Genomic DNA, 57671 nt, shown 5'->3' with positions numbered 1-57671 from the left:
ATATCAATAACTTTTTCATCCGTATGAGAAAGTTGATAAGCTGCCCGGGCTAACCTCCTCTTTCGAACATACTCCATTACTGTATCACCTACTAATGCCTGAAATACACGATGAAAATGCGACTCAGAAAAACCTGCAATGCGAGCTAAATTACGCAGCGTTTGTTTTTCCATTACATCTTCCTCAATATAATCAATTGACCTTTGAATTTGTGTTTCATAGCTTTCCATCTCTGTTCACCCGCCTTATATGTATTATGATAAAAGAGAACGCAATCCAATTCTTGATGTTTTTTACTATAATTCCATAAAAAATTGTAACTTTTTTATATGTATTTCGTTGTTATGTATGAAGGGAGGGAAATGTAGTGAAACGTAAACAATCATTAGAAGAAATTTACTCAGAGCATATGCAAGATTTATTTCGCTATCTTCTCTCCCTAACCGGAGATTCCCACTATGCGGAAGATCTCATGCAAGAAACATTTTACCGAATGCTCGTCCATATTGACTATTATAAAGGAGAAGAAATTAGGCCGTGGTTATTTACAATTGCCTACAATGCCTTTATCGATTGGTATCGTAAAGAAAAAAAATATAAAACAACTACAGTGGAAGAATTCCATTTACCAAACGTGCCGAGTACAGAACATGAATATTTCGTAAAATTTGAGATCGCTAGTTGGTTAGAAAGTTTATCTTCTCTTCCGCTCGAAAGACGAAATGTCCTACTACTAAGAGATTACTACGTATTCTCGTATAAAGAAATAGCAGAAATGACCGGTCTCTCATTAGCGAAAGTGAAAATTGAATTACACCGTGGACGGAAAGAAGCGAGAAACATAGAGGAGTGATACAGATGGGATGTGCAGAATTTAAAACACTATGGGAGAAGTACGAAAACGGAACGCTCACGCATGATGAACAGGAAGAGTTAGAAAGTCATATTGAAACATGTGAAGAGTGTGACGCTTACTTAGATGAGCTGTTAACAAAAACAGAACCAATTAAGAAAAAGTTACCTCCAAAAGATCTTAAAGTTCCTTTTTGGAGGATTAAGTGGAAACATCGTTTACAAACGTTTGGTTTTATATTATCAATTTGCATCGTTATCTATATAATCGGCGGGGTATTATCAGCCTTTTATTTTCAAGCTAATAATGATAAAAGGCTAGAAGAAATTAGAGAGGTTCCTTCGCTTGCACTTGAAGCAACGATCCCAAATAGCCGTGTTATGGGGGGCGGAACAAGTGTAGAAGCTTTTTTCCGTACGAATAGCCAATTTGATTTAGTACGAACCGTCGGTAAAAAAGAAATGCCCCTCGGTACAATAGAAACAAAAAGCTTCTTATCATCTGTAGATGTTACGAAGCGAACTTGGATGAATCCGTTCTATCAACCAAAACTCTTCTTTGTTCACCCAAAAACAGAGCAGGGTGATTATTTAAAGGATTCATCAAAAAAAGTATGGGATACACTTGCAAAAGTACATGATGGAACCGTTGCAGAAGTAGCAATTTCTTTTGATAAAGCTTACACTTTAAAAGAATTAGAACCGCTTTTATATAGCATATTTGAAGCACAAGAACTCCCTCCAACTCCTGTATGGTACGCTTTAGATACAGGACAAGAAAGAAAAAATGTAGATGACTATATCCTACATGGCGGAGAAGCTATAGGATTTCCAGAACATGTAAGATTCCTCGATAATGAAACTGACGGGCAGAAAACGCAAGAAGACAAAGTAACCGAAATGATGCGCGTCCTTTCTATCCATAAAAAAACGGTAAGCAAAATAGCAGCGCTTTCTGAGAAAGAACTAAATTTAGATAAACGTTATCAATATGTAAAGGATAACGGTGTAAAAGTATACGGAATTGTTATTACTGGCCCATCGAAAGAGTTATTAAAATTACAAAACTCCCCGCACATACGTTATGCGACTCTTGGAGATATTGAGATTTGGAATTGGTTTGATCATTAATAAAAAAGAAGTAGCGCTCTAAAAACGATGCGCTACTTCTTTTTTAATTCGAAATCACTTTCACATACATCCCTCTCACCGCTTTTTCATAAGCAATATCACTCATCTGTCTTATGTTTTCTGACACAACAGATGACTGAACGATTTTCCCTTCACGAAGTAACGGCGGATCAATAAGACGCACTTTATTTTTCTGATGTAAATCATAATCGTTTCTATCTTCTTTTACCTTTACATTTGGATGAACTTTGCTTAATAAAGCTTCTACTTCGGGGTCATTACATTGCTGCAATTTCGAAATAAGCTCAGCATCTTCAAGAAGGAAATCCTCTGCATGAATAACCTTTTTATGAAGAGCTAACTTTAACGTTTTCACTAACATATCATTTCCGTAAATATTCATTGGTTTCATAAAGAAATCGATTACTTCTTTGTAATACGTTTCTGTAAACCACTCTGCCATTTCGATACTTTGAAGGACCATTTTCCCCTCTACTGCGATAATATCCTCTAAAAATCTATGAACCTCTTCTAAAGAAATATATCCGTATGTATACATATCTCGTAACGTATAATCCACTCGATCTGCACATAATTCGGGCGCTGACCTTTCCAGTAATGTCCACTTCGAATCATCTAATAAAATATCTTCATAGTTATAACCATGCTTCGCAAGGATCGCTGGAATTTCTGAGTTTTTCACAACAGAACTAAATATCTCTTCATGATAACTTTCATCTTCATTATCAAAAACGTAATCAATCACGTGGGAAAAGGCAGTATGCGATACGTCATGCAGTAAACTAGCGATCTGTTCTTCTACTGAACCACCTAGTTTTTTAACTAATAACATAACACCAACTGAATGATCAAAGCGCGTTACATTCCATTTCTCGTTCACTAAGTAACTTGCGCCATTTTGATGAATTCCCTTTAGTCTTTGCATAGACTTACTTGAAATTAATTCTTCTACTACTTGATCCACTTCAAATTCTCCGTATAGTACATCTGATATGATCACTTACAATCCCCCTTTATTTTAATCGAGTCTTATAATCGTATCTCTTTTATGAAATTAGCACCAACATAAATATTTATTTTTATTTGTTTTTATTAAAAAAAATAGAGAGCCATCAACTCTCTATTTCATAACCCCTATTCAAACGTAACTTCTACCTGCACAATCTCCGACCTACTACCAAGTCTAAGCGGGGGTCCCCAAAATCCAAATCCAGAAGAAACAATTGCGTGGAACGCACCTTTTTGTGCGTATCCCCAGTCTAGCTCGTACATTCTTCTCGTTACAATATGATTGGGCGCCATTTGTCCGCGGTGCGTATGACCGGATAATAATAAATCTACACCTGCCGCTGCTGCTTGTTTCAATTCAAATGGCTGGTGATCCATTGCGATAACAGGCATCGATTTATCTACCGTACTCATTAATTGTTCAAAGCTTTGGCGATCTCGCTCTGTTTTATCTCTTCTTCCAATGAGATAAAAGTCATCTTCAATTGTAATCACTTCATCTAAAAGAATACGAATATCAATCTTATCCATCTCTTGTAAAAACTCTGGAACTGCTCTGCCGTAATATTCATGGTTTCCTAAAACGCCATATACGCCTAATGGAGCTTTCATTTGTTTCATGATTGGTCCCATATTCTTTTGAATGAACACACCTGGATGATCATCGATAATATCACCTGGCAGTAAAATAATATCAGGTTCCATCTCATTTACATGACGAACAAGTCTTTTTAAATGCGAAACGCCAGACAGTTTACCGAAATGCATATCAGAAGCCATCGCAATGCGTAAACTTTTACGCCCCTCTACCTTTTTCGGTATGTGCACCTCGTACTTTCTTACTACCGGACTATACGCATTAAATACTCCATACGCAAAGATAAAGATAAATGCAACTATCACAGCCGCCCCTGTCCAAATAATTGCCGCTTCTTTCTCTACTGAAAACTGTAAAAGAAAGACCATAATATCAGCTAATGGCAACAACATAAGCGCATATTGTATGACCGCAAACCAAATCGAACCTATCGTTCGCAGAAATGGCAAAAACTTAAACACTTGCACGAGAATGTACGCATATGAAATAAATGCGACTATGAAAGCATAATATCCCCAAGATTCCCAGCCAAATACCGCATGAAGCCAAACCCATCCGTTCCAGCCGATGTAAAACATAAGTAGTGTGTATATAATTAATATGGTAAATATATTGAGATAACGAAGATTCTTCACAGCCAGCCTCCTTATTGATTTCTTTTATTATAACTTGTTATGCACTTATAACGTAAATATTAAGCGCTTCAATCTTCAGAATAAGAACATTGATAAACATATTGTCTTAAAATTTTTAAGAACGGCTGTAATGGACATTTTCGAGTCTTAAGTGTTGGATGAAATTCTATTATCTTTATCCTTCAAAACTCATCTATGCAATTATGCATAACCATCCATTACGTTTTATTTTCATGTTACGATATAAATGTAATACGACATATATCGACAAAGATAAAAGGAAGTGATTGTATGAAACGTTCTAAAACCTACTTAAAATGTTTAGCATTATCCGCTGTTTTTGCTAGTAGTGCTGTAACTCTTTCAACACCTGCTACTTACGCTCAAACGACGTCACAAGTTGTAACAGATATCGGGCAAAATGCAAAAACACATACGAGCTATAATACATTTAATAATGATCAAGCTGATAATATGACAATGTCTTTAAAGGTAACTTTTATCGATGATCCAAGCGCTGATAAACAGATTGCCGTTATTAATACAACTGGTAGTTTTCTAAAAGCAAATCCTACTATAAGTGATGCACCTATTGATAACTACCCAATCCCTGGCGCTAGTGCAACATTACGTTATCCTTCACAATATGATGTTGCATTTAACCTTCAAGATAACAGCGCTCGTTTCTTTAACGTAGCACCTACAAATGCTGTAGAAGAAACGACTGTAACATCTAGCGTATCTTATCAACTTGGTGGCTCTGTTAAGGCTTCTGTAACGCCTAATGGACCCAGCGGTGAAGCTGGTGCAACTGGTCAAATCACTTGGTCGGACTCTGTAAGCTATAAACAAACTAGTTATAAAACAAATTTAATTGACCAAACAAACAAAAACGTAAAATGGAACGTATTCTTTAACGGATATAACAATCAAAACTGGGGTATTTACACACGTGATTCTTATCATTCTTTATATGGAAACCAACTGTTCATGTACTCTCGCACATACCTATATGAATCTGATGCAAAAGGTAATTTAATACCGATGGATCAACTTCCAGCACTAACAAATAGCGGTTTCTCTCCTGGTATGATCGCTGTTGTTATCTCTGAAAAAAATACAGATCAATCTAACTTACAAGTCGCTTATACAAAACACGCCGACGACTACCAACTTCGTCCAGGCTACACATTTGGAACTGCAAACTGGGTTGGAAACAACGTAAAAGACGTTGATCAAAAAACATTTAATAAATTGTTCACACTAGATTGGAAGAATAAAAAATTGGTAGAGAAAAAATAAGTAAAAAAAACGAAGGGACTATTTAGACTCTTCGTTTTTTACTTATTCATAATAAGATCCCGCGAGTAATACCGTCGCTATGAAATTCCATGATATATTTTTAGGCATCTCTTCATCTTTATTTTGAAAAGCACCATCACAATCATTTAGCCATGCTTCCATTGATTTTAAATAATCTTCTAATGTTATATTCTCCCACTCATCTTTATTTTCTTTGAAATCTTTTTGAAAATAAAACAGGAATTCTACTAGTTTTTCTTTTGAATCTACACCATTAGCCAACTCATAAATATCCATATTATTACTCCTTTCAAATACAAGTAAAATCCGCGATCTCTTCAACACAAAAACATTCTTTTTTTATAAAATGCTATATTTCTCTTCCAACCAATCTTTTATAACATATTGTCCTGCTATCCCTGAAGGATTTTTAATTTTCTTACCTTCTTCTTCACTAACCATTTCAAAATCGATTAAAGGACCATCTGCTCTCCCTCGGCTCACAAAATAAGTCCCCTGATCCTTATTCTCAAACACAAAATCTGGAAGATTATACTCCCCCGGATCAAACAATTTCATTGGTAATCCACCAATAATTTTCCAATCACCATCTAACCAACCAGACCAGGCAGTATACGCCGTAAATAACACTTCTTTTTTAGTCTTGTAATAGTTTTTAAACTCGCTTATCCGTATTTTTTCATCTGTAAATAAAGAAAAATATTCTACATATGTTTCCCCATCATATGGCCGCGTAACATTTTGTCCTTTCACTAACATTCCGTACCCATACTTATTAATATTTTTAAGATTTATCGCAAAAACTATCCCTGGCTTAAATGATTTTTTGCGAAGTTTCTTTAATTTAAGCTTACAATCTACTACTTCTTGTTCCTCTAAAGAAAAACTATCACTCTGCATTTCTAATGCATTTTTCAACATAATCTCTAACTCATTTATATGTGGTAATCTGCGAGGACCTTCATTATATATCTTTTCAATCTCTTGAAAAGCATCCATTAAAATATCAATGCTTTCATCACTTATAATCAATTTATCCCCTTCTATTTCCTCTTTATAAAAAGACATATTTTCTCTCCTTTACTCTCTTATACATATCCCTTGAAGACTCTCTTTTTCTTTCTATCACACTAAACCACGCACCACTTCTTCTAATAATAAATTCAACCATTCATCCAATTTGTTTCAAAACACTCTAATACATTCAGCCTTCTTTCCATAGTACTATTTCAAGATCATACTCATTCTTTAGAAAAGTAAAACCACTTCTCATAGACTCATCTACTACAATAAGGCTAGAATAAATTAATCCTCTTTGAGCATCATCATATCCAATGAAATGTAATACTTCTTTTGTATATAACATGAAATTTTCTAATTCTATTTGCACACCAAAGTCCCAGTTTTCATGTGCATACCATAGAATAATCTTCTTAGACAATAAACTAGTTAATTCACATTCAAATCCTTTTATTTCATTGATAACTTGTTCAGCATTTAATTTACTCATAACTTTGATAGGATTCGGTGTTTCATCAATTAAAAAGTTTACTAATGAAGCAATTTTCTTTCCGCTAATAATCTCAAATTCTTTTATAGACGGACATAACATCAAAAACTTTTCTCTAGTAGCCTTTTCCTCGACCTTTTCTCTTAACATTGCAATTCTCTTTAAACGTTCGTTCACGATTATCACCTCATATATTAAGTAACACACTTTCATTCTCGTAATTTCATTCCTAAATTGTTACGGCAGAAAATCTTCAAGACTCATTTCCGTTAAATTTAAAAGTATTCAAAAAGGAAGTAAGCTGACTTTTAATAGTAGGTATACATTCGTAGCATTCATATATATAACAACTTAGCGAGCTATCTCCTTCAAGCTCTTTAAATCTAACTGAAATTTTGAAAGATGCATCAATATCCAAGTGACAAGTTAAAGATAACTCATTTGATTCTGATTTAAAATGTACTGTTCCAGATCCAACTGTATATGTTTTTTGAAGGTCTTTGTAAAAGTGATATATAGCATTATTGTCAAAATAAAATGATGTCGTTTTCACTTTAAAACCAGTACAACCTAGTTCGCATTCTCCTTTGAAATAAGCTCCACCAAAATAACTATCTCCTTCACTTGAAAAGTCAGTTATAGCAACTTTGATAAAATTATCATCCTTCCATCCTACATGAAAACATTCCATTATTTATACCTCCCTATACTCCAATGAATCAATAATAATCTACTTTCTGCCACTCTTGGAAACCTTCTTTTTACTTATACTTTTACAATCGATACAAGCTGCTTCCCATCACTGAATGTTGCGTTTAAAACGTTAATGCATTGGATCATAATCTATAAAGAAAGAAGAACCTACGTCAGCTCTTCTTTTTAGACATCCATTTTTCACGAATTCTCTTTTATATAATTTTTAGCTACTTCATTATTTGGGTCATTTTTTAATATTTCTTTTGCCCAATTCATAGCTGCTTTTTCTTCAAAAATATCATCTGGAACATTAGCAAAAAACAATAAAAACTCCCTATATTGCATATCATTAGGCTCCAATTCGATACACTTCTTTGCATGATAAAAAGCAGCTACATATGCCCCCTCTAAATGACAGAGTGGATGACATAAAACATCTGATGCTAGTGCATGTAATCTAACATCATTTCGACTCTCTAAATAACTAGTCAAGAAAGTGTATACAATAATATTCGGTTCATTAAAAGACCATTCTATTAAAAAATCCTCCAATTCCTCAATACTTATTTTATTTGCATGGGCTATCGCATTTCCAATGTCCCCTCGATAAATTGCATCTCTTAACAAATCATGCATGATTTCACCCACCCATTCGATATATATCTTCACATGTGTAGCCGTTATCTGTTATCTCTTTAAATAAATTATTATCAATAACCCAACCTAAGAACATTCCAGTATGTACAAATGCTTGCTCCATCGGTAATTCTTGTGGGAAATCTCCTTCATAATGATATTTAGCTTTATCGTAAATTATTGTTTGGAACAAAATTCTCACTCCTATTCCACATAATATAATTGAACTCAAATAAATTAAATTAATAAAAAGCGTCTCTCTAGCATTTTATAATAATACTTCTTTTTCATCATCCGAATAATAATTCTGAATCATTTAATTTATAAAAATAAACAATTCTTTGATACACTCTTCAAAAAGGTAAGTTGACTAAACTCTGTGGGGTTTTTGCTATCAAAGGCTAAGTCTATCGCTACTGCTCACCATCATCACTCGCAGGCACTATCTCAAACCGGCTAAAATTCGATATGGGCTTTCCAGTATTATAAAACCTGTAAATAAAAACCCCTATAAGTTACATTCGAAGTTTGTATCTAATCATAAAAACGTCAAATGTTTCCTTCTAGGGGCTACTAATATTTATGATTAATAGAAAATCTAGAGTTTAATGTTTTTCCAACCAGAAAAACCAGATATAAACAATTAACCCCACTATAATCACGAAAATGAATAACTAACCTTGTTTATCCTAGATTCATATTAGAAAGAAAGTTTTCAAATAACTCCAATTCAAATTTATCCCTCGTCTTTAAATACTCTTTCTTTTTCTCAATGATTTGTTCTAATATCTCTTCTTTATTTAATAACAAGGCTAATCCAATAGCATTTTGTGCTCGCGTCCCATCAAATATTGTCCCTATTAATCCAGCCTCATCATCATCTCTTACACATAAATCAAATACATTTTCCATATCTACATACTTATCAATATATGGAATGAAGTATTCCTTAACTTCTTTTAAAATATCCATAGTAACAGGTAAAATATCTTCTTCCTTTTCAACACGCCATCTTTTTTGCTCCCTATGGACTAAATTCCCTAACTCAACCCCAATCGTATAGGTTTCCTTTTTCTCTTTAATTGTTAAACCTTCATCCCATTGATTTTTCATATTTTCTAATTCGTCAAACCGAATTCCCACATCCACCGTCACATGAAAATCTTCTGGGTGATTGATAAAGGCTAAATGTATACTGATTTTTCCTTTATCAAATTTTTTCACCAGGTCTTGTTGTGTAGTTCTAGTCTTATAACCGTTTTCTTTTAACTCTTCACCTAGACCTTGCAGTAGCTTTAATTTTAATTCTTTTTTGTTCATATAATTCCTTCCGTTCTCTATTTTGATTTATCCCACGAGGATTAGATACATGTCCTATCCTATATATAAAGAAAAAAGAGCCTATATTCGCTCTTCCTTCATACACACATTTAACAAATGAATCTTTCTAACCACTAATTTTTCTGGTGATATATTAATAGCCTCTAAAAGCAAACTGAATATACATGTAAGTACCAACACCATAAATAACAAAAGCAACTATAGTAATTAGCCAATTTTCACTATTTTTTTGTACATACTTCGAGCATGCCCAAATAAGAAGTAAAATAATTAATTGAATTGCAGTCACTTTTGAGACAGCAAATATAGTAGTTTCCGTAACAAATACTACCCATGTCCCGAACAACATCCGAATACAAAAAATAATCGCCCCAATACGTGTTTCAGTATATTGTTTATTTATATTTATAAAAAATATATCTTGCAACATAACAGTTAATGTTAATACAACTACTAAAGCCAAGATAGAAATGAATTCTAAAAATTCTATAAGCACTTTTAGTCTCCCTTTTGACATCATTTTATTATAATTTTCATTAAAGATTCTTACTATCATGTAACTAGGTCTACAAATACCCTCTCATTATCTATACAGTTTTCGCATACATAATATGAAAATAACAGCTAAGACCATAAATAATAAGTGCAATCATTGTAATATACCACTTTCCTCCGTACTTCTTTACACACTGCATAAGCCCCCAAAGGCAAAGTAATATAACTGATTGAACTGCTAAAATTTTTAATGTCCCCAATAGTGTGGCTATCATAGAATAGGTAATCCATATACTCAACAACGAACGTATAATTACAAACATAGCACCGATTTTCTGATAATAAAATAGTTTTATACTACCCACATAGTAATCTTGCAAAAGAATAATAGATGCTACTAAAATATTCAAAACCAAAATCATAATAAATCCCAAAAACTCTATCAACTCTAAATTCTCCTTCATAAATTTATTTACGATTTCCTATCGCATCAAAAGTTAACAATTCACTCCGAAATTTTACAAGTTACTTTTTCAAAAATACTAGCTAATATTCCAATAATCATCAAAGAGATTATTATTCATACATTCATTTTATTACTCAAGGACGACCTATTTAACAATCCAATTTTTTAGCGGACTTGAAATAGTCTTGAAATTTATCATCGATGTCCTCATCTTTACTAAAAAAAGCGTTACATACGAATCCCAACAAACAATCTCAAGTGTTGCTTGGGGATGCTGAATCTTTGGACTTGGTACCCAGAGTTCTTCGTTTCCATTTGCATAGGGTTCTACAAGCAAGTTATTAATATCAATGTTTATAGACTTATCAAAAGCAGATAGTACGCCCCAAATAAATTGAGGATTATATTTCTTTACGAGATCTGAGAGATCTTCACCTGCTATCCAAACTATTGGATGAGACATTTCAGGATAATCTCGTATAACTCTCTCTTCCTGAATTGTGGCAATCTCCAAATCTGTTATAAGCCAATTAAATTCTTTTTCCTTACCTTGAAATGATTCAAAAACAGAAGCTAAAACTGTATGTTCAGATCCATGTAAAATGAAGTTCTTACAATCCCTCCACCTAGTAATAAACGATACATATCCATCAACGGTTCTGTTGTAAAGTTTTTTGTAGACCCCTTGTCCTATCGCTAGGTTTCTTTTAACGAGGCGGCAAGGTTCACTTTGTGTCACAGGGCAATTTCTCCACCAGTTTCCTGTCAGTTACTAGGCGACTTGGCTCTCCTAAGTTGGACTTTCACCAATAAGCAGTGCCTAACTAAAAAGAAAGAAGAGTTGCTATGGACTCCTCTTCCTACTAAGCATTTCTTAATTTATTTCTCATCCTCTAATTCTTCTACATCATATGGTAATCCTTCATTCGCAATAAAAATGGGACCATTTGCTACATCAATACGAAGTGCCCATGGAGCTGCTAATCGCTTATAAACATTTCTCCAAAATACTTTCATACTTAAATATAAACTTCCTCTTTCCAACTACTGGATTTCGAATTAACTACAATTAAATTTTCGCTTTCCCATTTCAATGTGCCCAAAAATCGGCCATAAACCATTTCATTTCCTACCTCTTCAACTAGTAATTTATCTTTAATTTTCATTCCCTTTTCATCATATACCTCACATCGAAGTTGAAAACCTTGGACGCGGTGAATTCCTTTTAATATCGCTATCTTCTTACGGCTAGGACTTTTCTTAGGGGTTTTCCCTACCAAAAATATCCCTTCATAGTTTTGCTTTACTATTTCATCCAATGACTCTTCAATATACCCTCTTACAATATTTGGTGATAGATTTGAGTTTTCTTCAAGGACAGGTATTACATATTGGCGCACTAATTTACAAAACTCTTCATATTTTTCTTCAACTGAATTAAATGTTAAAAAATCCATAAAATCATATGGGATAGATATATCAATTTGATTCATATCCACCATGACCTCACAGAAATCACCTTTATTAACCTTAGCTAAACAAAATACTTCTACAAATCCAATATCATTTAGTCCTAAATCAAATTCTCTTAACTTTCTAGAAAAAATCAATTCAAAAATTCTTATTTCATGAGCTTGTAATTTCTGTTTCTTCGATCTATTTTTACGCCAATCATAAAATACAACTTCTATCATTTGTTAGTATACCCTCCCTATTCTTATCACCAAGATTGTGGTCTTTTATGATTGTCTACAGCTATGCCTTTGACATCACTCTTTACCCCACTACCCCATGCATCCTATTCGTACGTCGCCACGAGGATTATATTTCTTTACGAGATTTGAGAGATCTTCAACTGCTATTTAGACTCTTCGCTTTTATTTTAAATTAGACCTCAATAAATTAATCTATTTAAATTTATTCATAGTGAGCTGCCGCCAATAACACCTGTGCAATAAAGCCCCATGATATATTTTCAGGCATCTCTTCACCTCTGTTTTGGTAGGATCCCTCACAATCATTTACCCATGCTTCCATTGATTCTAATTAATCCTCTAATGTTATATTCTCCCACTCATCCTGATTTTCTTTGAAATCTTTTTGAAGATGAAACAAAAACTCTAATAATTTTTCTTTTGAATCTACATCACTAATTAACTCATAAACATCCATATCATTACTCCTTCCACATGCCCCTTATTTAGGGACTACATTCATTTCATTCCATCTCTAAATTCTTCCTGCACCATCTTAAATTCTTGCTCATATTTCCTTATTTTTTCAGCATCTGTCTTCGAATTAAGGAAAGGTCTTTTTCTACCAATCATCATAATATCTTTTCCTTCTGTGGACTCCATACGTACATATGGTTTAAAAAATTCACATTCTGTATTTTGTAATACTACCGATAATTTAGCGTATTCTTCCATAGGGAATTGATTAGATACATTTAATTTCTTAAGTCTTTTCAAATTCATTAATGGCTCTAAAGAACGATCTTTAACTTTAATATTCATTAAAGTTAACTCATTTAATTCTACTAAATCACCGATTGGATCTAATGTTTTTACATTAAGAGTTTTCATTATTGCTCCTCCCAAAAAAAGACCTTCTAACTTCTTTCCATCTTTTATTGGCGATAAATCTTCTAATTTAGAGAAACCTTGTATTAATAGATAAGAAAGGTTGTTATTATAACTCAAATCCCATAAATCTGTATTCTTAGGATTCCAACCTAAATATAATCTTCTTAAATTAGACATTTTTTGTAGTTTCGATAAATTCTCCACCCTCATTTCATCGATATAGAGTATCTCTGGATTAACATACTCCATAATTTTATCAAACTGCGTTTGATTTACTGTAAAAATCCATAAATTCCTAATTTTCAATTCTCCTAATAGTTCTATATTCTTTGTTTTACCGCTAATAGCTAACTCTTGTACATCTTCATTTATTCCAGCCAAATCTTTAAGAATGCGTGGCTGTTCACCTATTGGAAACATTAAATTCTCTCCTTCACAGACTATTTACATCCAACATCCCTTCAGTCTTTCCTGAAGGGAAAAAACTAACAATTGTTAAAAGTGCACTATCATATTGGACCTTTTCGAATGTAAAATCCATAATACACCTTCTTTTCTCTCAAGGTCATAATTATTTTATTCCCATTTCATCTTATTATTTTCATTTAATACTTCGATATGAGTATCTACTATATCCCCTCTTTCATATCAAAAACTTGTAAAATGTCTTGCTCTAACTTTATTGCATTAAAATCCGACGTAGCCTTTTCCCCTAACAGTCTAATAGATTGAACAATATTTCCAATTATCAATATTTTTCTCGTAGCATAATCTGCAGATAAAAATGTCTCATAGTCAATCCTTAATCTAAAATCTGCTTCTTTACTCTTCCTTTTAAAGAGCTTTCTTTCTTTATGAAAACCCGCATCTTCATATTCCGGAGTTATGTTAACTACTATAGGGATTATAGCTATTTCTTCTACTTCGCTACCATAATTATTACTATTTAATTTTTCAAGGTCACTACCGATTTCTGAAATTATATTTATAAATTCCTCAGCAATGTCACCTTCTAATTCACCACTCAAAAAAAACCTCATAATCACTCATCCTTTTCAATTATTACTTTTATTTAGCGGGGGACGCTTTCTATCTGTTTCATATAATGGATTGATGGTGCCACTCTTTCTCCTACCTTATATATCTTTTTATAGGGATATACTTTTAAATTTTACGTAGAATATATCTTTCAGGCGGGCCGCTCCCCTGCTCAGCTTGAAAATATAATAATTTACTCGGTATGCATGAAATTAAACAAGGTAAACCACACCAAATAACTTTTTCTATTGCACATTCTAATCCCATAAAACTCCCATCAATTTCACTAATAAGGGACATTACGTAACAAGAATCCTTTGCTCCATATTTTTTTAATTGCGTTGATATTCCTTCAGCATACACCATATTTTTTGGGATAGATTCAAAATACATAGAATTTAAGATAGTGTCATGGTTATGCGCCAAACGCCCTAATGCCTTCACTCTTTTTTTAGGTGAAGTTAGTTCAAAAATAATTCTATCCTGGATTTTTTTTTGAAAAAAACTCCTAACTATGAGTTCTTCATATTCTTTATCCATGTATCTTTTATCCTCCTATATTCTTAAAGTTACCTTTTCTGAAAAATATAAGTGGTGCGACATATATATATTAATTAACTTTGGACATCTCCAGTATCTCCTTGCGCTAAAAAAATCATTTAATTACCTCTTATTATTTTCATGTTGCATAAATATCGAAATTATTACTAGCAATTGTTAAAAGCGCACCATCATATTGAATAAATGCACACGCCGATGATGGAACTAATTCGATTTGTGGTACAACACATTCTCCCATTAAACACTTCATCAATTTACTTTGATTTATTTCCTCTAGTTTAATACCAACGCTATTTCCTAAACTGATAATAGCAAAAGTATTTTCTATACTTACACCATAAAAATACTTGATTATATATGATACTTCTGTCCTTGGTATAGAATCAAAAACAAAGAAAATGTTCCTTCTTCCCGAATCAAAAACTGTGTAGGAAATGTTTTTAGACTCTATTTCTTCTTTCACATTTTTTTCCTCAGATTTATCTACATGTACAATAAACTGATTAATCCTCTCTTGAACAAGTAAACTTAAATTATCAACATTACGATTATAATCATCAAATAAATCTGTTTCATAAATATCAGTTATATTACTAACACGGTATATATTTGCATCTTCAATACGTTGAACCTTTTCGAATGTAAACTCCATAATACACCTTCTTTTCTCTCAAAGTTATATTTATTCCCATCCTATTCTCATTTAATAATATTAAGTTTATTATTCCTAATTGTTTTTATAAATCAATAATAATCTAATTCTCCTCATAGAGAATCCGCTTTTCACCTTATAATACGCTACTTGTAGAGTACGCATACCGTTCCCTTTTTCATATCTGTTTCGTATAACGGATTAATGTTGTCTCCATTAAAATCAAAATTCCGAATTATAGGCATTTAAATCCCTAGCTTCTTTAAAGTAATTTCTAAATTTATCATCAATATTTATATCGTTACTTAATAACAACATCAAACTGGAATCCCAACAAACAATTTCAAGTTTTGCTTGAGGGTGCTGGATATTTGGACTTGGTACCCAGAGTCCTTCGTTTCCATTTGCATAGGGCTCTACAAGCAAATTATTAATATCAATGTTTATAGATTTATCAAACGCAGATAGTACGCCCCAAATAAATTGAGGATTATATTTATTTACGATATTTGAAAGATCTTCACCTGCTATCCAAACTATTGGATGCGACATTTTAGGATAAGTTTCTCTTCCTGATGTGCGACAATCTCCATGTCTGTTATAAGCCAATTAAACTCTTTTTCCCTACCTTGAAATGAGTCAAAAACGGAAGCTAAAACTGTATGTTTAGATCCATATAAAATGAAGTTCATCCAATCCCTCCAATTAGTAACAATCGATAAATTAGCCTTCTTGAACTTATTATGTGTAGATGATTAAACAAATACCAATGAATACTGTTACCATACACAATATAATAGTTGTTGCAGTATCTAGCAAAATGCTTACGGCTAGGAAAATTATTGATTTAAGAGCAAAAGAAGGTCCTTTTTCTTTCCATTGCCGATAGATTTGTATCATTGCATAAATTAATGGAATCATACCACCTATAATCAGAATAATCCCTATTATTTTCCCCATGTTTCCCCTCCTTTTAAAGATTCGAATCAATAAATATACTATATAATCATACGCCCTCAGAATATATCCTTATATTTTTGGAGTTATTCTACACATGCAAAACTCTCTAATCATAGCTACACTCGTATTAAGCGCATTGTTAAAAGTTATATAATCTTTCATTCTGTAATTAACGTAACTTTCCATCTGCTAAAAACTTTGCAATACAGCTTAACATTTTCTAGGGTATTAAATTTCCTAAGATATCAATTAGCTCTTCTAATGCTCTTCCCAAATCGTTTATATTGTCTCGTTCATCAAAACCTTTTTCCATTAATTCATCTACTATAATATCTCTCAATTTATTTTTTCAGTTTCTATCATACTTAAGTCTTCATAAACATTTAACCATAGTAAATGTTTATTTTGTGATTCTAATGTCTGTTTCAATAAAATCTGCATCTCTTTATTTAATTTAAACAACCTTATCTTCTCCTTTCCCAGTTTATTTTGAACCCTTAGCAAAAGTTGTAATTACTTTACCTTTTTTATTTAAAACTACTACAGCCTGTTTACTAGTAGATTTAGTTCTACCACCACTTTGTATAACTTTTTCGCCAGTTTTAACGGCATTTAAAATGGCCTTAGATGATACTCCTATACCATTACGACCAATTGATTGATTTATAGCATATTTAAGTATATTCAGTGATTTGACCTGCTACTGTTTTCTTATATTTGTACTTTAATGGCTGCTTTACAGCAAGCTTAGCTACTGGAACAAACCACGCTAAATGACCATCTGGATCTACTCTGCATACGTATATCCATTTTGCGTCACTGGATCAGGATTCACCGATAAGGACACACCATGGTCTGGATTGTAATAACGTGCAATCAGATAATACATGCCAATTTCTTTATCATACATGTATCCCGCATATCCAAATGGATTATCTGCTGCGATACCTTTTTCGTCACTCTTTAATGCGTTACCCCACGAATACATTGCTTTCACCTTGTTTTGTGATCGCTACAATTTGGTCATCTTCGTTCCATGTATACTTATATTTTCAATCAGATGTACGATTGCCATTCGCATCATAAGTTAAAGATTCGTTTCCGAATTGTATAAGTTTATTTCCCATAGCATCAGCAGTACACATAAGGTTTTCTGTTTATTTAAAATAAAAAAGTGTATCTCAAAATCAAACTATTTGTTTAGATTTTGAGATACACTGAATTTACTTTTCTTTTTCAAAAACAACAGCCAATAATTATCAAAGATATTCTGATTAATAAATTAATTTTATTAATCAAGAACGCCCTATATGGAGTAAAGGCTGTTATGATTATATATTAGACTTACTACTAAAATCGTTACCACCCTATAACGTCTCTTTTTCAGCAAAAATACCAATAAATGTATTTCCATCTCCATTTTACTAATTATCTTCCCCTTTTCTTTTATAAAATCCCACTGGCTATCCCAACACACATACATAGAAAACAGTCTGCAAGAACGATAAGTTGTGAGTAGTTTACTGACGAGAAGATTCATAATCAAATATAACACATGATAGTATTACCAAAAATACTACACCACCATATTGTATAGCAAGAGGAATACCATTTAAAACAGACCCTAATATGTTTGTAAATGTAACAATAAAAAGTAGTGTAAGTATCGTTAACATAAGTACGGCTGAAAATAAGTAACCTTGTTTGATACATTTAAAAATCCAGCCTATTCCAATACATATTAAAATTATACGTACTGGATACTTTAAAAGTATCGAAAATAAATTCTCTACACTATTAAAATTCATCATCATATTCACCAAGATCACTTTCTGAATTTTTTATTATTTTAGCGATAGTTTTTATATGCTTTTTTATACCCTTTGTATGCTGCCGAACCAAAAACATAAGCATCTTCTATTAATCCAAAGCCCCAAAATGCTTTGAGACCTACTTTTAAACCTGCTTTTCTAGCAGCTTTATTTACATATGCTTTGTTATAGACCGGCTTATTTTTATTTATATAATTCTGTTTACCTGTAGCATACCCATAAAAATACCCTGCGCCCAAAGCCAACCCTTTTCCAATACTCAGATAACTATCAACCCACGCTTTCCCACCAGCTTTCGCGCCAGCCTTTGTTGCATACCAAATACGTTTTGCTTTCTTTTTCCATGCTTTATGCCCATCCGGATCCACCATCATCACCGGATTATTATCACCATACGTATACCCATTCATTGTAACCGGATCATCTTCATCACCCGGATCTGGATCTATTGATAAGAACACACCATGCTCCGGATTATAGTATCTCGCAATCAAATAATACATGCCAATTTCTTTATCATACATATATCCCGCATATCCAAATGGATTGTCTGCTGCGATACCTTTTGCGTCACTCTTTAATACGTTACCCCATGAATCATATTCATACGTTGCTACAACTTCTCTATTTTGATCTGTCATCGCAACGACATCACCACGAGGGTTGTAGTGATAGTATAACGTTTGTCCTTTTGCTTTCATCGCTAGACGCGCGCCACTTGTTGCGTATACATATTGACGAAGAACATTTCCACTACCATCCGTCTCATATAACGGATTAATACTATCTCCATCATAGAAGTAACGTGTTACTTGACCATTTACGCTCTTTTCAATACGACGATTATTTTCATCGTATTTATAAGTTGCGAATGCATTGCTCTCACCTTGTTTTGTAATCGCTACAATTTGGTCATTTTCATTCCATGTATACTTGTACTTTCCGTCTGATGTACGATTGCCATTCGCATCATATGTTAACGATTCATTTCCGAATTTTACAAGTTGATTTCCTTCATTGAATGTTGCTGCTATAGACTTTGTTTCTTTTCCATTCTCTATAACTTTCACACTTGTACGGTTTCCAAATCCATCATATGTGTATGATTTAGTTGTTCCGTTTGGTAGTGCTTCATTTAATAATTGGTTAATCGGGTCATAGACAAAGTTTGTCTCTGTTACTTTCCCGCCCGCACCTTCATGTTTAATCTTCGTGCGGTTGCCTGATTGGTCATATTCATAGCGTTCCGAAAGTAGAATGCTATTTGATGTACCTACTACTAAATCTTTAATCTTGTTCGCATGGTCATAGTTGAAAGTAGAACCTGAACCATTTCCAGCTGTATACGTACGAACATTTCCTTGATCATCGTAATCAAATCGATACGTTTGCGAACCATCCGTCACACGAATGTTTTGATCTAGCGTGTTGTAGTCATACGATACTTTATTTGTGTATCCACCTTGCGTTACTGTTTGTTCTTTTAACTTTTCTGTCTTACTGTTTGCTTTGTCGTGATATGCCCAGTCAATTTTTCCGCCTCGGCTATCTGTTGCGCTTGTGACACGGTCAGCCTTATCGTATGTTTTCGTGCGTTCTACGCCGTTGACATGGTCTTTTACTTTCGTAACTTGTCCATTCGGATCACGTTCGAATGTAAATGAATCTTTTCCGTTACGTTTTTCACCAACGACGCGATCTGCTGTATCATATACAGACTCTAAAATAGAACCGTTTGGCATTTTCGTTTTAATCTTGTTTGCATTTTCATCGTACGTGTTTTCAATACGACGGTTTAACGCGTCGATATACACTGTATTTTTATTATCTACATCATATTCATATTTGTGTGTTTGTGTTTTCCCACCAAACATGACAGATTTCTCTGTTGTGTTTCCATTATGATCATAACGATAATTTACAATTGAAGTTTAAAGATAAATAAATCTATCATAAAAAAGAAAAGACGATTTCTTATCTCATTAATGCTTGTAGTATCCCCACCCCATTTAACGATTGATAAAATAAGACAAGGGCCTTTTGGAATCATCGGTTAAACTTGCAATTTAGTTGAAGAATGAACGTAACTGATGATGCGGAAAAACGTAGTATATAGAAGACTATGTAAGGAGTTTGTCATATGATTGATAACAGAATTTCGAAAGATTATGATCATGAAATAGATGGTTCTTTAAAAGAAATTACAGATACAACCATCTTACTTAATTTTCAAAAAGCGATTGTAAGTTTATATCCTCATCTAATACCAATTCATGCTTTTGCCTATGACGCATGGGATGATATTGTAATGCCATTGTTTTATGAGATGGTATATAAAACTTTTGCTTTTAAATACGGGATAGATATTAACTTTAAAGAAACTCATACCTATATGTTTTCGCTTAATAGTTATAAAGGGATACATCACATTGAGTGTGTTCCAAAGTGCACGACATTTAAGATTTATATTAACGAAGAATGGATTGAAATGGATAATAAAAGTTTGAAAGAAAATGTATTTGTATTTAAGTCATTTGGGGATGGATTGCATTTTCTAACTGGTGGAATTGAAATTGAAGATGCTTATCGTGTAGGATTTGACCTTGTTGAGGTTGATATTGTTTCTACCATAACAGGTCTTCCATCTAAAACAAGTATTTTTATTGATAAAGAGCATGTAGACTTTGTGTTTGTCGCAGAAACATATGATACAAATATCCAAAATTAAAAATTTTATGTAAGAACGTAGGAAGAATATCTTCATTACTACTCGTATCAAATAGTTGTTTGAACACGCTCCGCTATTATATATACAAACTTCCGACTACATTCCATATGAGAAAAAGTTATTACGATAAACAAAGAAAAGGTCTCCTAAAATATCTTTTAGGAGACCTTTTCTTATTAATAGATTTTGTAATTTAAGAGTGAACACTCTTAAATTACAAAATCCTCCGGAATAAACACTTTCACTTCTTTCGGCTGTACGTATACGAAATCACCCGCTTGAATGTTCAGCTGCTTGAACTGTTCTTTCGTAATTTCTGCTTCTAAATATTCATCTGTTCCGTCTCGTTTTAATTCTACATATACGACATTTCCGACTGCGTGAGAATAAGATACTTTTGCCGGGATTGCATCTATGCTTTGTTTCGTACGAGAGATTGATAAGTCATGCGGCCTTACGTAGGCTATTCCGTCTACGTTGGAAACGTGCTTATGCTCTGGTGCTTCTAGTTCGATTGATCCTACATTTAGCTTTCCTTTATGAACGCGGCCGTGAAATAAATTTACATTTCCTAAAAAGTCATATACAAACGGACTTGCTGGGTTTTCATATACTTCTTCCGGTGTTCCCATTTGTTCAATGCAGCCTTCATTCATTACAACGATGCGGTCTGCAACGTCTAATGCTTCCTCCTGATCATGCGTTACGAATACGCTCGTAATTTGAAATTCGTCATGTAATTTCCGGAGCCATCTTCGTAATTCTTTTCTCACCTTTGCATCGAGTGCACCGAACGGTTCATCGAGTAATAAAATTTTCGGTTCGACTGCAAGTGCCCGGGCTAGTGCAATACGTTGACGTTGTCCACCAGATAATTGCGCTGGATAACGTTTAGCAAAGCCATCCATTTTTACGAGCTTTAATAATTCTGTTACCTTTTCTTCTATCGCTTCTGCTGACGGTCTTAAGCTTTTCTTTCTTACTTTTAAACCGAAAGCGACATTCTCAAATACATTCATATGTTTAAAGAGCGCATAGTGCTGAAAGACGAAACCGACTTGCCTGTTTTTCACGTGAATGTCTGTTAAATCTTCCCCATCAAATGAAATAGAGCCTCCATCCGCTTCTTCTAATCCTGCAATAATGCGTAATAACGTCGTTTTCCCAGAACCTGACGGGCCTAATAAGGCAACAAGTTCACCTTTTGGAATATCCAAATGAATGTCTGTTAGTGCTTGAAATGTACCATATTGCTTTGATACACCTTGAATTTGAATACTCACCGTAATCCCCCTCTTATTGGCGTTTTTCCATTCGCCATTCAATCCAGTTTTTTATAACGAGTGTAAACACTGCAATTAATGACATTAACGTCGCTACTGCAAATGCTGCTGAAAATTGATATTCATTGTACAAAATTTCAATATGAAGCGGCATCGTATTCGTAATACCACGCACGTGACCTGATACGACAGAAACGGCTCCAAACTCACCGATAGCACGGGCATTACATAGAATCATGCCGTATAAAAGACCCCATTTTATATTTGGAAGTGTAACGCGCCAAAACATTTTCCAGCCACTTGCGCCAAGTGATAAAGCTGCCTCTTCTTCACTTTTCCCTTGCACCTGCATAATCGGAATTAATTCACGTGCAACGAACGGGAAGGTTACAAAGATTGTTGCGATAATAATGCCTGGTACAGAGAAAATGAGTTTCACTCCATGTTCAAGTAACCATTCGCCAAGAGCACCCCTCGGTGTGAAAAGTAAAACGAATACTAATCCTGCGATAACTGGTGACACAGCAAACGGTAGTTCAATAAGAGAGAGTAATACTTGTTTTCCTTTAAACTGAAACTTTGTAATAAGCCACGCGGCCGCTACCCCAAATATCGTATTAAGAGGCACAACGATTAACGCAACGAGAAGCGTTAACCTAATTGCTGAAAATGCTTCTTGATCTGTAATAGCGGCAATGTATACATCCATCCCTCTTTCAAAAGCTTTTAGAAAAATAGTTATGAGCGGCAGTAATAGAAAGAGAGATAAAAATAAAACTGTAATCGTAATTAATACGCCTGGTACAAGCTTAGATTCTTTTTTAGCTGATACGCTTTTTACTATGTTCTTTTCTAATACTGTTGGTTCCATTTTCTCTCCTCCTATTCACTTTTTAGTTCATGCCTTCTACTCCAGCTCTGAATCATATTAATAAGCAGAAGGAAAAGGAGAGAAATAATAAGCATCACGGTCGCTACAGCTGTTGCCCCCGCGTAATCATATTGTTCTAGTTTCGTCATAATCATCAGTGGTGCAATTTCTGTTTTCATCGGCATATTACCTGCGATGAAAACGACAGATCCGTATTCTCCTAATGCTCTTGCAAATGCGAGTGAAAAACCTGCAAGAAGAGCGGGAAAGATCTCTGGTAAAATGATTTTCACAAATATTTGCAAGCGGGATGCACCTAAACTCGAAGCCGCCTCTTCTACTTCTTTATCAATATTTTGCAGCACTGGTTGCACCATTCGAACGACAAATGGTAAACCGATAAAAGTAAGCGCAACGATAATTCCGAGTGGTGTAAAAGCTACTTTTATATGAAACAGACTAAATATTTTCCCAATCCATCCATTTTCCGCATAAAGCGTTGTAAGTGTAATACCAGCTACAGCTGTCGGAAGTGCAAACGGTAAATCAATGAGTCCGTCTAATAGTCGTTTCCCTGGAAATTTGTAGCGTACGAGCACCCAAGCTATTAATAAACCGAAAATGGCATTTACAATAGCAGCTGCAAATGAAGTTGTAAAACTAACTTGATAGGAATGCAACACACGCTCGTTCGTTATAACCCCAGCGAACTTCTTCCAACCTAACTGTGAAGTTTGAATAAATACGATAGAAAGTGGTATAAGTACGAATAAGCTCATGTACAACATTGTAAATCCAAGCGATAATCCAAACCCTGGTAAAACACGCTTCTTCCTCATCCTCTTTCACCTCATCCCCCTTTAGTAGTACGCATTATTTTTGATAAATTTTATCGAATACGCCGCCGTCATTAAAGTGTTTTTCTTGTGCTTTTTTCCAGCCACCAAATAGTTCATCTACTGTAAATAATTGAACTTTCGGAAATTGGGATGCATATTTTTCTGCTACTTTTTCATTACGCGGACGATAAAAGTTTTTCGCCGCAATTTCCTGTCCTTTTTCTGAGTACAAATATTCAAGATACCCTTCTGCTACTTTTTTCGTTCCTTTTTTATCAACGACTTTATCTACAACCGCTACTGGTGGTTCTGCAAGTACACTAATAGAAGGGGTTACAATTTCAAATTTATCTTTTCCAAGCTCTTTTTGAGATAATAACGCTTCATTTTCCCATGCGATTAATACGTCACCAATTCCTTTTTCAACAAATGTTGTCGTTGCTCCGCGCGCTCCTGAATCTAATACTTCTACGTTTTTATAAATTTGGCTAACAAACTCTTTCGCCTTATCTTCACTATTATTATATTTTTTCAATGCGTATCCCCACGCCGCTAAATAGTTCCAACGTGCTCCGCCTGATGTTTTTGGATTTGGTGTAATGACAGACACACCTTTTTTCGTTAAATCATCCCAGTCTTTAATTCCTTTCGGGTTTCCTTTTCGAACAAGAAATACAATTGTTGACGTGTATGGAGTGGAATTATTCGCAAGTCGCTTCTGCCAATCTTCTGCTAGTTGTTTTTTCTTGCTAATGGCATCAATATCATAAGCAAGTGCTAGTGTAACAACGTCTGCTTCTAAGCCATCAATAACAGAACGCGCCTGACTTCCAGATCCCCCGTGTGATTGTTTTACATTTACTGTTTGCCCGTGCTTCTCTTTCCAATACTTCGCAAAATCTTTATTAAAATCTTGATATAACTCCCTAGTTGGATCATAAGAAACATTTAAAAGCTCAACTGTTTTTTTATCCCCACTTCCTTCAGAATTACTAGTGGATGTTGCCGAACCACACCCTGATAAAAGTACAACTGCTGATAATAAAACACCTGTACTTTTCATAAACGCTGCCTTACCCCACTTTTTCATCGTTAAGCCCCCTTAGTTTATACAATAGAAAAAGGCACACAATATATTCACAAATGTGAACATTGTGCGCCTTCAGTTTATCTGATTAGCTTCTAATGTATTGTATTCGATTTCTTTTCATTTTAATTCTGTAATTCATATGTGTCAACTTGGATTTTTAATTTTCTTGCTAAACTAAAATATTGGCATACTTCGAGCCCAATGATTTTTCAAATCAGCAAATTCTTTTGGTAACTTACTATTTTCATTCCATTCTAATTTATATGCATTTACTAACACCGTAGCCATTGATTCACAGTCCACTACTCCATTTTGATTAAAATTACCGTTCTTATCACTTTCAGAGTTCATCCATAATGTCACAAATAAGATATTGCACCCACCGTAAGCGTTAATTTCTTCTGTTCTATTTATATCCCCTCCTTGTTGGTCGTATGAAGCTTTAAATATATGGCACCACAGCTTAATCAATGCACAAAAAAATGAGGCAACCACCTTCAAAGATGGTTGCCTCATTTTTACACTTGCATCGCTTTCTCTCTCAATGCTCTTCTTAACAATTTACCAGTCGTATTCTTCGGTAATTCTATTAAAAACTCAATGCTTTTCGGCACTTTATATTTCGCTAAATGTAACGCACAGTAATGCATTAGTTCTTCTTCTGTTACGTTTGCTTGCTTCAAAACGACGTACGCCCGCACAGCTTCTCCTAAGTTTTCATCAGGAACACCGATTACAACAACTTCCGCTACTGATTCGTGCGTATATAATACTTCTTCTACTTCACGAGGATATACGTTATAACCGCCAACTAGGACGATATCTTTTTTACGATCAACGATATAGAAGTAACCTTCTTCATCCATTTTCGCTAAGTCACCTGTATATAGCCAGCCGTCTTTCAATGTCGCAGCTGTATCTTCTGGTGCATTATAGTATCCTTTCATAACGTTAGGTCCGCGAACGATTAATTCGCCGACTGCGCCGACAGGTACTTCTTCCCCAAGTTCATTTACAATTTTATTTTCTACATGCCAAATATTTGTGCCAATTGATCCTGGTTTACGAGGACGATCTAGCGGATTGAAACAAGTAACTGGTGATGCTTCTGATAAACCGTATCCTTCTGAAACAATAACGTTAAAACGTTTTTCAAAGTTTTGCAGAAGAGCAACAGGCATCGATGCACCACCGGAAATACAAAGACGAAGCGTCTTCACATCTTCTGCGCTTGCTTCTTCAAATAAATATAAATAATTGTACATCGTCGGTACGCCAGCAAAAATCGTTGGTTCGTACGTGCGACAAATACGGAATACTTCTTTCGGACTAAATTTCGGTAACATTAAAATCGTTGCCCCGTTCACAATCGGTGCATTTACCGCAACTGTTAAACAGAACACATGGAACATTGGCAGTGCCGCAACGACGCGATCGTCAGCAGTAAATTGTAAATAAGACGCAACATCATTCGCATTACTATATAAATTTTTATGTGTTAACATAGCGCCTTTCGGTTTTCCAGTTGTACCTGAAGTGTATAGGATAACCGCTACATCTTCTTCATCTAGTTCAGGGCCTTCGTATTGTAAGTCTCCAGCCCCCACAAAACTAGTAAACGTTTTCATTTTTTCGGTTTCTGTATGGTTAAAATCTGATGAGGTTTCGCATATGATGATGTTTTCTAATGAAGGAAGTCTTGTTGTAAGAGATTGTATAACAGGTAGAAGGACGTCGAGTACGATGATTGTTTTTACATCTCCATTTTGTAAAATGTAATGCATTTCGTCTGCTGTATAAATTGGATTAACTGGAATAACAGTTGCTCCGGCTTTCATTGTTCCGTATAAACCGACCAAAAAATGTGGCGAGTTCCCAACAACTAATGCGACATTGTCCCCTTTTCCAATGCCCATTTCTGCTAAATTGCTAGAAAACCTTGTGACCATTTTGTTTAATTGGTCATACGAGACCGACTGATCCATAAATATATAAGCCGGTTTATCCCCCTTCTTTTTTGCCGTTTCAGCCAAAGATTGAACGAGATTCACAAAAACCCCACCTTTATAAAATTTAGAATATTTAAAAATTCTAAATTAATTATATTAAAAGAAAATTAAAGTAGCAAGTGATATTCTATTAACTGCATATAGACAGATCACCTTCTCTTAGTTTACTTTGGAAAAATAAGGTGATTTTATTTACAAGTAATTTATAACACTAGACCAAAAATCATTTTAGGATAATATGCACTCATCTTTTCTTTAAGCTTTTCAAGTTCCTCTTTATTTAAGTTCGTATACTCCCCATACAAATTCAAAACGTCCGCTCCATTTTCATGAAAATACACGGTAACATATAACGTCGGTAACCCTTTATTGTTTTCATCTATTGATAAGACGACATCTGGCGTTTTATTAACAGTGCTGAATGTTTCATTTCTTTTCCACTTCTTATTTTGAAACATGTCTTGTATATCATGTATCTTTCGTTTGTTATCTGTATGCGTAAAATATATAACATTATCCTCCGCTGGTTTTCCGATAGACAAAATTGTACGACTTGAGGGCGATTCACTGCTACACGCTGTCATTCCGATGACGAAGCTGAGTAATAATACAACGTACATTACCCTTTTCATATCGATCCGCCTCCTTTTGAATATATATATTCCTTTATAAGAGGTAGATGTCCTGTGATTTTATGTTTTGTGGTAAATGAAATTATATGAGCGATTTTTCAGTTATATCAGCGCAGCTCGATTTATATCGGCGATTTTCCAAATATATCAGCGCAACTCGGTTTATATCGGCGATTCTCCAAATATATCAGCGCAACTTAATTTATATCGGCGATTTTTCAGTTATATCGACTTACCGACAAAACCTGACAATCTACGCAAAAAGAAAGAGGCTGCCCGTTATGGAAGCCTCCCTCATTTTTAGAAGAATAAATGTAAGAAATCTTCTGTTGTAATGTTACCGAAGTAGCGTGCGATATCTACGCCTTCTAAAGCTGCAGTGAATGCATCTTTATCGAACTGAATGCCTGTTAGATGCTCTTCAATATCATGAACATCTAGTGAACCAAAGAAGTCGCCGTAAATTTTACATTCTGTTACTGTTCCTTTTTTCACTTCAAGACGAACATCAACTTGTCCAACTGGGAAGCGGTGTGAATGTTGTAAGTTGAACTTCGGTGATTTTCCGTAGTTCCAATCCCAATTTTGGTAACGTTCTTCAGAAAGTTTGTGGATCTCTTTCCAATCATTTTCTGTTAATTCGTACGTTGGGATTTCTGTTTCTCCTTCGAAAATTGTTTCTAGAAGAAGTTGTCTGAACTCTTCTGTCGTCATTTCTTCGTTTAGAAACTCTGTAATGTTCGCAACGCGGCTACGGATTGATTTAATTCCTTTTGATTGAATCTTATCCATTTTTACTTTTAGCGCTGATACGACGTGATCGATTTCAGAGTCAAATAGTAACGTACCGTGACTGAACATACGACCTTTCGTTGAGAACTGCGCGTTACCTGAAATTTTTCTACCTTCAGCTAAAATGTCGTTACGACCACTTAGTTCTGCATTTACGCCTAATTTACCAAGCGCTTTCGTTACAGGCTCAGTAAATTTTTTGAAGTTACTGAAACTATCTCCATCATCTTTCGTAATAAAGCTGAAGTTTAAGTTTCCTAAATCATGATATACTGCGCCTCCGCCTGATAGACGACGAACGACATGAATACCTTTTTCTTTTACGTAATCTGCATTAATTTCTTCTACTGTGTTTTGGTTTTTACCAATGATAATCGAAGGCTCATTAATGTAAAACAGTAAATATGTTTCGTTAATATCTAAATTCTTCACACAATATTCTTCAATCGCTAAGTTTATTCTAGGATCTGTAATTCCTTTATTATCAATAAATAACATCGTATCACCTCATGAGTTCCATACGTAGCCACTATGCGCTAGCGTAATATGGCCACTGAAAATTTGTTTTGCTTCTGTTACTAAATCAGATGGGTTGCCTGTATGCGGTAAGTGCGTTAATAAAAGTTCTTTTACATTCGCATCTTTTGCAATACTTGCTACTTCTGTACTATTCATATGCCCTGCTTTTGCAGCCTCTTGATGTGCATACATATTACACTCACAAATGAAAAGATCAGCATCTTTTGTGAATGGAATGAATTCAGGAATATAACTTGAATCAGCGCTGTATACTACAGCATCATCTCCAGCTGTAATACGCATCGCAAAGCATGTAACAGGATGAACAGTTTTTAAGAACGAAATCGAGAATGGTCCAACTTGAAGTGTTTCTTCTGGATTGTACGCGATTCCTTTCGTATGTGGTTCATGTGTTAAAGAATGGAATCCATTCTCGTCAAACGTATGACCGTATATTGGTAATTCCGGTAGTTGCCTTGTTGTCGCACTCGTAATTAATCTCGCATATTGCAATACCCCAATGTCTGCAACATGATCGTGATGATAATGCGAAAGTACAACTGCATCTATATCAGATGGTGTTATATATTTTTGAAGCTGTGCTAGTACACCACTACCACAGTCTACAAGTAAACGAAAACCATCGTGTTCAAACAAATACCCCGACGTTGCTTCTCCCGCTTCTGGAAAGCCGCCCCAAAAGCCGACAACAGTCATTTTCATATGTATCCATCCTTTCTAAAACCGAGTAGGAATGCAGTTTTTCTCCGTACTTGAGAAAGTTTTTTACTTACATCCTACATTGTTAACTATAATCCATTTCCTAAACTTTTTCATTAATTTTCAATTTTGTTATAAAACAGTTGTTGACTTTTATTTTTTGTACTAATACAATGATAGTAAGAAATGGAAATGGAGGGATTGACATGATCGATCAACCAATGGAGTTTTTCAGAAATTTACCGACGAAAACTTGTGCGCACTGTGGGAAAGAAATTGATGAGCAACACGAAGCATACCATAACAAATGTGATGACTGCGTTCACGAAGAATAGTAGTTTGTGAACGTAAGAAAACCTAGCAGACATAGTCTACTAGGCTAATAACATCTTATCCTTCATCGTTGAACCTTTCACCAAGAGCTCCAGTTCAAACTCATACAATTCTTTTTTTCGATAATTTTTCGTATGGATTTTATCCATCATCAGGTCGACAACTTTTCGGGCCATTTCATCAATTGGCTGTTCAATTGTCGTAATACCTGGTTCTGTAATCTGCGATAATATTTGATTATCAAAACCGATAACAGCGAGATCATCTGGAATGCTCAAGTTATGGTGCTTCGCCTCTGAGATAATTCCAGCTGCTACCTCATCGCCTCCTGCCAAAATCGCGGTAGGATTTTTTTTGTCCTTTAATACTTCATGGAATATTCGTTTTCCATCCTCCCAAGAGAAAGCGTTTTCAAGAAAATCAATCGCTTCTACTTGGCGGCTCTTCTCAGTTATTGCACGTAAAAAGCCCATTTTTCGCTGCTGGCTAACTAATTTGGTTTCGTTACCACGGCAAAAAATAAGATTACGATACCCTTGATCTAACACATGCTTCGCAGCTATGTATGCTCCTTGCGCATGATCAAACTTCACTGTTGGAATATTTGCTTCCTCAATATATTCATTACATAACACGATTGGACCGTGCTGTAAGTATGGCTCTACATCTTCCCACGGATTTTCTAGTGAACATAGAATAATCCCATCTACTTGTTTCGTAGATAATAATTGTAAATACTCCATTTCTTTTTCTGGTAAATATCTTGTTTGACAAATAATCAGTTTATATTTATGTTCAGAAGCTGCAATCTCGATTGCTTCAATAAATCTACTGAAAAAAGGATTTGTAATCCTTGGAACTAGCACCGCAATTGTTTCCGTTTTTTGTTTACGAAGCCTTCTCGCCGCAGAATTAGGAACGAAGCCTAAATGCTTCATTGCTAATTGAACCCTTTTTTTCTTCTCATCTGAAACATATGGATGATTATTAATCACCCTAGAAACCGTTGTCCTTGATAACCCCGCTAATTTCGCCACGTCCTCTATAGTCGACACGAAATTCTCCCCCTTTGCATGAAAACGTTTTCTTAAATTGATTATATAGTATATTATTGGAAACTGCAATATCGGTTGTTATGATTTTACTATATTAATATTATACATAGGAAAAAGTCTGTTAATGGGAGGGGAATATATAATACTTTTAGAAGTTTATAGAAAGCATATTTATAAAAATTGAAGGAGATATTTCATGAATCGGACAGATCGTTTATTAGCTATATTAATTGAATTACAAAGAAGACAAACTGTTACAGCACAAAGCTTAGCTGAAAAATTTGAGACAAGTATAAGAACCATTTATCGAGATATGGATGCACTTAGTGAATCTGGCGTCCCACTTTTCGCAATGCCCGGCCACGGTTATTCATTAATGGATGGTTATTTTTTGCCTCCCATTCAACTTACACCTGAAGAAGCTGTTACTCTTTTACTAGGCGGTGATTATATAGAGAAAACTTTCACTTCTTCTTTTTCTGTACATGCGCAATCGGCAAAAGAGAAACTTGAAATTGTCCTACCTGCTGATCAAAAACAGAAAGCCCGGGAACTACGAGGAACCTTCCGTTTCCTTTCTCCCATATTTTCACACAAACAACCTGAACAAGAAAAACTAGAAAACCAACTTCTCCTGTTGCAAGAATCTATTCAAAAAGAACAAGCTATCTCTTTTTCTTATCGTAAACCGAGAGAAACTACAAAAATAAAACGGACTGTTCATCCTTACGGTTTAGTCAACATTTCAGGGATTTGGTACATCGTTGCTCATTGTTTACTTCGAAAACAAATACGTAATTTTCGTTTAGATCGTATGGATACATTACAGCAAGAACAAGAATTCTTCACAAAACCGAAAGACTTTTCTTTACAAAACTACAAACCCGAAAGCAATCGTACTGTTACGGTTCGCTTATTATTCCCATCTCATATTGCACATAAGATTATTGAATCTCGCTACTTTTTTATAGATTCATACGAGCACAAAGACAATGGCTTTCATGTCTTGTTGAAATCAAGAAACATAGACGAAGTATTTCAATGGGTATTGAGCTGGGGAAGCCAAGTGCAAGTACTTGAGCCAAAAATTCTTTCTGAGAAAATCCATGATGAAGCAAAAAAAATGTTAAAACTTTAATTTCACTACTGACATAATGTTGTCAGTATCCCTCCTTTATAGTAAGTATTAACAAATACATTTTTATAAAAAGGAGTTAACACTATGAAGAAATTTGAAGAATTAGCTACGTATTACATGGAGGAATTAGAAAAATATTCGATAGAACAATTTAAGATCAAATCTTCTGCTGAGGAATGGTCTCTCGGTCAAATGTACAATCATTTAATTGCCTCTACATATATGCAGTTAGATGCAATCGCGAAATGTAGAACTGAAGTGCCTTCTGCAACTAACAAGAAAACGGATATGGGTGAAAAAGTATATAAACTTGGTGCTTTCCCAAATATACAAATCAAAGTACCAAATCATCCTGGATATACACCTGAAAACCCCTCTAATAAAGAAGAAATACAAAAACGTATTCTAGAATTAATTACAGTTGTTAAAGACATTGAGCCAACACTTTCTTCTATTCCAAGTGATTGTAAAGTCGAACATCCTGGGCTTGGTTACTTACATGCAGCAGAATGGTTCCAACTTATTTCTATGCATTTTGCTCATCATTTACGTCAGAAAGAAAGATTGGAGAAAAAAGTTTTAGTGTAAAAAATGATAAAAGGTGGATTGGTCTATATCCAATCCACCTTTTATAGTTCTGCTTCTCATAATACCTTTATGGATTAGATATTTCCTGCATAAATCCAGCCATACTTGCTAATAAACTAGTAAAAATAAAAAGTACAATAATAAAAGGAATAAGTTTATCCCTATTTAAATTCGTAATCGTTTTTAAACCTATACCTAATAAAATGTAATACCAAATATTAAATATATCTATTCTTTGAGCGATTGTATGTAGAACCATATTATCCGTTGCTATCGCGCCTAAACTTGTATAAGATATCTCATACCCACTTAGAGACAGTGCAATTAATCCGTTTAAAATCATCCCTAATCGCAATACAAATGAAGCATAAATAATTATCGGGAACGTTTCCTTATAGTTAATATCAACCCCGAAAAAAATCATAATATTTTTATAGAATATAGGCGCAAAAAATAAAGCTACGATTCCACTAATTGCGGAAATCCCAAATGTAGTAAAGAAAGTTATGTATTTTGGAACAGTAAATCCTGTTTTATTATGAAACATACTAAGCGCAGGATTGTTTGAAGTATTCCAAGACATTAACGCACTTGAAACTATAATGAATACTATTAAAAGAGCGAGTGGTAAAAATATATTTCTTTGATTCTTCATCCTTTTGAATTGCAGTGTTGGTGAAGTAAACATCCCCAAAATTGATGGTTTCCCTGAAATCTCTTCATGTATAAGACTACTAGCTTGCAAGAAAATCCCCCTTCCTCATTACACTCATAGCTCCTCCCACTTCGTCCACACTTCTCTCCCATTTATACGGTACATATTATCCTCTCTGTCCATAAACCCCTGCACAATAAACTCGCGTCTAATCGTACAAAAATCGTCATGATATTGTTTGATGAATGCATTGATTTCTTTTTCCGTATACTGATTCTCCGCATTTAACTTGCTAATTAAATACTCTAACAATACTAGTTTTTTCTTCTTTTGACCTGGAATCGATTTTAGACGGTCCTCTTTATCAAAAAAGTTACGAATGGTCGTATCCCTAAATTTCATTTCACTTTCAGTCATTTTGTTGTCCTCCATCGATTTTTATGTACTAAAACTCTTTATTTGTCTTTACCGTTTTTCTTCATTCTTTTACTAATAACATCCATAAAGTAATACCCACTAATTAGCACATAGTAAACTACAAGTATTCCTAGTGCATCTTTCATATTTATATATTTTTCTTTATGAAACAAGATAGGTGAAAGGGCGTAAACAAGAAAGATGATTAGCGGATTTAAGACAAAATAATAAGTAAGATTTCCTTTCATCATACCAGCCCCTCTACTCTATGTTTCTCTGTAAATTGTTGTAATTCCTGTCCTTTTATTTAGCTATACATGAAATATGATGAAATTAAGGAGAAAAAGGGATACAAAACAACCATTACATTATGAAGAAAATATTTTATCCACTTTAAGTACAGTTGTACAACTTTCTTACAACTGTATTTCTTTTTCATTTTTACTCCTCTCATCTACACTTCTCTTAATGTATTTATTACTTTTACGTCTGTAACTTTTTATTCAAATTAATAAATTTATTATGGTAAATTATGTTATAATTTAATTATACATACTTTGGAGGGGAAATAGTGAAAAAAGCTATTATCGTATTCAGCATCCTATATCTTATTTTAACCGTACATACAGGAGCTGTTCTTTTAGGAAAAGAGGATTATAAAGGGACTATCAATACATTAAAGAAAACAAAGGAAACCACTTCCTTTCAATCTGCAAAAGACGGTGTGATTTTATTAAAAGGAACATTAACTACCGCGCAACCTATTACAGAGGAAAAACTTCAAAATAAAGAATTCGCACTCCTTGAAATTAATACATATAAACGACGAAAAGCAAATTGGATAAACATTAATACTGAGCAGCATATTGCAAAGCAACTCTTACTAAACAATGAGAATCTTCCTGCATTAAAAGAAATCCGCTTCTCAATGGAACCAATTACACTGTCAGGCAAAGATATTTCTGCCGAAGACTATTCACTAAAAAAGGATGATACCCAATTAACAATTAAAGGTAAAGGATACCGATACACCGGAATAGAAAACAAATCAGACGTTCTTATTTTTGGCATAAAAAAAGGAGATACACTTGAAGGTTATAGTGGCTCTGAAATTCTAATAGGAAAAACAAAAGAGGACATTTCCAGCAACATGAAACTATATACTTTTGCTGAAAAATATGGTCCATTTGTTTGGATTGTAGCTACAATTATCCTTATAAGTATTGCTATATACTTCTTCCGTAAAAATAGAAAAACAAATGAAATTTCTCAGCCTATAAAGTGAAACTTTAATCAGTAGGTGTTTTGTTCAGCCTCACTGATTATTAGCCCACACTAATCAGGCGTTTATTGGCAGTCTATCTCCCACCCAACTTCTTTTCTCTAGCCAAATTTTGAGGTGGGAGCCTTACTGCCCACAAATAGCGTGATAAAAAAAGACCAATAAAAAAGGCACCATTTCGGTACCTTTTTTATGTTCCTTATTTACGCTTCAACCGATTGATTTTCAGCAATATTTCTAAATTGTCGTTTGTGCATCCAAGTTAAGGATGCAATTGTTCCAAGTGATAATACAACAATGAAAATCATGAGCACCCCTACGTTTTGCCACATGAAATTAAAGTCTCCGCTTGATACGACTGCTTTCAGTCCTGATACAGAATATGTCATCGGTAACCAAGCATTGAATGGTTGTAAAAACTTCGGAATCAACTCTAACGGGAATGTTCCAGCACTTGTTGTAAGCTGCATAATTAATGTGATGATGGCGATAAAACGGCCTGCATCACCGAATGCTGTTACTAAACATTGAATTAATGCAATAAACGCTAAACTTGTAATGATACTAAAGAGTATGAAGTACGGAATACTTTTTACTTCTACACCTAATCCGAACAGTAATATAACATCTGCTACTATCGCTTGAATAATACCAACTGATAGTAGTACGCCGAACTTACTAATAAACCAACTAAACCCTGATTTCGGAACGCCGACTGTATCACGTAATGGATATACGATTGATAATAGTAATGCCCCAACGAATAAACCGAGTGATAGGAAATACGGCGTAAATCCAGTTCCGTAGTTTGGAACTTCCGCCATTTTCTCCGTCTTCACTTTTACAGGACTTGCAAACATATCATACGTTTTATCCGTCCCTTTTACTTCACCAGTTTTTTCTGCTCCTTCGCCAAGTTTCTCTGCAAGTTCACTTGAACCATCGTTTACTTTCACTAGTCCATCAGTTACTTTTCCTGATCCGTCTGCTAGTTTATTAACGCCATCGATTAGCTGGGTTGAGCCAGTTGATAATGTGCCTAAGCCTGTTGTTACTTGACCGGAGCCATCTGCTAATTGATTTACTCCACCTGCCATTTGATTTGCTCCTACAGATAATGTACCTAAACCGCCTGTTACTTGGCTTGAGCCATCCGTTAATTGATTTACTCCTGCAGATAATGTTCCTAAACCACCTGTTACTTGGCTTGAGCCATCTGCTAATTGATTTACTCCTGCAAATAATTGACCTAATCCATCTGTTACTTTTCCAGAGCCGCTTTGTAATTGCGTTACTCCATCAATTAATTGAACTGATCCATCTTTTAATTTATCAGCACCTATTTTTGCATTATCTAATCCCTCACCAAATCCATGAAACTTACTAACAAATTCATTTTGTGCGTTCGTTAGTTTCTCAACACCATCTGCCAGAGCTTTCATCCCTGCTGGATTTGGTAATTTATTTTGCAATCCATTTGTTGTTTGATGTATTTCGCCCTTTAATTGTTTTACTTCTTCATTTAGTTTATTTGTTCCACCTGCTACTCCGGCAGCCTTTTGCTGAACTGTCGCTGTACTTTTTACAGCACTTGTTATGAACGGTTGTAACTGCTCTTGATATTCTTTTGGTAAACTTTCAATTTGCTTTTGTAAATTTACTACATCTTGTGCTGCAGTTTTAGCATCTCCTACTGTTGATTGCGTAAGTTCATTTAACTGATTTATATTCGCCCCAGCCGCATCTATTTTTTCATTTACTGTATTCAATATAGAAGGAACTTTCGACTGCATTTCCTCTAAGCCTGCAGCAGACTTTTGTACGTTACTATTTAAATCTTGCAATCCCTTTTGAATTTCTTGAGACCCTTTTTCTAATTGACTTCGCCCTTCAACAAGTTTTCCCATACCATTTGATAGATTAGTTGTTCCTGTTTTTAAATCACCGGATTTACTTACTAATTTGTTCAAGCCACCGGTCACTTTCTCAGATCCATCACGCAATTCACCCGTTTTGCTATTTAATGTATTTAAACCTGCTGTTACTTTTCCTGACCCATCTACTAATTTTCCGATACCTGCATTGCTATTTAATACATGTAAACCATCTGTTACTTTTCCTGATCCATCTACTAATTTCCCGATACCTATTTGCATTTCACCGGTTTTGCTATTTAACGTATTTAAACCTGCTGTCACTTTCCCAGATCCATCAAATAGTTTCTCAACTCCATCCTTCATCTCCCCAGACTTCCCTTGCAGTGTATGAAGGCCATCCGTCACTTTACTTGAACCATCATGCAATTCACTTGATCCGTCGTGTAGTTTACTTGCCCCTTCTGCTCCATCTGCTAATCCTTTTGAGACATCTTTAATAGAATCAAACATTTTCTCTGCATATGTTTTCGTTAACGTGCTGGATACTTCAGTTTTAATCTTTTCAATGGCTGTTCCGCCAATTTGTGAAGATAAGAAGTTTAAACTTTCGTTTGGAATGTATTCTAAGTTTAATCGCTTTGGATTGTCTTTTAATAACGTTGTAGCGTTACTTGAGAAGTCATCTGGAATGCGCACTAACATGTAATACTTTCTACCTTCCATTCCTTTCTTTGCTTCTTTTTCACTTACGAACTCCCATTTAAAACTTTTATTATCTTTTAAATTATCAACGAGCCCTTTTCCAATCTCAATTGGTTTTCCATCAAATAGTGCGCCTTTATCTAAATTGACTACTGCAACGGGTAAGTCATCTAACTGTTTATACGGGTCCCAAAAGGCCCACAAAAACATCCCTGCATATAAAATCGGTACAAATAAAACCGCGATAATTGGAATTAATATTTTTTTACTTTTTATAATTTCCGTGAACTCTTTACGAAGTAACTGATTCCCTTTCATAATTTCTCCCCCTTTTATAAAATGACCAAAACGTTCATTTAGTCATTTTCACCCAAACAAAAAGGCTATACTTGTTCATACATATGCCTTATCCCTGAATTTATTACTATGCAACTTTTCCTCATTTTGATTATAGTTTTTCTATATCCCCCCTTAACTTAAATATATGACCATATTGTTCAATTGGTCATTTTTTATAAAATTAAAAGGATTATCTTAGTTTGACAATCCTTTTAGTAAATAAAGTTCAAATAACTCTGCAATTTTTTCTTTTTCTAGCGGTTCGTGATTTTTTTCCCAATCAAAAATAAGTGATACATATAGACGAAGCATAATAAATGCTGTAATTTCTGGATCACATTTGCTAATTTCACCTTTTTCAATCGCAATCTTTAAATACGATTGAATAACAGAAACGATTTCCACATCAACTTGTTGCATAACTTCTTGTACTTCTTTCGTTCCCATATCGCGCTCTTCTTGAATTAATTTAATCATGAGCTGATGTTCTTTTCTAAATTCCAAGATGCTATATAATGCTCTATGTACATTTTCAAAAAATGAAACATCTGAACGAATTGCGCTTTCTGCAACTTGCTTCATTTCTGTAATTAAATTAGAAATAATTTCACCAAATAGCTCTTCTTTATTTTTGAAAAAAGTATAAATCGTTCCTTTTCCTACATTCGCTAACTTCGCTACTTGATCCATCGTTGTTGCTTTATAACCGAACGCTGAAAAAGACTTTGTTGCAGCTTCAATAATAGAACGTTTTCGATCTATCGCCACATTGTCACCTCCAAAAATGACCAATTGGATAATATAGTCAATCAGTACATCTTTGATATTACCACACGCTTACATTCTATACAAGTTCTCTTTTTATTATTTCCAGTATAAAAAAATTTCAGTCAAGTTATATCATACTGTCCATAGTTTATCAAAAAGTATACTTGTATGGAAAGCTAGAATATATTCGTAAATAATTGCTGACTAGATCCCACTAGAAACTTAATAAAATAGACAGTGTTCTTAAAACCAAAGTTTTAAGAACACTGTCTATTATTTTGACATAGAAAGTAATATTTTCTCCATCTCTTTCTTAGTTAGATCATCATCAATTATCTCTTCGTATATCTTTGTATCTCTTGTAAAAATATCATTCACTATGACAATTTGATAATCACTATTCTTACCTTGTGCTGGTACAAACATTTTAAGGCCTCTTAACTTCCCCTCTCCATGAGAAGATTTATTATATACCATTTCTTTCCCATCTAAACTATAACTTTCTAGATTCTCTACTCCAGGCATCATATAGTGTAGCGGATCCTTATTACCACCTGCATAAATCCTTGATTGGTAAATTGTAAAACCATATTTTCCATTTGCATATTCTGATTTAACAACTAATTCTACATCTCTTCCAAAATATGAGTCAGCCCATTCCCTCTTTAATTCATAACCTTCAGGTATATAAGTCGGCTGCTTAATTTGATACGGTACATGTTCTTTCGCTTCTTCTATAGTATATGTTAAAGACTTCTCCACCCTTTCCGAAAGTGGAACTACTTTCTTCTCAATACTAGCTAATCTTTCTTGATCAGCTTTATTCAAACGTTCACGTTTAAATTCCTTTGTATCTCTATCATAATTCTCAGGTACTTTTTTATTAACCATTGCTTTTTTATGAATTTCTTTAGCTTCTTTAAATAATTGAACATACTGCTCAAATTCTTCTTTTGTAAAATTCTTTTCTGCCAAATACAAAAAATCTGTATCCCTTTTATATGACTTTATTGACATACCCCATTCTCTACTTGCATTCTCTGGTGTACCATATACTGTTTCTATCGCTTTTTCAAAAGCTGCTTTAGATTGCTTTTTTTCTACAACCTTTTCTTCCTGTCTTTCATCTCCCTCAGTTATCTTTGCATTTAATAAAAATCCGCCTGCTATAGCAACTATGACAATAACTCCAAGTAAAGAAAGACGATACGATTTCTTTTGGAATTTTTTAATCATAACGATTCTCCTTTTTAGTGTTCGTTTATTTCTACTTAAATTTGCTAGGCTTGGCACTTGATAGGAATAGTGTTCTAAAAGGGTAATAATTGTATGACCGTATGCAATTTGTTCCTCTTTATCTATAAAAGTAAGTGCATATGCATCACAGGCTAATTCTTGATCTTCTCGCATACAAAAATAGGCGTACCAAAGAATTGGATTGAACCAATTTAATAGGATTAAACTGTACATAATCCAATTTACAGCTACGTCGTTTCTCTTAATATGAGCTAACTCATGGTAAAAGACATATTGTAATTGTTGCTCATTTAATACTTTCATATGTTTTTTTGATAGTAATACTTTTGGGCGGAAGAAACTAAACACAGTTGGACTTGCAATTTTTCCTGCTAAACGTAAGGAAACTGCCTTCTTCACTTTCATAGACTGCTTACAGCGATCAAACACTGTAATGACCTGTTCATCCGTAATATCCGGTTGTTTCTTTATGTACGAATATAACCGTCTATTTGTAAGAAACGTGATAGCTGCTAATATGATTACCCCAGCTAGCCACACATACAAAGCAAGTTTGTATAAAGAAAATGTAGTCTGTTTTTCCGAACTGACTTCTACTTCCGGTTCGCTAGTTTTTGTCACCATTTTAGGATTTGATTCCAATTCCACTTTACGGTCGCTTTCTATGTTCACTATATTCTCAGTAGCCGGCATATTTTTTGGAATAACTTCCGATACACTAGAACTATAGGAAAGTAATGAGTAAATGCTATAAGAGCTATCTGGCGACCATGGTAAAAGGAGTCTTATCATTAATACGATCCACAACATATATTGCCACCGGGGTGTTAATTTATTTCTAAATAGAACTTTTATGCATAAAATAAATCCAACTAATATGCTAGCCATAAGTGAAGTTTCTATAAGCCAATCAAAAAAATGAGGAAGGTATACATTTATAAGCGTGTTTATCATTTTTATCGATCCTTCCTCTTATTCTCCTCTGTCTTCTCATCTAAAATGCGTTTTAATTCATTAATATCTTCTGAAGATAATCTCTCCTCTTTTAAGAAATTAACAAGTAATGGTTTAAACGCTGCACCGCAAAAACGCTTTAGTAAAGATTTCGTTTCCACTTGCAAATAATTATCTTGTGATACTAACGGATAATAAGCATACATTCGCCCTTTATCTTGATGGTAAGAAACGGCTTCCTTTTGTACTAATCGATTAATTAATGTGCGGATTGTTTTCGGTTTCCAGTCCATTGCATCTTCCAGTTCTTCTATAATTTCATTCGCTGTTTGTGGAGAACTCGACCAAAGTACTTTCATAATTTCTAATTCCGCTTCAGATATTTTAGGTAATTGATTTGTCATCGTATGTTTCACTCCTAAGTATTACATTTGTAATCTATACTTAAGATTACAAATGTAATACTTAATTGTCAACCATATTTTAGAAAAATTAATTTCAGCTAAACCTTACTTCACAACAACAAAATTCCTCTTTTTCAAATAATCAAATAAAAAAACAAGAAAATCTTTACAATTAATAGTAATATAGAAAATAGACAAGTTTATCAAAACAGTGGAGGCTTTTTCAGTCATGATGCGTGCACTTCGTTTAAATATAAAGCAAGCTTTTTGTAGTCGTATTTCTTTCATTATGATGCTTAGTGGATTCGTTCTTATTTGCATTTATCACTATTATTATGTAATTCGTTATTTAGGAAACGCAGCAAATGGTCCTATATCAACAGATTTAAAATGGATTGGATTTCGCGACAATGAAATGGATGTTTATTTATTATTAATGCCAGTTATTGCGAGTTTCCCCTTTAGTACAAGTTACAATTCGGATAAGTCCGATGGTTTTAAACCGTTTGTGAGTAAGGGGATTTCTATATTTCCTTATTCAGTAGCGAAATATATCGTTACGTTTTTTTGCGGAGGATTTCTTTATACACTTCCATTCATCTTATCGTTATTATTTTGCAAATTAACCATTCCAGACGGAACACCTACGGTTGGTTCAGGCATCATAAATGCTGATGGAATGTTTGCAAACCTATATTTTGATGCGCCTCTCACTTACATTGCTGTATATATCGGAATTAATTTTTTATTTGCAGGTTTAATGGCCCTTTTAGGACTTGCTGCATCTGTATGGTCACAAAAAGACTATATGGCAATTCTCTTTCCATTTGCAGCCGCCTCCATTCCTTACGTCCTGCTAAATACAATACTTCCTTCAATAGGCGGAGCACCTTTTCATTTATATGATCCGAAACAGCCATTGCAAGGCATGTCACCATATATTTTAATGACGCAATGTGCTTTCTTCCTTTTCGTTAGCTTACTTATGTATATACAAGGAGTAAAGCGGGATAGAAAAAAATATAAAAGAAGACTGCAAAGAAGAGAGCGGTGTAGAAAAGCGTTTCAAACAATTTCAGACTAAATGATAATAAGAGCGTAATTCCCTAAGTTAACATAGAGAATTACGCTCTTATTATCATTACTCATATAATCATCCTCCCCTTTACGGTGTACCTGCCAATCCCCATAAGATAACGAACACCACAAAATAAATTGCTTTAATACCTACCACTGAACATAATAAAATAATTGCATATTTACTTAATTCTCTTCTTGCACCTATTAAAGTAAAAATAACCGCCAAACTAAATGTTATATAAGAAGCTGTTATATTAATTAAGTTATACGTAATATCTAGATTGCTTGTAAGTCCTGTTACATCAGCTACAAACTGAAGCATGACGATCGTACTAAAAAAAATTGCAAGCTGATTCATTAACTTTCCATTTATTTGTAACTGCATTGTTGTCCTCCTTTTAAAAAACTAAATATTCAATCAATTTTATCATTAGATTACAAAAAAAGGAATCATCTCTTTATACTATTCTATAACGATGCAAAAAAAGAACGCTTAGTCACCTAAGCGTTCTTTTCTTTAAGAAGCTTTCTTCAAATCAATTTGAGCAAGTACTGGGTCATGGTCGCTTACACGTCCGTGCTCTTTCATTATGTTTGAGTTTAAGTGTACTGGATCTACAATTGTGTGCGGTGCGATGTTATTTGTTACTAAAATATGATCTAGCACTTGTGCGTTTCCTTCGTGAATGTACGTGTAACGATTCTCTTTCGGCACTGTGTTTAACATATCTTTTAAGATTGTTCCCTCTAGTGCTTTTAGTGGTTTAGAGAATTCGAAATCGTTCATATCACCTAACACAACAACTGGTGCATTCGTATTCTTTTTCTGAATTCCTTGCACGAAATGATTTACTTCTTGTGCTAACTGAATTCGTTTGTCTTCACTTTTTAATACGAGCGGCTGCACTTTTCCAAATGGCGTTGCATCTCCTAGTTTTGAGTTTAAGTGATTTGCAACGACAACAATGTTTTGTCCTTGGAACGTAAATTCTGCCGCTAACGGTTTACGTGTACTTTCAAATAATGGATTTTCGTCCCCAATACGAACAACATTTTTATCAAGTAACTTCGGTACCGTCGCTAATTTCACGCGTGATGGATTATAGAAGAAGCCGACGCGAATATTCGCTCCTGGTGCTCCTCCATCTTGATTATTGTTTGGAGCGATTTCTACATACTCATACTTCGGTCCACGAATTTCTAGAACTGCATCAATGATACGTTTTGCGCTTAATGACGCATCTGTTGTACCGTCATTAATTGATCCGTTATTATCTTGCATTTCCTCTACACCGATAATATCTGGCATTTTTAAGTTGTATTTAATAGAATACGCTAACGCTTTTACCTTTTCATCTGTTGTTTCTTTTTTATTCGCTGAGAAGTTTTCAATGTTATATGTAGCAACCGTTAACTTATCAAGACGTGGCTGAATATTTGCCCCTACTTGCTTAAATCCACCATCCACTACAGCTGGCAATTCTGTTATTGGCGAAATACGGAAAGAACCGTAATCATATCCTACTACCCCTGTTATATCTCCAGTGAAAGTATCTCCTACTTTTGCTACATAATCGCGAGGTACTTTTACAGAAAGACGCTCTGGGTTTAATTGATTTTCATCTAATAGAGGTGTGCCATATTGTGTTACTATTTTATCTCCACCATTTTTTACTGTTACATATAAATTTCCGTTTTTCTGAGGTGTAATAATTTTTGGTGTTGGCATCGTAACACGCATACCTTCTATACTTTCATAGAAGTCGATTGCATCTTCATTTGGATCAAATAAACCAAATGCATCATTATCAATAATCTGGTCCGGGATTTTCACACCGTTTTCTCCAAGTACAATCGGTGCTGGTAAAGTTTGATTTTTTGCGATTACAGCAACGCGACTCGCCTTAATTTCTGTCGTCGTTAAGTCTGTTTCAAATCGCTCTGCATATCCTGGTCCAACATATTCTTCTACTACTCCATCAACTTGAATAAGATCTCCTACTGCTACATTCGCATCTTTTTTATATACGTAAATACCTTCTGAAGTAGCTGGATCATTATCCGGCTGATTATCTTCTATATAAAAGCCGTTTTTATCAAGCGCTGTGACAACGCCTTCCACATTGTTTACTTTCTTCCCGTTGTAAGGAGAAATATGTGATTTTCCTTGAATGTCATGAATACGAACCTGTTCATTATTTACGATAATAAATGAAAATGTCGAAATTGCTGAAGAAGTAAGCCCTTCTTTTTCCGCGATTGCTTTCACTACACTATTTTCATTCATTACAATTCGTCCATTATAACGAACACTTTTATTAGTAGGATTAGAGCCATCTAACGTATAGTAGATTGTTGCGCCTTCTGTATTCGTCGTTAATGTTACCGCTGTTCCTTTAGCAACTTCTCCGCCGTTCGGCGAAGCTACTACATCGCTAACACGGTTTTGTCCTTCACCTTGAAACTTATAAGCTGTTACTGATTTTAGACCTGGGTTACTAAAATATAATTCAAGAGTCCCAGTCAAACTAACTTTCTTCCCGATATTTTCAGGGTGATCTTTTACATTCACTGCCGTTCTCACATCACCTTTTGACAACTGAACGGGCATGATTTTGTCTGGATTCGTTTCGTTTGGCGAATCTGCAATTGCTACGTTTGTATCATCAAACTTAGCTGGATCCTTCGTATATTTAGAAGAACTTTGCGTATATCCAACAATATATCCTTCCACAATCCCCTTCGTTTTCCCTTGCTGCTTAAATACTTGAATTGCTTTTTCTACTGACATAGAAGCATTTTCTTCTGCTTGCGCTAAAGTTCCAGTAAATGAAAGCAATAGCAAAAATGATAAAAAGACGCTTAACAATTTCTTCACAGCCATTTTCCTCTCCCTATTTCATATTTTCTCAGCATTTCTATCATAACAAATGATTCGTTATATAGAACTATATTTCGACAAATTTTACAAAAAATTAATCTCAGCTATAAGTTTAAACCAAAAAATTACTTACGTTAAAAACAGGTGGAATATGGACAGTACAAAACACCTATTTTCCAATAAAAAACTCCCACTTCATTAATGAAGTAGGAGTTTTTTATACATTTAAAGCTTCTCGTTCACATTCTACTATTTTTTCAATATGTGCCAGCACACGTTTCGCTGCCAACTCACCTTGATTAATACAATCTGGAAGTCCAGCACCAGCATAAGAACTACCTGCCAAGTATATACCAGGCAACTCTTTCTCCATAAATGTTGTGAGCTTTTTCATTCGCTCGTTATGGCCTACTGTATATTGAGGCATCGCTTCTTTCCAGCGACTTACGATTGTAAACTCTGGATCCTCTGTAATATCCATCGTCTTTCGTAAATCTTCTAGTACGAGCTGAACGAGTTCTTCTTCAGTTTGTTCTACAACCGCTTCATCACCAGCACGCCCGACATAGCAACGAAGGAGTGTCTTTCCTTCTGGCGTTGTATGTGGCCATTTTTTATGCGTCCACGTACATGCTGTAATCGTGTAATTATTATTTCGTGATACGACAAATCCTGTACCATTAATATCGCGCTGGATTGCGGACTTTGGGAAAGCAAGTGCGACATTGGCAACGGATGTGGCTGGAATGTTACGGAAGAAACGAAACTGCTTGTACTGAGCAAACATGGACGGCAATACTTTATGCGAAGTTGCCACTACGATGGCGTCCGCTTCTATTTCTTTTCCGTTACTAAGAGTAATCGTATAACCATCACCCTGTTTTGCAACTTTTTCAATGCGAGTTCCCTTTATTATCGTACCTTCATGCATCTTTGCTTCGAGAGATTCTACGATAGATTCTAAACCTGTTTTCACTGTTTGGAAGATTCCTTTTTTCGGTTCAGCTTTCTCTTCTTTCGGAGCGAGCGTACGCATACCGAGTGAAATACTGCGATGTTTCTGCTCAAGCTGGTACATTTGCGGGAATGTTGACATTAAGCTCATTTCATCAATATCCCCTGCATAAATACCCGATAGTAACGGTTCTATTAAGTTTTCAACCACTTCGTTTCCGAGGCGATGTCTGAAAAATTGTCCGAGTGATTGGTCAGATACTGGCTTTGACCTCGGCATTAATAAATCAAAACCAGCTCTTAATTTACCAATTGGGGAGAACAGCCCGGAAAATAGAAACGGCGTAATTTGCGTTGGAATTCCCATCATTGATCCACTCGGCATTTTATGTAACCGATTGTTTACGAGGATAAATGATTGACCGGCTTGATTATTTACAAGTTCATCGCCAAGACCTAATTCTCGCGCTAATCTAGCTGCACTTTCTTTTCGTGCTAAGAAAGAATCCGGTCCGCGTTCAATTGTAAATCCATCTTTTCGAACGGTTTGAATTTTTCCGCCAAGTTTACCCGATGCTTCTATAAGTAATGTATCAATCGGCAAGTTTTTTTCATGAATATTTTTTTGTAAGTTATACATTGCTGTTAATCCAGTGATGCCTCCGCCGACGATCACAACTTTTTTCCTCAAGCAGGCTCCCCCTTTCTTCTTACAGTACAGATTCTTTTTTCTTTAATACAACATCTGTTAAGCAATCAATAAATGCGTCCGATGCATTTGGCATTTCTGGACGATAATATTTCGCGCCAATTTCATCTGTTACAACTTTACACTCAAAGTCATTGTCATATAAAACTTCTAAATGTTCCGCAACAAATCCAACTGGTGCATATACGAATGAAGTATAACCGTGCTTTTCATTTAGTTCTCTCGTTAAATCTTGTACATCTGGACCAATCCAAGGATCTGGTGTGTTTCCTGCACTTTGCCAGCCTACCGCATAGTTTGCTACTTCAGCGCCACGCGCGATGTAATCAGCTGTTTCATTTAATTGATCTGGATATGGATCGCCCATTGCAATAATTTTCTCTGGTAGGCTGTGTGCAGATACGATTAGTACTGCTTTTTCACGCTCTGCGTCTGACATGCCGTTATATATACCTTTCACTGCATCAACCCAGTACTGGATGAATTTCGGCTCTTTATACCAGCTATCAATGCCGTGAATTGTTAAGTTTCCAAGTTTCTCAGCTTCTTCTTGTGCTCGTCCAACGTATGATTTCACGCTAAACGTAGAATAGTGAGGTGCAAGAACAAGTGCGATTGCATCTTGTATTCCGTCGTTATGCATATCTTTCACCGCATCTTCAATAAACGGTTCGATATGTTTTAAGCCAAGATACATATGGTACTCTACTTCATCTTGCACTTCATTTAAACGCTTCTCTAACTTCTTAGCTTGCTCTAATGTAATAGTAGCTAAAGGAGAAATACCACCAATTGCACGGTAACGCTCTGTTAAATCTTCCAGCATTTCAGGACTTGGCTTTCTTCCTCTACGAATATGTGTATAGTAACGTTCAATATCTTCTTCTTTATATGGCGTTCCGTATGCCATTACAAGCAAACCAATTTTCTTTTTCATACAGCAATTCTCCTTTACTTCGCTAACTGCCCTTTAGAGTATTCATGAATAAATGTAGTTAAACGTTTTAATGTATCTGGATTTACTTCTGGGAATACACCGTGACCTAAGTTAAAGATATAACCCGGCTGTTTCATCCCTTGATCTAAAATACCTTTTACATGTTCTTCAATAACAGACCATGGCGCAAGTAAGAATGAAGGGTCCATATTACCTTGGACCGCCTTATGAACGCCACGTGCACGTGCTTCCTCAATCGGTAAGCGCCAGTCTAAGCCGACTACATCAAGCGGTAAGTCGTGCCACTCATTCACTAAGTGTGCAGCTCCTACGCCGTGCATAATCATCGGTACACCCATCTTACGAACTTCTGCAAAAATACGCTCCATTGCTGGTTTAATAAATACGCGATAATCTGCTACATTTACTGTTCCAACCCAAGAATCGAAAATTTGAACTGCTTTTGCTCCTGCATTAATTTGCGCCTTTAAATATGTAATAACCATATCTGCTAGTTTATCCATTAAAGCGAACCAAGCTTTTGGCTCTGCATACATGAACGCTTTCGTATTATGGTAGTTACGAGATGGACCGCCTTCAATCATATAGCTCGCTAATGTAAATGGAGCTCCTGAAAAACCGATTAACGGTACGTCTAACATTTCTGTCGTTAATAAACGAATTGTATCTAGTATGTACGGTACGTCATCTTCTGGATTGATTTCCCCTAGTTTTTCTACGTCTTGTAAAGAACGGATTGGATTATCAATAACTGGGCCAATACCTGATTTAATTTCTACATCCACACCAATTGCAGGTAGTGGTGACATAATATCTTTATAAAGAATTGCTGCGTCTACGTTATATTGATCAACCGGCAATTTTGTAACGTAAGCACATAACTCTGGATTGTGTGTAATTTCAAATAAAGAATACTTTTCTTTAATCTTTCTATATTCCGGCTGTGAACGACCTGCTTGACGCATATACCATGCTGGTACATACTCGGTACGTTCCCCCCTACATGCTTTTAAAAATGTCTCATTTATAGTTCTTACCAAGACCCTTGCTCCCTTCCTTACCAATGCTTCGAATACGTTCGATATTTATCTTTTTTTACTATACAGCTTGTAAAAACAAAATGCATAATATTATGTACGTTGTTCATTAAATTGACACAAACATTCGTAAAAACGCTTACTATTTTCACAACATTCTTATTATAACACAGAGAAAAACTATGGTTTAGCTACTTTTGACTTTTCTCCTTCGCGATTCGTTTGTGTATTATATGGCACAACGTAAAAGCTCGGTTTTGAAAATATGTTAACGAACTTTTCCTCATATTCTCCAGCACCGTTTACAGTGCTAACATGCGTATGAATTCCGTTCTCCACTCTATAGATTCGGTACATAATTCTGTTATCTGGAAGTGGCGTCCAGCTTAATTTTGTTTTAAATAAACCGAAAGGACTAAATGATAGTTTCATTTTTACATCTTCAATTCTTCGTAGCCGAATTGGAGAACCGATTGTTTCCACACCTTCAGGTTTCATAAACTTCTCTTTATGCTCTACATTAGCCTTCGTTAAAATTTTCTTAAATAATTTTGTCGCAGATGCACTTTCTCCTTGCAACTGATGCTCCTTATCCGTACGGTCATAACCAATCCAAACAGCGCCTACTAAGTTCGGTGTATAGCCGACGAACCACATATCTCTTGCTCCCTTATCGTCATTTGGCAATGAAGTTGTACCTGTTTTCCCAGCTAACGCACCGTTATATACACCAACTCTCGCTGTTCCTTCCTTCACAACTCCTTCTAACATTTTCGTCATATACCATGCTGTCTGCTTCGAGAAGATTTTCGTCTCTACTTTTGGCGATTCCCCAATGATTGCACCGTGTCTATTTAATACTTTATCAATAACGTGCGGCTCAATAATATTTCCATTTGCTAAAAATGAACGATACATTTTTACAAGATCAAATGTTGAAACGCCATTTTTTAATCCCCCAAGCGCTGTACTTAAACCAGCATCTGCAATATGGACATTTCCTTTTTCTAAATATTGCTTTCCTTCTTCTACCCCTAACTCATTTAATAGAGAAACTGCCGGTACGTTTGCCGACTCTAAAATCGCATCATACATCGTCATTTCTTTTGAATACTCATGATTATAATTTCGAGGTTCATACCCTTCAAAAGAATTTCTTTCATTTGTTAATAAAGAATACGGATTATACTTTCTCGTTTCTAGTGCTGGTGCATAAACGATAAGTGGTTTTAAAACAGATCCAGGCTGCCTTTTGGCAAAAACACGATTAAATCCTCTCGGGACGTACTTTCTTCCCCCAATCGCCGCTTTAATCCCTCCCGTACGATTATCCATTAATAAAAATGCACCTTGCGCCCCCTCTTCTTTCCCAGGGAAATTCCTTGCATCTTGAAACTGGTTATACGCTACCTTTTGAATTTTTTCATCCATTGGTACGACAAACGTATATCCCCCTCGGAGTACCTCTTGATGAGATAACCCGTATAAACGCGCTGCTTCATCTATGACCATATCAATATACGGCATATATGCAAGCTCATTCTCATCTAAGTTTTTATATAGAGCAATTGTCTTCCCTTGATAACGAACGCTTTCTTCTGCAGTCAAATAGCCTTGTTTATGCATAAGTGACAACACGAGATCGCGGCGTTCCTTACTCTTCTCTGCAGAGTAGTACGGTGAATATCCGTTTGGTGACTTCGGAAGGCCTGCAAGCATTGCCCCTTCCTCTACTGTTAAATCCTCAACATTTTTATTAAAATACAACTTTGCTGCCGCTTGAATACCGTAAGCCCCATGACCAAAATAAATATGATTCATATACATTTCAAGAATTTGTTGCTTCGTATATTTTTGCTCTAATTGAAGAGAAATTGCGACTTCCTTCAATTTGCGCGTAAATGTTTTTTCACGAGTTAAAAAGACATTTTTAGCGAGTTGCTGCGTAATGGTACTACCGCCCTCTACCTTTTCTCCAGCTAACGTATCTTTATAAAGAGCACGGAATATAGACGGATAATCAATTCCTTGATGCTCATAAAAACGAGAATCTTCCACCGCAACAAACGCTTGCTGCACATACTTCGGAATTTGCTCGACTGGTACGAGTTCCCTGTTTTCTACGTATAATTTCGTAATTTCTTTTCCTTTCTGGTCAACAATACGTGATGAAGAGTGGAAAACGAGCTGCTTTTCATCCATCATATAGCCACCAGCTAACACGATAAGTTTATAGAGTACAATTGCTACTACAAACGTTGCGACGCCGCCTAATAAAGTCCACTTTACTTTCTTCATACATCGTCCTTCTTTCCAAATGATGGTACATTTATTATTTGAAAAAGAAGTATCTTTATGTATATAATCTTCGAAGTTTTTTAAGAGAGTTGATATAATAGAAACAAACTATTAAGGGGGCATTAAAATGAAGGCTATTATTTCATACGAAACACCTCTAGAACAATCACATTTCACTGCAAAAAATGATGAGAAAAATATGTTTTATAAAGAAAATACAGAAGAATCTGTAGAAGACTCACTTCAGTATGACGTACTAGATGCTGTCGGTGAATTTAAAGGACAACCTGGCTATATCGTCTGTAACAACATTTCTGTCACAGACGAAGGTCGCCCAATATTTGAAAACCGCTTTAAAAACCGCGCAGGTCTTATTGAAAACGAACCAGGATTCCAAGCGATCCGTGTTCTACGCCCATTAAGTAACGATACATATGTCATCTTAACAATGTGGGAAACAGAGCAAAACTTTAAAGACTGGACAGAATCACGTTCATTCGAAAACGCTCATAAAAAACGCCCTGCACAAGCAGAAGGACAAGCACAGGCGCATCCACATGCTGAACAGCAAAAGAGTATTTTCTCTCGTCCTTCGTTCGTGACTACTTTTGATGTGTTAGTTTAATTAAAAAGTAATACAACACTATCAGTACGTGAAATTATATTAACGATTTTTCGAATATATCTATCACATCTTTGAATATATCAACGATTTTTCGAATATATCTATCACATCTTTGAATATATCAACGATTTTTCAAATATATCTATCACATCTTGAAATATATCAACGATTTTTCGAATATATCTATCACATCTTGAAATATATCAACGATTCGACTAAAGATATCCATTTAATAACAAAAAGGAAACACCACTACACATCGGTGTTTCCTTTTTCTTTGTACCAATTATATATACGAAGTGAATCTTTTTTTCTCATATGCTTTACTTCATAACCGCGCCCGGCTACCGCTACAAGAGTTGTACATAATTCATCTTTTCTTTGAAAATACGATTGATCATAACCTACTACTTGAACATGTCTTCTTCGCATTATTCCTGTATATTTCGAAAAATTACGATATACAACCGTTAGTTGATTTTCTCTTAATTCATAACCGCCACTTTTATATCTAGCATACGCAAGTAACGAAAACACGATAAATAACGGTAAAATAACAAACAACGCAATATATTGTTTAAAATATATACTCACGCTGGCAATTAGAACTGTGAGTATGATACTTATTGACCAGCCCATAATGAAATAACGATGCAACGCTGTTTTTGGTAAGTGAACGATCTCCGCTTCGATTTCATAAGGTAACTCTAAATATGTGAGCAGGTGCTGTACATCTTTTTTCTTCATAAATGGATGCAACATTACTTCGTTACTTGCTGCTCCAATACTTTGAATTGCTTCCACTTCAACAGCACAATAACCAAACGGCTGGCGAAGCATACCTTCTTTTACAGTAATCGCTTGAATGCGGTGCAATTTTAAGACAAACTCTTTCTTTTCAAATAATCCTTGAACGATACGAATCTCTTCCCCTTTTCGCTCAATTTTAAAGTTTGCATATTTCAACACATATCCAGCCGTGGAAATAATCCATGAAATTACCATTAAAATTAATGCAATTACAATTAGTTTATAAACACCGTTTCCCATCACATACGCTTCTACTTTACTTGTGAATCCTTCAGGAAGAACAAAATCAAACTTTGTGTAAAGAAGTACTAGTCCAGAGAACACTAGTCCGAACCGACCAGATGTAATCGCTGCGGCTAAAACCTCTTTCGTTGTTAACTGATAAACCGTCTTGCTTTCTTCCTCTTCTATTTCTTCTTTTACAGTAGTTTCTTTCTTATGTAATAAAGAGATTAAATGTTTTGCCTCGTCTTCTTTAATACCAGCCAACATCACTTCTGGCTCACTACCGCCGCCTGCTACTTCTATATTTAGCTTCATAAGTCCGAGCATTTGATAAATGGCGTTAGAAGATGTACTAATATTTTGTACACGCTCTTTATTTAAATAGCTTTCCTTCTTTACAAAAACACCGTGCTTTATATGTAAAATATTATTCTCAATCCAGTACACTTTAAAATACCATTTAATTGCTGAAAAAATAGCCATGATGAATAAAACAACCAGAAGGAAAAGATAAAATAAATACCAAGGTTCCACTTGTTCATCAGGTTTAAATAAAACAAGAATAATAAGTGGCAACAAACTCGCAACCCTAATACCTAACAATATCGTAATCGGATGTTGCCTCTTATACATCCTCATCACTCACTTTCGCAAGTTCTCCAATTTGTCTTTTCAGCTGTTCTGCTTCTTCTTTCGTTAAACCTGGGATACTATGAGAAGTTGCGGCTGTTGAAATGTGTAATTCTGCTAAATTATACTTTCTCATAATCGGCCCTTGCTCAATCGTTACGTGCTGCACACGGATTATCGGAATAAGTACGCGTTTTACAACGAACATTCCCTTTTGAATCTCAATCTCTTCTTCATTTAATCTGTAACTATAATAGCGCTGACGTAAATTTGGAAATACAAAATAATCAAGTGGAATAAATATAATGGCTCCTGTTACTAATAGTCCAAACAACCAGCCCCACCAGTTAAAGTTAATCATAAAAAAGAAATACGCAATTACGACTGTTAGTATAACTGCCGCCCCAATTAAAGCGTGAATCCTCCACACTTTCAGCATATTAGAATGAATCTCCCTTTCTAACGGCTGCATCTCATCACTCCAATTCTATGAATTTATTACTTATATATTATCAAAAAATAAGGTTTTATATACATTTTTGTAAATTTATAGTCAAATAAATATAAGTGAATCAAAAGCATGTTAAAAAACATATATTATAAATATGAATTATATTAGACCAAATAAACCCTGCATGATTCATGCAAGGTTTATCGTTTTATACACAATATATTTCATTATTGTTGAGATATACTAGCATCGCTTTCAATTCGCTTTTCTTTTTGGCTCAGTTTTTTATCTTTAGATTTTTTTAATGTTAAAGTCATGCCAATAAAAATAAATAGAATTCCTGTTATTTGCATTAAAGTTGGACGGAATCCAGTAAGTACAGTATCTAATAATATTGCCACTGCCGGATCTAAAAAAACTAATATTGAGATTGTTTTTGTAGACAAATGGCGTAAACTATCAAAAAACAGATAATACACTATCCCTGTGTGAATAAAACCAGTAGCTATAATATATGTCCAATTACTTTGAGTGAGGCCACTAAAAGCATCTAAATCTATAAATGGTATTAAAAGAAATATCCCCAAGAATGTTTGTAAAAATGTCATTGCATACGCACTCATTTTGTTAATCCCTTTACCAAATAAAGTTGTAAATGCATAAAAGAGAGCTGCAAGAAATCCCCATATCATACCTGAAGACATTAATGAACCGAAAGAGAAGCTTCCATCGATACCAGCAATTAATAAAGCTCCCACAAAACACACAACTATTGAAATGATAGATATTAATGTTAATTTTTCTTTAAAGACGATACTTCCAATTAACAATACAATTACTGGTGCAAGATGATAAACTGAGATAGCAATTGTAACTGACATATTTTCAAAGGCTTTAAATAAGAAAACCCAATTAAATACTAAGAAAAACCCACATATTAAAACTTGAATAACTTCTTTTCGTTCCCATTTATCTTGTTTATATTGCCCTGTAAGCAACCAGCATACACTTAAAAATATTGTCGCAAAAATACACCTTACAAACACTAATTCAAACGAAGGTAAGTTTGTTTGAACAGAAAAAAACCCAACTGATCCAAAGATAACCATTGATGCTATCATCTTTAAGGCCGGTACCGTTTTCTCTTGCTTAAAACTTTTTTGAAGCAAATTAATCCCCCTCCAATAAAAAAATCTGTTTATAGTGAGAAAAACACCAGCCTAAAAAAGGACAGGTGCTTTTCCTCAAAAACACTCAACTACAAGTTTTTCCCAGCAGTCCAACCACCATCAATTACAAAATTAGAACCAGTAATAAAGCGTGCCTGATCAGAAATCAAGTACTCAATACATGAAACAATATCCTGCGGCAACCCCCAAGTATCTAAAGATTGATTACTTTTTATCATAGACATCAATGCTTTATTACTAAAGTATTCTTCTGTAAGTTCAGTTCTAATAACACCAGGAGAAATGCTATTTACTCTTATATTTTGCTTCCCAAATTCCATAGCCATCTGTTTAGTCAATCCGATTAAGGCATGCTTTGATGCCACATAAGCAGCTCGCTCTGGTTCAGCCATTAATCCAGAAACCGATGCTATATTCACAATACAACCTTTTATTTTCGATTCACACCATCGCTTAGCTACTTCCCTAGAAAGGATAAATGGGGCTACTAAATTTACATCAATTACTTTTTTAAACATATCATCGGATAAATGTAAAACAGGTGTTATCTCTCGAATACCAGCTGCATTTATTAATATATCAGGAGAAAGCTTTTCTAAATCTAATTGAGTAAAAAGATTATGAATCGCTTCGCTATTACTTAAATCAATTTGCACTACTTTCAAAGGCATATCTGTTTTCATATAATCTATTAAGTTATTATTATTAATATCAAGAGCTATTACATGAAATGATTTTTCTAAAAAGTATTTTATACAAGCATGACCTATACCGCTATTGGCTCCAGAAATCATAATTATTTTATTCTCTCTCATTTTGTCTCCTTATAAGAAAATGTTACTAATAAAATATCACGAAAAGCCTCCGTACTACATTCTGTTCCAAGTGGCGTTACGGCATGGAAGACCTTTTGTCCAAATACTAAAGTTTCTAAAGGCTCCTTCAAACTTATAAACTGATTAATTTCCCGAGGAGAATTAGCTATTAAATTATCTCCGCCGATAGCTGTATTACTTAAATTCATAAGGTGTAAAAACACTACTGGTTCATCATCTTTATGTAACCAAATAGGTGAACTAAAAGATGGTCTTTCTTTAGTAGCTTTATATCTTACTTGATGTAAGCCTATAATTAAATCTTTACTTTTATCTATTATATTTGTTTTAAATGCAAACTCAGTATCGAAACGCACGATATTTTGAATTAAAGGATTACATAAAAAGCTATCATTTATGCTATTGAACTGTCTAACTTTCCCGCCATCATCATAGTTATATTCTTTAGATTGGAAGTAATCATTACTATTATCTAAAATATAATCTGGTGAATCAACATACTTTATATACCTTGAATAAGATCTAGCACGGCATTCACCGTACGCATCATCTTCCAAATTATAATAATCTAACTGTGCTTGTGTTAATAAACTATGATTCTCTTCCTCTTGTAAAAAGATTTCATTTGAGATTTCAAGAAACCCTTTAGATTCAAATTCATGTACCTTTTCTTCTATGCTAAAGCCACTCATTTTACTAAGAACAAACGTCATTATAAAAACCTCCACACTATTGTATTTTTCTTTCTCACCCTATGTTAGAAATGCAATAAGTAACCGAGATTCTTGCTTAATAAAATTAAAAATTATGATATTCAATTAATACACCAAATGAAATATATGTAATCCATTAAAACTATTTCTTAAGCAATATTATATATCCTTTTGGACATTATTTCTAATTATCTGAAGATTTATCAACATTAGTCTTAATATTCGGAACTAAAGAAATAACTTTTTCAGGAAGATAAAACTGCGAGTATTGCAATTATTTATGTATATAACTTTTTTTAAAATTATATTTTAAATATAGCTAGTTTTTTATAATTTTTTTGATATAATTACATACGGGAAACGGGAAGAATTTTGTCTTCCCATGTGTTTTTATTTGCATCTAGTTCTTTTGCTAGATGCTTTTTTTATGCTAAAAAAGGTATCCTCAAATACTTTGAGGATACCTTTTCACTTTTATTATCTCTGCTGTTTTCTACCTAATACGAATAATCCAAAACTCATCATTACAAGAAGTGCTCCCATATATGGTTCCACAGGCATTTTCTGCCCTGTCTTCGGTAATTCTTTTTCCGGTTTTTCTGGATCTGGTGTTCCAGGTTTTTCTGGATCTGGTGTTCCAGGCTTTTCTGGATCTGGTGTTCCAGGTTTTTCTGGATCTGGT

Annotated in this window: 58 protein-coding genes and 7 pseudogenes (1 of these 65 running past the window's edge); 11 read left to right on the top strand and 54 right to left on the bottom strand. The window is 34.7% G+C overall.

Annotation, left to right across the window (positions count from 1 at the left end):
- Positions 1-230, bottom strand: the 5' end (the start) of a protein-coding gene (locus RT27_RS15655; RefSeq protein WP_000446842.1) for an AraC family transcriptional regulator. Its footprint begins 673 nt before the window's first position; 230 of the gene's 903 nt are visible here — the first part of the coding sequence; it begins with the start codon at positions 228-230; the stop codon falls past the left edge of the window.
- 137 nt (positions 231-367) lie between these two features.
- On the opposite strand from RT27_RS15655, the gene RT27_RS15650 reads away from it, so the two are divergent.
- Both RT27_RS15650 and RT27_RS15645 read left to right on the top strand, forming a co-directional pair.
- On the top strand, positions 368-853 hold the full coding sequence (locus tag RT27_RS15650; protein ID WP_043936608.1) for an RNA polymerase sigma factor: 486 nt from the start codon (positions 368-370) through the stop codon (positions 851-853).
- A 5-nt stretch (positions 854-858) separates the two neighbouring features.
- The gene (locus RT27_RS15645) at positions 859-1983 is read left to right on the top strand and encodes an anti-sigma factor (RefSeq protein ID WP_043936607.1); all 1125 of its coding nucleotides are present in this window, start codon (positions 859-861) and stop codon (positions 1981-1983) included.
- Positions 1984-2026: 43 nt separating this feature from the next.
- On the opposite strand, the gene RT27_RS15640 is transcribed toward RT27_RS15645, so the two are convergent.
- Positions 2027-3004 (bottom strand): HD domain-containing protein, encoded by a 978-nt coding sequence (locus RT27_RS15640; protein WP_043936606.1) that lies wholly within the window; start codon positions 3002-3004, stop codon positions 2027-2029.
- Between the two features lie 134 nt (positions 3005-3138).
- Positions 3139-4245, bottom strand: coding sequence for a metallophosphoesterase (locus tag RT27_RS15635; protein WP_000793729.1), 1107 nt, complete (start codon positions 4243-4245; stop codon positions 3139-3141).
- Positions 4246-4279: 34 nt separating this feature from the next.
- On the opposite strand from RT27_RS15635, the pseudogene RT27_RS36250 reads away from it, so the two are divergent.
- A pseudogene (locus RT27_RS36250) lies at positions 4280-4393 on the top strand (TetR family transcriptional regulator); the annotation flags it as partial.
- A gap of 143 nt (positions 4394-4536) precedes the next feature.
- On the top strand, positions 4537-5547 hold the full coding sequence (gene cytK2, locus RT27_RS15630; RefSeq protein ID WP_043936605.1) for a beta-channel forming cytolysin CytK2: 1011 nt from the start codon (positions 4537-4539) through the stop codon (positions 5545-5547).
- Between the two features lie 42 nt (positions 5548-5589).
- Here cytK2 and RT27_RS15625 read toward each other — a convergent pair whose 3' ends face one another.
- The 22 genes and pseudogenes from RT27_RS15625 to RT27_RS15525 all read right to left on the bottom strand — a co-directional run.
- The gene (locus RT27_RS15625) at positions 5590-5844 is read right to left on the bottom strand and encodes a hypothetical protein (protein ID WP_016082532.1); all 255 of its coding nucleotides are present in this window, start codon (positions 5842-5844) and stop codon (positions 5590-5592) included.
- Between the two features lie 63 nt (positions 5845-5907).
- Positions 5908-6636 carry an Imm26 family immunity protein gene (locus RT27_RS15620; protein ID WP_043936604.1) on the bottom strand — a complete coding sequence of 243 codons (729 nt, stop codon included), beginning with the start codon at positions 6634-6636 and terminating at the stop codon, positions 5908-5910.
- 136 nt (positions 6637-6772) lie between these two features.
- Positions 6773-7255, bottom strand: a complete 483-nt coding sequence (locus RT27_RS15615) for a hypothetical protein (protein WP_043936603.1) — start codon at positions 7253-7255, stop codon at positions 6773-6775.
- A 76-nt stretch (positions 7256-7331) separates the two neighbouring features.
- Positions 7332-7769 carry a hypothetical protein gene (locus RT27_RS15610; RefSeq protein ID WP_016082535.1) on the bottom strand — a complete coding sequence of 146 codons (438 nt, stop codon included), beginning with the start codon at positions 7767-7769 and terminating at the stop codon, positions 7332-7334.
- A gap of 203 nt (positions 7770-7972) precedes the next feature.
- A complete protein-coding gene (locus RT27_RS15605) occupies positions 7973-8410 on the bottom strand; it encodes a hypothetical protein (RefSeq protein ID WP_043936602.1) in 438 nt (145 codons plus the stop codon).
- Between the two features lie 4 nt (positions 8411-8414).
- Positions 8415-8603, bottom strand: coding sequence for a hypothetical protein (locus tag RT27_RS35260; protein WP_043936601.1), 189 nt, complete (start codon positions 8601-8603; stop codon positions 8415-8417).
- Between the two features lie 491 nt (positions 8604-9094).
- Positions 9095-9730, bottom strand: coding sequence for a hypothetical protein (locus tag RT27_RS15595; RefSeq protein WP_043936600.1), 636 nt, complete (start codon positions 9728-9730; stop codon positions 9095-9097).
- A gap of 154 nt (positions 9731-9884) precedes the next feature.
- Complete coding sequence (locus tag RT27_RS15590) at positions 9885-10247, bottom strand: hypothetical protein (protein ID WP_016082542.1); 363 nt, start codon at positions 10245-10247, stop codon at positions 9885-9887.
- A gap of 91 nt (positions 10248-10338) precedes the next feature.
- On the bottom strand, positions 10339-10692 hold the full coding sequence (locus RT27_RS15585; protein WP_016082543.1) for a hypothetical protein: 354 nt from the start codon (positions 10690-10692) through the stop codon (positions 10339-10341).
- 169 nt (positions 10693-10861) lie between these two features.
- A pseudogene (locus RT27_RS36245) lies at positions 10862-11226 on the bottom strand (hypothetical protein).
- Positions 11227-11591: 365 nt separating this feature from the next.
- On the bottom strand, positions 11592-11729 hold the full coding sequence (locus RT27_RS35255) for a hypothetical protein (protein ID WP_016082545.1): 138 nt from the start codon (positions 11727-11729) through the stop codon (positions 11592-11594).
- A 2-nt stretch (positions 11730-11731) separates the two neighbouring features.
- A complete protein-coding gene (locus RT27_RS15575; RefSeq protein WP_043936599.1) occupies positions 11732-12406 on the bottom strand; it encodes a hypothetical protein in 675 nt (224 codons plus the stop codon).
- A 223-nt stretch (positions 12407-12629) separates the two neighbouring features.
- Positions 12630-12884 (bottom strand): annotated as a pseudogene (locus RT27_RS33510) (hypothetical protein).
- 41 nt (positions 12885-12925) lie between these two features.
- Positions 12926-13717: a hypothetical protein gene (locus RT27_RS15570; RefSeq protein ID WP_043936598.1), complete on the bottom strand. Its 792-nt coding sequence runs from the start codon at positions 13715-13717 to the stop codon at positions 12926-12928.
- A gap of 209 nt (positions 13718-13926) precedes the next feature.
- Positions 13927-14337, bottom strand: coding sequence for an Imm44 family immunity protein (locus RT27_RS15565; protein WP_043936597.1), 411 nt, complete (start codon positions 14335-14337; stop codon positions 13927-13929).
- A gap of 124 nt (positions 14338-14461) precedes the next feature.
- Entirely contained in the window at positions 14462-14875 is a 414-nt protein-coding gene (locus tag RT27_RS35795; protein WP_043936596.1) for a hypothetical protein, read from the bottom strand.
- Positions 14876-15014: 139 nt separating this feature from the next.
- Positions 15015-15548, bottom strand: a complete 534-nt coding sequence (locus RT27_RS15555) for a hypothetical protein (RefSeq protein ID WP_000397230.1) — start codon at positions 15546-15548, stop codon at positions 15015-15017.
- A 222-nt stretch (positions 15549-15770) separates the two neighbouring features.
- Positions 15771-16240: pseudogene (locus tag RT27_RS35790) on the bottom strand (hypothetical protein).
- A 49-nt stretch (positions 16241-16289) separates the two neighbouring features.
- Complete coding sequence (locus tag RT27_RS15545) at positions 16290-16508, bottom strand: hypothetical protein (protein ID WP_043936595.1); 219 nt, start codon at positions 16506-16508, stop codon at positions 16290-16292.
- Between the two features lie 220 nt (positions 16509-16728).
- A pseudogene (locus RT27_RS36240) lies at positions 16729-16970 on the bottom strand (hypothetical protein).
- A 299-nt stretch (positions 16971-17269) separates the two neighbouring features.
- A pseudogene (locus tag RT27_RS33505) lies at positions 17270-17665 on the bottom strand (RHS repeat-associated core domain-containing protein); the annotation flags it as partial.
- A gap of 692 nt (positions 17666-18357) precedes the next feature.
- Positions 18358-20262 (bottom strand): annotated as a pseudogene (locus RT27_RS15525) (RHS repeat-associated core domain-containing protein); the annotation flags it as partial.
- 218 nt (positions 20263-20480) lie between these two features.
- On the opposite strand from RT27_RS15525, the gene RT27_RS15520 reads away from it, so the two are divergent.
- Positions 20481-21068, top strand: coding sequence for a hypothetical protein (locus RT27_RS15520; protein ID WP_043936592.1), 588 nt, complete (start codon positions 20481-20483; stop codon positions 21066-21068).
- Between the two features lie 209 nt (positions 21069-21277).
- On the opposite strand, the gene RT27_RS15515 is transcribed toward RT27_RS15520, so the two are convergent.
- The 9 genes from RT27_RS15515 to RT27_RS15475 all read right to left on the bottom strand — a co-directional run bounded on the left by RT27_RS15515 (position 21278) and on the right by RT27_RS15475 (position 29826).
- The gene (locus RT27_RS15515) at positions 21278-22351 is read right to left on the bottom strand and encodes a sulfate/molybdate ABC transporter ATP-binding protein (RefSeq protein ID WP_029442090.1); all 1074 of its coding nucleotides are present in this window, start codon (positions 22349-22351) and stop codon (positions 21278-21280) included.
- A gap of 13 nt (positions 22352-22364) precedes the next feature.
- Positions 22365-23222, bottom strand: a complete 858-nt coding sequence (cysW, locus tag RT27_RS15510) for a sulfate ABC transporter permease subunit CysW (protein ID WP_043936591.1) — start codon at positions 23220-23222, stop codon at positions 22365-22367.
- A gap of 11 nt (positions 23223-23233) precedes the next feature.
- On the bottom strand, positions 23234-24061 hold the full coding sequence (gene cysT, locus RT27_RS15505) for a sulfate ABC transporter permease subunit CysT (protein WP_001227879.1): 828 nt from the start codon (positions 24059-24061) through the stop codon (positions 23234-23236).
- Positions 24062-24095: 34 nt separating this feature from the next.
- Positions 24096-25151 carry a sulfate ABC transporter substrate-binding protein gene (locus RT27_RS15500; protein ID WP_000758695.1) on the bottom strand — a complete coding sequence of 352 codons (1056 nt, stop codon included), beginning with the start codon at positions 25149-25151 and terminating at the stop codon, positions 24096-24098.
- Between the two features lie 174 nt (positions 25152-25325).
- A complete protein-coding gene (locus RT27_RS36235) occupies positions 25326-25502 on the bottom strand; it encodes a hypothetical protein (protein ID WP_043936635.1) in 177 nt (58 codons plus the stop codon).
- Between the two features lie 167 nt (positions 25503-25669).
- Entirely contained in the window at positions 25670-27202 is a 1533-nt protein-coding gene (locus tag RT27_RS15490) for a fatty acid--CoA ligase family protein (protein ID WP_001055170.1), read from the bottom strand.
- A 161-nt stretch (positions 27203-27363) separates the two neighbouring features.
- On the bottom strand, positions 27364-27792 hold the full coding sequence (locus RT27_RS15485) for a hypothetical protein (protein ID WP_043936590.1): 429 nt from the start codon (positions 27790-27792) through the stop codon (positions 27364-27366).
- Positions 27793-28092: 300 nt separating this feature from the next.
- The gene (locus RT27_RS15480; protein ID WP_043936589.1) at positions 28093-29082 is read right to left on the bottom strand and encodes a lipoate--protein ligase; all 990 of its coding nucleotides are present in this window, start codon (positions 29080-29082) and stop codon (positions 28093-28095) included.
- Between the two features lie 9 nt (positions 29083-29091).
- The gene (locus RT27_RS15475; RefSeq protein ID WP_000784671.1) at positions 29092-29826 is read right to left on the bottom strand and encodes an MBL fold metallo-hydrolase; all 735 of its coding nucleotides are present in this window, start codon (positions 29824-29826) and stop codon (positions 29092-29094) included.
- 203 nt (positions 29827-30029) lie between these two features.
- Between RT27_RS15475 and yhfH the strand changes: the two genes are divergently transcribed.
- Positions 30030-30158, top strand: a complete 129-nt coding sequence (gene yhfH / locus RT27_RS32425; RefSeq protein WP_000567010.1) for a protein YhfH — start codon at positions 30030-30032, stop codon at positions 30156-30158.
- Between the two features lie 39 nt (positions 30159-30197).
- On the opposite strand, the gene RT27_RS15470 is transcribed toward yhfH, so the two are convergent.
- Positions 30198-31211 carry a LacI family DNA-binding transcriptional regulator gene (locus tag RT27_RS15470; RefSeq protein ID WP_016082566.1) on the bottom strand — a complete coding sequence of 338 codons (1014 nt, stop codon included), beginning with the start codon at positions 31209-31211 and terminating at the stop codon, positions 30198-30200.
- A 196-nt stretch (positions 31212-31407) separates the two neighbouring features.
- Between RT27_RS15470 and RT27_RS15465 the strand changes: the two genes are divergently transcribed.
- Both RT27_RS15465 and RT27_RS15460 read left to right on the top strand, forming a co-directional pair.
- On the top strand, positions 31408-32349 hold the full coding sequence (locus RT27_RS15465; protein ID WP_043936588.1) for a YafY family protein: 942 nt from the start codon (positions 31408-31410) through the stop codon (positions 32347-32349).
- 84 nt (positions 32350-32433) lie between these two features.
- Positions 32434-32937: a DinB family protein gene (locus RT27_RS15460; RefSeq protein WP_043936587.1), complete on the top strand. Its 504-nt coding sequence runs from the start codon at positions 32434-32436 to the stop codon at positions 32935-32937.
- A gap of 67 nt (positions 32938-33004) precedes the next feature.
- Here RT27_RS15460 and RT27_RS15455 read toward each other — a convergent pair whose 3' ends face one another.
- From RT27_RS15455 to RT27_RS15445, 3 genes are read right to left on the bottom strand one after another with little or no spacing between them, the layout of a single operon-like run.
- Positions 33005-33682, bottom strand: coding sequence for a Yip1 family protein (locus tag RT27_RS15455; RefSeq protein WP_043936586.1), 678 nt, complete (start codon positions 33680-33682; stop codon positions 33005-33007).
- A 24-nt stretch (positions 33683-33706) separates the two neighbouring features.
- Positions 33707-34009, bottom strand: coding sequence for a DUF2087 domain-containing protein (locus RT27_RS15450; RefSeq protein WP_043936585.1), 303 nt, complete (start codon positions 34007-34009; stop codon positions 33707-33709).
- A 38-nt stretch (positions 34010-34047) separates the two neighbouring features.
- Complete coding sequence (locus tag RT27_RS15445; RefSeq protein ID WP_002182535.1) at positions 34048-34260, bottom strand: hypothetical protein; 213 nt, start codon at positions 34258-34260, stop codon at positions 34048-34050.
- Between the two features lie 320 nt (positions 34261-34580).
- Between RT27_RS15445 and RT27_RS15440 the strand changes: the two genes are divergently transcribed.
- Positions 34581-35294 (top strand): hypothetical protein, encoded by a 714-nt coding sequence (locus tag RT27_RS15440; protein WP_043936584.1) that lies wholly within the window; start codon positions 34581-34583, stop codon positions 35292-35294.
- Between the two features lie 200 nt (positions 35295-35494).
- Here RT27_RS15440 and RT27_RS15435 read toward each other — a convergent pair whose 3' ends face one another.
- The 4 genes from RT27_RS15435 to RT27_RS15420 form a co-directional block, all read right to left on the bottom strand.
- Complete coding sequence (locus RT27_RS15435) at positions 35495-38188, bottom strand: YhgE/Pip domain-containing protein (RefSeq protein WP_043936583.1); 2694 nt, start codon at positions 38186-38188, stop codon at positions 35495-35497.
- Positions 38189-38404: 216 nt separating this feature from the next.
- A complete protein-coding gene (locus RT27_RS15430) occupies positions 38405-38977 on the bottom strand; it encodes a TetR/AcrR family transcriptional regulator (protein ID WP_000963381.1) in 573 nt (190 codons plus the stop codon).
- Between the two features lie 273 nt (positions 38978-39250).
- Complete coding sequence (locus tag RT27_RS15425) at positions 39251-41188, bottom strand: M56 family metallopeptidase (protein WP_043936582.1); 1938 nt, start codon at positions 41186-41188, stop codon at positions 39251-39253.
- Between the two features lie 2 nt (positions 41189-41190).
- Positions 41191-41592 (bottom strand): BlaI/MecI/CopY family transcriptional regulator, encoded by a 402-nt coding sequence (locus tag RT27_RS15420; RefSeq protein WP_043936581.1) that lies wholly within the window; start codon positions 41590-41592, stop codon positions 41191-41193.
- A 229-nt stretch (positions 41593-41821) separates the two neighbouring features.
- Here RT27_RS15420 and RT27_RS15415 point away from each other — a divergent pair, with 229 nt between their 5' ends.
- Positions 41822-42676, top strand: coding sequence for a hypothetical protein (locus RT27_RS15415; protein WP_029442080.1), 855 nt, complete (start codon positions 41822-41824; stop codon positions 42674-42676).
- An 81-nt stretch (positions 42677-42757) separates the two neighbouring features.
- On the opposite strand, the gene RT27_RS15410 is transcribed toward RT27_RS15415, so the two are convergent.
- The 6 genes from RT27_RS15410 to RT27_RS15385 form a co-directional block, all read right to left on the bottom strand.
- Complete coding sequence (locus RT27_RS15410; RefSeq protein WP_016082574.1) at positions 42758-43057, bottom strand: hypothetical protein; 300 nt, start codon at positions 43055-43057, stop codon at positions 42758-42760.
- A gap of 132 nt (positions 43058-43189) precedes the next feature.
- On the bottom strand, positions 43190-45556 hold the full coding sequence (locus tag RT27_RS15405; RefSeq protein WP_043936580.1) for a DUF6359 domain-containing protein: 2367 nt from the start codon (positions 45554-45556) through the stop codon (positions 43190-43192).
- Between the two features lie 214 nt (positions 45557-45770).
- Positions 45771-47198, bottom strand: coding sequence for a protoporphyrinogen oxidase (gene hemY / locus RT27_RS15400; protein ID WP_043936579.1), 1428 nt, complete (start codon positions 47196-47198; stop codon positions 45771-45773).
- A 19-nt stretch (positions 47199-47217) separates the two neighbouring features.
- The gene (gene hemH, locus RT27_RS15395) at positions 47218-48153 is read right to left on the bottom strand and encodes a ferrochelatase (RefSeq protein ID WP_000726775.1); all 936 of its coding nucleotides are present in this window, start codon (positions 48151-48153) and stop codon (positions 47218-47220) included.
- 14 nt (positions 48154-48167) lie between these two features.
- The gene (hemE, locus tag RT27_RS15390; protein WP_016082577.1) at positions 48168-49214 is read right to left on the bottom strand and encodes a uroporphyrinogen decarboxylase; all 1047 of its coding nucleotides are present in this window, start codon (positions 49212-49214) and stop codon (positions 48168-48170) included.
- Positions 49215-49391: 177 nt separating this feature from the next.
- On the bottom strand, positions 49392-51509 hold the full coding sequence (locus RT27_RS15385; protein ID WP_043936578.1) for a PBP1A family penicillin-binding protein: 2118 nt from the start codon (positions 51507-51509) through the stop codon (positions 49392-49394).
- A gap of 127 nt (positions 51510-51636) precedes the next feature.
- Between RT27_RS15385 and hmoB the strand changes: the two genes are divergently transcribed.
- Positions 51637-52134: a heme-degrading monooxygenase HmoB gene (gene hmoB, locus RT27_RS15380; protein WP_043936576.1), complete on the top strand. Its 498-nt coding sequence runs from the start codon at positions 51637-51639 to the stop codon at positions 52132-52134.
- A 252-nt stretch (positions 52135-52386) separates the two neighbouring features.
- Here the strand turns inward: hmoB and RT27_RS15375 are convergent, their stop codons facing one another.
- The 6 genes from RT27_RS15375 to RT27_RS15350 form a co-directional block, all read right to left on the bottom strand.
- Positions 52387-53802, bottom strand: coding sequence for a PH domain-containing protein (locus RT27_RS15375; protein ID WP_043936574.1), 1416 nt, complete (start codon positions 53800-53802; stop codon positions 52387-52389).
- Positions 53795-54271: a PH domain-containing protein gene (locus tag RT27_RS15370; RefSeq protein WP_016082581.1), complete on the bottom strand. Its 477-nt coding sequence runs from the start codon at positions 54269-54271 to the stop codon at positions 53795-53797. The genes RT27_RS15375 and RT27_RS15370 overlap by 8 nt, the downstream gene beginning before the upstream one ends.
- A gap of 206 nt (positions 54272-54477) precedes the next feature.
- Positions 54478-55419 (bottom strand): DMT family transporter, encoded by a 942-nt coding sequence (locus RT27_RS15365; protein WP_000939632.1) that lies wholly within the window; start codon positions 55417-55419, stop codon positions 54478-54480.
- Positions 55420-55508: 89 nt separating this feature from the next.
- The gene (locus tag RT27_RS15360) at positions 55509-56255 is read right to left on the bottom strand and encodes an SDR family oxidoreductase (protein WP_001208940.1); all 747 of its coding nucleotides are present in this window, start codon (positions 56253-56255) and stop codon (positions 55509-55511) included.
- Entirely contained in the window at positions 56252-56989 is a 738-nt protein-coding gene (locus RT27_RS15355) for a 2OG-Fe dioxygenase family protein (protein ID WP_016082583.1), read from the bottom strand. Before RT27_RS15355 ends, RT27_RS15360 begins: the two co-directional genes overlap by 4 nt.
- Positions 56990-57466: 477 nt before the next feature.
- Positions 57467-57671: LPXTG cell wall anchor domain-containing protein (locus RT27_RS15350; protein WP_043936573.1), on the bottom strand; the 205-nt coding region annotated here is incomplete at its 5' end.

The organism is Bacillus sp. L_1B0_5, from assembly GCF_000836715.1.
GTDB lineage: Bacteria > Bacillota > Bacilli > Bacillales > Bacillaceae_G > Bacillus_A > Bacillus_A thuringiensis_S.
The sequence above is the reverse complement of the archived record's forward strand: the minus strand, read 5'-3'. Positions and strand labels throughout refer to the sequence as shown.

What these genes read in the sequence shown, in the direction of transcription:
- RT27_RS15645 (WP_043936607.1), top strand. Translation starts at nt 859, where the DNA reads ATGGGATGTGCAGAATTTAAAACACTATGGGAGAAGTACGAAAACGGA.
- cytK2 (WP_043936605.1), top strand. Translation starts at nt 4,537, where the DNA reads ATGAAACGTTCTAAAACCTACTTAAAATGTTTAGCATTATCCGCTGTT.
- RT27_RS15625 (WP_016082532.1), bottom strand. Translation starts at nt 5,844, where the DNA reads ATGGATATTTATGAGTTGGCTAATGGTGTAGATTCAAAAGAAAAACTA.
- RT27_RS15620 (WP_043936604.1), bottom strand. Translation starts at nt 6,636, where the DNA reads ATGTCTTTTTATAAAGAGGAAATAGAAGGGGATAAATTGATTATAAGT.
- RT27_RS15610 (WP_016082535.1), bottom strand. Translation starts at nt 7,769, where the DNA reads ATGGAATGTTTTCATGTAGGATGGAAGGATGATAATTTTATCAAAGTT.
- RT27_RS15605 (WP_043936602.1), bottom strand. Translation starts at nt 8,410, where the DNA reads ATGCATGATTTGTTAAGAGATGCAATTTATCGAGGGGACATTGGAAAT.
- RT27_RS15595 (WP_043936600.1), bottom strand. Translation starts at nt 9,730, where the DNA reads ATGAACAAAAAAGAATTAAAATTAAAGCTACTGCAAGGTCTAGGTGAA.
- RT27_RS35255 (WP_016082545.1), bottom strand. Translation starts at nt 11,729, where the DNA reads ATGAAAGTATTTTGGAGAAATGTTTATAAGCGATTAGCAGCTCCATGG.
- RT27_RS15575 (WP_043936599.1), bottom strand. Translation starts at nt 12,406, where the DNA reads ATGATAGAAGTTGTATTTTATGATTGGCGTAAAAATAGATCGAAGAAA.
- RT27_RS15570 (WP_043936598.1), bottom strand. Translation starts at nt 13,717, where the DNA reads ATGTTTCCAATAGGTGAACAGCCACGCATTCTTAAAGATTTGGCTGGA.
- RT27_RS15565 (WP_043936597.1), bottom strand. Translation starts at nt 14,337, where the DNA reads ATGAGGTTTTTTTTGAGTGGTGAATTAGAAGGTGACATTGCTGAGGAA.
- RT27_RS35795 (WP_043936596.1), bottom strand. Translation starts at nt 14,875, where the DNA reads ATGGATAAAGAATATGAAGAACTCATAGTTAGGAGTTTTTTTCAAAAA.
- RT27_RS15555 (WP_000397230.1), bottom strand. Translation starts at nt 15,548, where the DNA reads ATGGAGTTTACATTCGAAAAGGTTCAACGTATTGAAGATGCAAATATA.
- RT27_RS15545 (WP_043936595.1), bottom strand. Translation starts at nt 16,508, where the DNA reads ATGGGGAAAATAATAGGGATTATTCTGATTATAGGTGGTATGATTCCA.
- RT27_RS15520 (WP_043936592.1), top strand. Translation starts at nt 20,481, where the DNA reads ATGATTGATAACAGAATTTCGAAAGATTATGATCATGAAATAGATGGT.
- cysW (WP_043936591.1), bottom strand. Translation starts at nt 23,222, where the DNA reads ATGGAACCAACAGTATTAGAAAAGAACATAGTAAAAAGCGTATCAGCT.
- cysT (WP_001227879.1), bottom strand. Translation starts at nt 24,061, where the DNA reads ATGAGGAAGAAGCGTGTTTTACCAGGGTTTGGATTATCGCTTGGATTT.
- RT27_RS15500 (WP_000758695.1), bottom strand. Translation starts at nt 25,151, where the DNA reads ATGAAAAAGTGGGGTAAGGCAGCGTTTATGAAAAGTACAGGTGTTTTA.
- RT27_RS36235 (WP_043936635.1), bottom strand. Translation starts at nt 25,502, where the DNA reads ATGAACTCTGAAAGTGATAAGAACGGTAATTTTAATCAAAATGGAGTA.
- RT27_RS15485 (WP_043936590.1), bottom strand. Translation starts at nt 27,792, where the DNA reads ATGAAAAGGGTAATGTACGTTGTATTATTACTCAGCTTCGTCATCGGA.
- RT27_RS15480 (WP_043936589.1), bottom strand. Translation starts at nt 29,082, where the DNA reads ATGTTATTTATTGATAATAAAGGAATTACAGATCCTAGAATAAACTTA.
- RT27_RS15475 (WP_000784671.1), bottom strand. Translation starts at nt 29,826, where the DNA reads ATGAAAATGACTGTTGTCGGCTTTTGGGGCGGCTTTCCAGAAGCGGGA.
- yhfH (WP_000567010.1), top strand. Translation starts at nt 30,030, where the DNA reads ATGATCGATCAACCAATGGAGTTTTTCAGAAATTTACCGACGAAAACT.
- RT27_RS15465 (WP_043936588.1), top strand. Translation starts at nt 31,408, where the DNA reads ATGAATCGGACAGATCGTTTATTAGCTATATTAATTGAATTACAAAGA.
- RT27_RS15460 (WP_043936587.1), top strand. Translation starts at nt 32,434, where the DNA reads ATGAAGAAATTTGAAGAATTAGCTACGTATTACATGGAGGAATTAGAA.
- RT27_RS15450 (WP_043936585.1), bottom strand. Translation starts at nt 34,009, where the DNA reads ATGACTGAAAGTGAAATGAAATTTAGGGATACGACCATTCGTAACTTT.
- RT27_RS15445 (WP_002182535.1), bottom strand. Translation starts at nt 34,260, where the DNA reads ATGATGAAAGGAAATCTTACTTATTATTTTGTCTTAAATCCGCTAATC.
- RT27_RS15435 (WP_043936583.1), bottom strand. Translation starts at nt 38,188, where the DNA reads ATGAAAGGGAATCAGTTACTTCGTAAAGAGTTCACGGAAATTATAAAA.
- RT27_RS15425 (WP_043936582.1), bottom strand. Translation starts at nt 41,188, where the DNA reads ATGATAAACACGCTTATAAATGTATACCTTCCTCATTTTTTTGATTGG.
- RT27_RS15420 (WP_043936581.1), bottom strand. Translation starts at nt 41,592, where the DNA reads ATGACAAATCAATTACCTAAAATATCTGAAGCGGAATTAGAAATTATG.
- RT27_RS15415 (WP_029442080.1), top strand. Translation starts at nt 41,822, where the DNA reads ATGATGCGTGCACTTCGTTTAAATATAAAGCAAGCTTTTTGTAGTCGT.
- RT27_RS15410 (WP_016082574.1), bottom strand. Translation starts at nt 43,057, where the DNA reads ATGCAGTTACAAATAAATGGAAAGTTAATGAATCAGCTTGCAATTTTT.
- RT27_RS15405 (WP_043936580.1), bottom strand. Translation starts at nt 45,556, where the DNA reads ATGGCTGTGAAGAAATTGTTAAGCGTCTTTTTATCATTTTTGCTATTG.
- hemH (WP_000726775.1), bottom strand. Translation starts at nt 48,153, where the DNA reads ATGAAAAAGAAAATTGGTTTGCTTGTAATGGCATACGGAACGCCATAT.
- RT27_RS15385 (WP_043936578.1), bottom strand. Translation starts at nt 51,509, where the DNA reads ATGAAGAAAGTAAAGTGGACTTTATTAGGCGGCGTCGCAACGTTTGTA.
- hmoB (WP_043936576.1), top strand. Translation starts at nt 51,637, where the DNA reads ATGAAGGCTATTATTTCATACGAAACACCTCTAGAACAATCACATTTC.
- RT27_RS15375 (WP_043936574.1), bottom strand. Translation starts at nt 53,802, where the DNA reads ATGTATAAGAGGCAACATCCGATTACGATATTGTTAGGTATTAGGGTT.
- RT27_RS15370 (WP_016082581.1), bottom strand. Translation starts at nt 54,271, where the DNA reads ATGCAGCCGTTAGAAAGGGAGATTCATTCTAATATGCTGAAAGTGTGG.
- RT27_RS15360 (WP_001208940.1), bottom strand. Translation starts at nt 56,255, where the DNA reads ATGAGAGAGAATAAAATAATTATGATTTCTGGAGCCAATAGCGGTATA.
- RT27_RS15355 (WP_016082583.1), bottom strand. Translation starts at nt 56,989, where the DNA reads ATGACGTTTGTTCTTAGTAAAATGAGTGGCTTTAGCATAGAAGAAAAG.